We start from the raw sequence: 52,616 nt of genomic DNA on the forward strand, positions 1-52,616 counted from the left end.
GTCGGTCGGCCCGGTCGGCTGAAGCAACGCGGCGGGAAGCGGGTGACCCCGCTTCCCGCCGCGACCTCGGAGAGCCCGGTGCCTACGGCCTCTCCTCGGTGAACAGCGCCCTCACCTCCTCGGCGGTGAGGGCCTTGTCGTAGGCGTGGACCTGGTCGACCGCCCCGTTCCAGAAGTCGGTCGGGTTGCCGTCCCACTGGGCGCGGCCCACGGTCAGCGGGCCGGTGCTCGGGTAGGCGGGCCCGGCGGCCGCGGTGGCCGCGGGCTCACCGTCGACGTACAGACTGAGCCGGTCGTCCGCGCCGTCCCGAACGCCCACGAGGTGGTACCAGCGGCCCGTCTCGGGGGTGACCGCCACGCGGGCCCGGTTCTCACCGGGCGTGCTGAAGGCGAAGGCGCCCTGACCGTACTGGAGGTAGAACGGGCTGGCCTGGCGGCGCGTGTCCTGGCTGACGGCGGTGGCGTAGTTGCCGGGGAGCGCGTCGAGGCGGACCCAGGCGGAGACCGAGTAGCTGCCCGTGGTGTCGAGCACCGGCCCGTCCGTCTCGGCGGACTGCCCCTGGCCGTCGAACTTCAGCGCGCTGCCGCTGACGCCCGGCGTCCACCCCGTGCCCTCGGCGAGGGTGAGGTCCCGGCCGTTCGGCCCGCTGTCCCCGGCGGTGGCGCCGGCGCCCTCGTCGAGGGACCAGCTGCCGCCACCCGTCAGCGGCGCCCGGTCGCCCGCCGCGGCACCGGCCGCGATGACCTTGCGGTTGATCTCGCGGACCCGGACCGGGTCGACCTTGATCTCCCTGCGGTCGTACGTGTACAGGCCGTTGAGCTCGTTCTCCAGGTCGGTGATCTGCGTGTACACCGAACCCGACAGCTCCGCGCCGGCCTGGGCCAGGTAGAACTTCTCGGTGTTCTCGACGTACTTGCGGGTCAGCGCCTCCTTGTCGGCCACGCCGCTGTAGATCACCGTCGGCGCGCCCGGCCACATGTGGCCCGGCGTGCGCAGGGTGAAGCCGCCGTGCTCGCCGTCCATCGCCGCCCGCGTCGCGTCGGGGAAGGGCGGATCCTCGTTGTTGTAGTCGTGGTGGTCGATGATGTCGCCCTTGCCCGAGTCACCCTTGGAATTGCAGCAGTTGACACCGCTGTGGGCGTTGACGATCCGGGACGGGTCGGCGGCCTTCACGGACTCGGCGAGTCGCCCGGTGGCCTCGCGGTTCCACTCGCCCCAGCCCTCGTTGAAGACGATCCACCCGATGATGGACGGCGAGTTGTGGTGCTGCCGCATCATCTCCGTGCCCTGGTCGACGAAGGCCTGCTGCCCCGACTCGTCGGGGAAGTTGCCGGAGACGAAGTCCTGCCAGACCAGCAGCCCGAGCCGGTCCGCGTGGTAGAACCAGCGGGGCGACTCGACCTTGATGTGCTTGCGCACGGCGTTGAAGCCCAGCTTCTTGTGGGCCTCCAGGTCGAAGGCGAGGGCGTCGTCACTGGGCGCCGTGTACAGGCCGTCCGGCCAGAAGCCCTGGTCGAGGGTGGCGAGGGAGAAGACCGGCTTTCCGTTGAGCACCAGCTTCGGGAATCCGCCGACCTTCTCGACGCTGATCTTCCGCATGCCGAAGTAGCCGCCGACCCGGTCGGTCGACCTGCCGTCGACGAGTTTCACGTCGAGGTCGTAGAGGTAGGGGTCGTCGGGGCTCCACAGATGCTGTTCGGCCACCGGCAGCCGCAGCTTCTGGTTGGCGGGCCCGCTGACCCTGCCGACGACCTTGCCGCGCTTGTCCCGGGCGACGGCCTCGACCCGGGCGCGCGCGGAGGCGTCACCGGACTCGACGGTCACCGCGAGGCTGCCGGTGTCGATGTCCGGGGTCGTGACTACGTTGTCAACGGAGGCGGGGGCGACGGGCTCCATCCACACGGTCTGCCAGATGCCGGACGACTGGGTGTAGAAGATGCCGCCCGGGGTGCGGGACTGCTTGCCCATCGGCTGGTTGGCGCCGCCGGTGTCGGTGACCGCGACGACGACCTCCTGCGGCCCCTTGCCCTTGAGGGCGTCGGTGATGTCGGCGCTGAACGCGTTGTACCCGCCGGTGTGCTCCGCGACCTTCTTGCCGTTGACGAAGACGCGTGCCTGGTAGTCGACGGCGCCGAAGTTCAGCTTCAGGCGGTTGCCGGCCTTGTCGCTCTTGCCGACCTTCCAGCTCTTCGGCACCTCCACGAGCCTGCGGTAGAACATGTGGTCCTCGTGCCGCTCGAGTCCGGAGAGCTGCGACTCGACCGGGAACGGCACGATGATCTTCTCGTCCAGGTTCCGCCCGAACACCGGCTGCTCGCCGGCCTCGGCCGCGCTGAACTGCCAGGGCCCGTTCAGGTTCTTCCACTGGGACCGGACCTGCTGGGGCCGCGGGTACTCGGGCAGCGGGTTCCTCTCGTCCACCTTGTCGCCCCACGGGGTGGTGAGGCGGTGGGTGGACGCGTTCTGCGCGTAGCGGACGACCTCGGGGACCGCCTCGCCGCCGTCGGTGAGGCCGGCTTCACCGTCGTAGGTGAACTTGACCTGCTGGTCCTTCTGGATCGGCTCCGAGAGCGTGATAAGGAGCGAGTTGCGGTCCCCGGGCGCCACCCGCACCGACTTGACGGGCATCGGGGTCGTGTCGGCCTCGACCTCCACGTGCTCGGCGAGCCCGTCCACGCCGCCGACCCTGCCCTCGAAGCGGGCGCGCACCTGCCGGCCGTCCCCGCCGACGTTCAGCTCCAGCGGGTAGACCTCGAAGTCGTCCGGCGGGGTGAACGCCGACATAGGCACGATCTGCTTGGCCATGGTCGGCGTGGACCAGCGCAGGAACATGTTGGCGCCGCCGGTGTCCTGGAACATCTCCAGGCGGAAGTCGTGCTTCTCGTCGGCGTTCAGCCGGACGGCGGCGCTGGTCTGCTCGTTGTCCCAGTCCGGCTGCCAGTGGTCGATGACCGGCTCGCCGTCGATGAAGAGCCGGAAGCCGTTGTCGCCGATGGCGTGGAAGGTGTAGTCCCCGGTCGCGGGCGCCGCGATCTGCCCGGTCCAGCGGGCGGTGGTGTGCTCCGTCCGGCCGGTCAGCTCCTGGAAGGTGCTGGTCAGCCCGTTGAAGTTGACCTGCGGGTCGAGCACGGTCCCGCCGAGTTCGGCGAAGTCCCGCGCACCCGGCGCGGACATGCTGAAGTACTCGCCCTTCAGGCCCTGCACCTGGACGGCCGACGCGCCGTCCTTCTCGGCGGCGAGGGTGGACGTGCCGGAGGCCGTCTCCGCCGCCGTGGCGGAGACGGTGAAGCCTGTGGTGGGCAGCACCAGGGCCGCCGCTGTCAGGAGCGCCCACGCTCTGGCTCGTGGGCGGTTGTGTGGTCTCGTCATCGGACCCTTCCTCGCAAGCCATCTTTGCAACGTTGGAAAGCTGGTGTCAGCGGAATGACAACACGCCCTTCCGCACCTGTCCAGACCTCGCGCACCACTTCGCTGATCCGCCGTCAACCCAGGTGCGGCAAAGGCTCGTTCCGCGCCGTGTCACTCCGCGCGCGTCACAGGAACTTCCACAGGTGGTCGGCGGTGCCGTTGTCGTCGAACTGGACGACCCGCGCGCTGTTGCCCGTCGACATGCCGTCGACGGCCAGGACCTTGCCGCTGTGCCGGTTCCGGACGCGGTACCAGCCGTCCCCGTCGTCCACCAGGGCCCACAGGTGGTCGGCGGTGCCGTTGTCCTCGTACTGGACGACCTGGGCGCTGTTGGCGGTGGACATGCCGTCGACGCCGAGGACCTTGCCGCTGTTGCCGTTGCGGATCAGGTACCAGCCGTCGCCCCGGTCGACGAGCTGCCAGGCGTGGTCGGCGGTCCCGGAGTTGTCGAACTGCACGACCCGCGCGCTGTTGTCCAGGGACATGCCGTCCACGGCCAGGACCTTGCCGCTGTGCTTGTTCCGCAGGCGCCGGAAGGGAGGTTCCGGCGTCCAGGCCCTCCCGTCGGGCGCGGCCGTGGGGAAGGCGGTGATGCGCAGCCGCGCGGCTCCCATGGGCACGAGGGTGACCGTCTCGGCGGGGGAGTCGCTGCGGGCCGGTCCGGCCTGGAGGGGCGCGACCACGTTCTCGTCGTCCGTGATCCACTCCTCGACGCGGCGGGCCTCGGCGGTGATGCGGACCGGGACCGTCTCGTGGGTGAAGGGGTTGTCGGGCACGGGGCCCCGGGCGGGGGTGAACACCGGCCGGGGCGAGGCGGTGAGGCCGTAGTTCCAGGGGGAGGTGGCGTGCACGGCGTACTCGGGGAAGGCGTCGTCGCCCGCGTACCGCTCGTACCGTTCGCCGATCCGCAGGGAGTAGGTGAGGGGCCCGTGCTGGACACTGACGGCGTCGTGCTGGTCGGGCCAGCGGCGCAGCGTGGTCCGCTGGGGGAGCCGCAGGGAGACCTGGTCGCCCTCGCGCCACGTCCGCCGCACGGTCACCCAGTCGGGGCCGGACGGAGCGGCCACGGAGCCCCCGTTGACGCGGACCTCCGGATCCTGGCACCAGCCCGGCATCCGCATCCGCAGCGGGAAGGCGACGGGGCGCGGCGTGGACACGGTCAGCGTGACCGTGTCGGTGAACGGATAGCCGGTGTCCTCGGTGACGGTGACGGTCGTGCCCCCGGTGACCTGTGCGCGGACCCGGCTCGGGGCGTACATCGCGGCCGCCAGTCCGCCGTCCGGGGTGGCCAGCCACAGCTCCTCGGTGAAGTAGGGCCAGCCCATGCCGTAGTTGTGCGGACAGCAGCGGTACTGGTCGACGCCGGGCTTGAAGGCCTGCATGGCGAAGCCGTTCTGGAACTGGCCCTGCGTCTTGGTCCGGTCGTCCAGGTCGACGCCGTTGGCGCTGGTGACGTAGTGGACGGCCCTGCCCCTCGGGTCGAGGGAGGCGGGGAGCATGTTGAAGGCCAGGTCCTCGCACCGGTCGGCCCAGACCGGGTCGCCGGTGATCCGCGTGAGCAGTTCGTGGCTGGCCATGAACTCGACGATCCCGCAGGTCTCGAAGCCCTGCCGGGGGTCGGTGAAGCCGGGGCGGTAGTTCTCGTCCCCGGCCATGCCGCCGCCCGGGAAGCGCCCGTAGACGTCCATGACCTGGTCGTAGGCCCGGTAGGTGGCGCGGGTCAGCTCCTCGTCACCGGTGACCAGCGCGTACTGCGCGGGCTCGCGGAAGCCCTGGGCGATGTTGACGTTGTGCCGGGAGGGCGTGGGACCGGTCCAGTCGGCGCCCAGGGTGTGCATCTTGGTGGCCAGGTCGAGCAGGAACGCCTCGCCGGTGCGGCGGTGCAGCCACAGGGCGACGTCGAGGCCGTCGCCCCAGCGGTAGGAGACCCAGCTGGTGTTGAACGCGCCGGGCCCCTGCGCGTTCATGAATCGCAGGAACCGGGTGATGAAGGGGACGACGCGCTCGTCGCCCGTGAACTCCTCGTGCGTGCGCAGGGCCTGGAGCAGCGGCAGGAACGGCCAGAAGTCCGGGCCGCCGTTCAGCGAGGTGCGCAGCGCGCGCGGCCCGAAGAAGCCGTCGCTCTGCTGCGTGGCCAGGATCGCGTCGATCCATGTGCGCGAACGGGCGAGCGCGCCGGCGTCACCGGTGGCGACCGCCATCGGCACGTATCCGCGCAGCCAGTACGGCACCTCCTCCCACGCGCCGCGCTCCGGGTGCACCCAGCCGGTCGCCGAGAAGTCCAGGAAGTGCGACCTGCTCTCGAAGCGGCCGCACAGGCCGTCGAGCTGGAGTCGGAGCTGACCGGCGAGCCAGCCCCGCGCGGTGACGCTGCCGGCGGGCAGCTTGCGGAAGGCCTCCGGCGCGAGGGCGCCGGCCGCCCTCGGCGTGGAGGCGGAGGCGGAGCCGGTCAACGGGCCGCCCAGGGCCGCCGTGCCGAGGGCCAGGGCGCCGGTGCCGAGGAGGGTGCGTCTGCTGACGGACATGCGGGGTCTCCTGACTGTGGACTCGGATGCTTCGGAGCCGCAGGTCCCACCGCGGGCCGTACGAGGGCGGGGCACCGCGTGGGTGGGGGAGGGGGGCGCGGCGTTGTACATCGTTGGAAGACGGGAGCGCACTGAGGATCAGAGCACACCCCCCGGACGACCGTCCAGGGGTGCGGCCCACCCGATCCGGCCGGAGGCGCGCTTCCGGCCAACGTCCCCCTCCGACGGGTCAGTCGGCCTCGGCGGCAGGTACCGCCACGGGCCGGAGTACCGTCAAAGGGCCCTCCTGACCGGCCACCATGGCGAAGGGGAACCGGTCGACCTCCAGGCAGAGAGCGACGTCGTCCGGGTGGGACCCGGCCCGCAGGCCTTCCGCGAGTTCCCCCGCCGCGCGTGAGGTCCGCGCGCGGTGGACGTAGGGGGCGGGGTCGGCACCGTCACCGTCCACCCGCCGGGCGATGTACTCGGCACAGGCCAGGTCCTCCTCCGCCCGCCCGTCCTCCCCGGTGACGACGAAGGTGACCGGCCCGGCCGCCCTGCTCCGGAGGTACCGCGCGGTCGGTCCGGCCACCGCGAAGCTCGCGCACAGGACCAGCGGCGCCTGAGCCACGGCCAGCGCCCCGACGGTCCCGGCCGTCGTCTTCTGCACCAGGGTCCGACCGCCGAAGTCCGCGGACCTGAGCAGGGCGGGTGAGTTCACCGCGTCGAACCCGGGCGCGGGAGCCCCGTCCTTCAGGGCGAGCCAGTCCCCTCCGCCCTCCTTGAGTGCGAGCGCCTCACGTTCGGTCGAGGCGAGTACGATCCGCTCGGCTCCGCGCGAGAACGCCCAGGCGGCCACGGTGAAGGCCCGCATCACGTCGACGACGACCGCGACCCGGGGAGTCTCGGTCAACTCCGGTATGCCCGTGAACTGATGATCCATCGCGCCATTGTGCCGGGCGCGCTCCGTCCCCGCTCGTGACCGCGGAGGCCCGCATCGACGCGATGCGGCCCACGGTGACCCCGCGCCCGGCCAACCACGTGAAAACAGCGGACATTTCGGGCATCAGGCGACGGGTCGGGAAGTGGACTCCGCTCCCGCCGTGCCTCGTTCCGCCGCGGCGGGGTAGTCGTGGCGGAGGACGGAAACCGGAGCAGGAGGTGCCGACGGTGAGTGGATCATCCCTACGGGCAGTGGGCTGGGCAAGGTCGTTGCCGCTCAGCAGAGATGTGAAGACGGCACGTGACTGGGCCCGGGACAACCTGCGCAAGCTGGAGTGGACCGCCAGGGCTCCGGACACCGTGGACGCCGTCCTGCTGACCGTCTCGGAGCTCGTCACCAACGCGCAGGTGCACGCCCGCAGCAACGCCCAGCTGATGATGACCTGGGACGAGCGCTGCCTGCACATCGCCGTCCACGACGCCTCGGCCCAGCTTCCGCTGCCCCGGGCCGCGAGCACCGACGGGCTGGGCGGGCGCGGGATGTTCCTCGTCGAGGCGCTGGCGGACGACTGGGAGGCCCGCCCCTGCCCCGACGGCAAGACCGTCATGGCCTGCTTCCACCCGCCCGCCCCGGCGTCGTAGCTCCGCGCGCGTCCGGGTGCGGGGCGCGAGCGGCTCGCCGCCCGCCCGGATGCGTACCCGCGGCTTCTGCAGGAGCCTGGAACCATGGCGGAACCGCTCGTACCTCCCCAGGAAACCCCTCCGGTCGAAGGGTCCACGGCCGAGGCCCACGAGGAGCGCCCCGACGGCGGAATCTGGGAGCACCCCAGGATCTGGACGTGGATCATCCTCGTCGGCGCCGTGATCTTCGCCGGCTTCTTCGTCGCCCGGGCCATCTCACTGATGTAGCCGGGCCCGCGTGGGCTCACTCACCTGCGGAGCGGGGTCGGACCGGCCGGCTCGTGCCGCCGGCCCGGTGGCGGCCGGCCGGAACCGGCTGACCGGGGAACCGCCGCCCCCGACGTGGCGGCGCCGACCCTCGACGGCCTGTGTGTGCCCACCCCCGCCCCGGGGCACCCGGCCGGTCGGACCGCGACGAGGAGGGCACCGTGACGAGCCGGCCCAGCAGCCCCCCGGAGGCCCGGGCCGGCCCGCTCCTGCTGCTGGGCCTGCTCGGGGTCTGCTACGCCGTGGCCGCGATCGGCGGCCTGGCGTCCGCCGACGCCGGCGGCACGTACCAGTCGCTCGACCGTCCCCCCTGGGCCCCGCCCGCCTCGCTCTTCGGTCCGGTGTGGACCGTCCTCTACGGCACCGTCGCCGTCGCGGCGTGGCTGTATCTGCGCCGGCCGGCCGCGCCGCTCCGACCGGCGATGGTCTGGTGGGCGGTGCAGCTGGGCCTCAACCTGGCGTGGACGCCGCTGTTCTTCGCCGCCGGCCAGTACGGACTCGCCTTCGCCGACATCTGCCTCCTGCTCCTGGCCCTGACCGCGACGATCATCGCCTTCGGCCGGCACCGGCGTGCCGCCGCGCTCCTGCTGCTGCCGTACGCGGCCTGGGTCGCCTACGCCGCCGCGCTCAACCTGGACCTCTGGCTCGACAACGCGTGAGAGAGGTACCGCGCGCCCCCGGCCGGAACCCGTCGTGGCCGCCCGGTGTCGCCGTGGGGCTCCTGGGAACACGACGTGCCGAGTTTCCCCGGATGAGGAGGACGTCGTGAACGGCACCGCGGTGAGGGTCCTGGGCGCGGCGACCGCCGCCTACAGTGCGGCCATCATGATCCGGCCCCGATGCCTGGGCAGGCCGTGCGGCCTCACCGGGCCCGACGGGGACGTGCCGACGTCGACCGCTCTGCTGATCAGGGCCGTCGGAGCCCGGGACCTGGCGGTCGGCACGGCCATGCTCCTGGCTTCCGGCCCGTCGGCGCGGCGGACCGCGACCGCGTGCCGGGTCGCCGCCGACCTCTCGGACGCCGCCCTCTTCGGCACCCTGCTGCCCGACGCCGGCCGCCGCCCGAAGATCGCCGGCTTCGCCGCCGCGTGGGGCGCACTGTGCGCGGCCGCGGCCGCCGCGGAATCCCGCGGCTAGCCCGCGCGACCGGCCCGCTCGGTGGCCGCCGGAGGCGGCCGCCCCCGGCGGACTTGCGCCGGCCCGTGCGCGCGAGCACGGTGGAGGCATGAGTGGCAAGGACGGCCCCACACTCATCTCGTCGGTCCAGCGAGCCTTCCGGCTGATGGAAGCGGTCGGCGCGCACGACGGCGGCGTCCCGGCCAAGCAGCTGGCCCGCGAGACGGGCCTGGCCCTGGCCACCACCTACCACCTCCTGCGCACGATGGTCCACGACGGCTACGTGCGCAAACTCGACGACGGCACCTTCGTCCTCGGCGAGAAACTGGGCGCGCTGCACGGCGGCAGCCGCGAGCAGGCGGCGCTCAGCAGGGTCCGCCCCACGCTCGCGGAGCTGCGCGACGGCCTGTCCGCCGCGGCCTACCTGACCTTCTACGAGGACGGCGAGATACGTGTCGCGGAGATCGTGGACGGCCCCAAGGCGCCGCGCGTCGACCTGTGGGTGGGCTTCGAGGACGCGGGACACGCCACCGCACTGGGCAAGTGCGTGCTGCGCGAACTGGACCCGGAGGCCCGCGCCGACTACCTCTCCCGTCACACGCTGAACGACCTCACCCCCCGCACCATCACCTACCGCCGCGAACTGCTGCGCCGCCTCGACGCCGCCGCTCTGGTGCCCGCCGTCACCGACGTCGAGGAGTACGCGCTGGGCACGGCGTGCGTGGCGGTGCCCGTCCGTCAGGGCGACACCATCGGCGCGCTCGGGATCTCCGTGAACATCAGCCGTGCCGCCTCGCTCGACGACGCCGTGGCGCGTCTGGTCGTCACCGCGGAGCGGGTCTCCCGGGGGCTCTCGCTCACCATCTGAAATCCGGGCCCTTGTGACGGCGTCGGCGGTCCCGTTTCCTGGATGAGGCAGGACAAATCGGGCGGCACATGTGAGGGATGGATAGTGACTGAGCAAGAGCTGGCAGGACCGCAGGGGTCGGTCGGTTACCGCGTGACGAACGGCTGGACCGTCGTCGGCGCCAGTGGTGAGATCGACATCGCCTTCGCGCCCGTCGTGCGCGCCGCGGTCGTCCGGCTCCTGGACGACGGTCACCGGCACTTCGTCCTCGATCTGCGCGGGGCCCCGTTCCTGGACTCGGCGGGGCTCGGGATGATCGTGGCGGTCACCAAGCGCATCCAGGCCCGGCACGGCTCGCTGCGGATCGCGTGCGACGACGAGCGGCTGCTCCGGGTGTTCCACCTCGGCGGACTGCGTCCCGTCTACTCGTTCCACGACACCGTCGAAGAGGCCACCGCCCGGCCCGCCGGCGCCGACGAGCTGGCCGACTGGCCGCACGTGCGGCACTGAGGCCCGGGGTCCGGGCCTACACTCGCGGCCATGAACCGATGGGAGCAGCTGACCGGCGGCAGGACCGGCGAGCAGTACGCGGCCCGCTTCGCGGAGCTGGCCGAGGGCGGGCAGGACGTGCACGGCGAGGCCCGGCTGTGCGCCACGCTGGTGCCCCGCGGGTCGCGCGTCCTGGACGCCGGCTGCGGCACCGGCCGGGTCCTGATCGAACTGGCCCGACGGGGATACGACGGCGTCGGCGTCGACCGCGACGCCTCCATGCTGGCCGTGGCGCGCAGGACCGCGCCGGCACTGACCTGGCTGGAGGCCGACCTCGCGGAATTCGACCCGGCCGCCACGGGTGTCACCCCCGGCTTCGACCTCGTCGTCGCCGCGGGCAACGTCTTCCCCCTCCTCGCACCGGGCACCGAGGCCGGCGTCGCCGCCGCACTCGCCGGCGCCCTGAAGCCCGGCGGGCTGCTCGTCGCGGGCTTCGGCCTGGACCGGGAGCACCTGCCCGTACCGCCCGGCCTCACCCTGGCCCAGTACGACGCCCACTGCGCCGCCGCGGGCCTCACGCTCGCCGACCGCTTCGCCACCTGGGACGCCGAGCCCTACACGGGCGGCGGATACGCGGTGAGCGTCCACCGCCGCTGACCGGGAACCGCACTCCAACCCCCGACCTCGCCGCGCGGCCCGACGACCTCACGCCTCCGCGACCTCACCGGCAGCCCGGTCGCGGGGGCGGACGGGCGGCGGACCGGGCCGGCAAGGAGGGGGTAGGCCGGTGATCCTGGGTACCCGCCGCCGCCCCGGCGTGATCGCCGGACCGCACGTCAGGCACCAGGAGGCAGACCCGTGAGCGAACAGCGCAATCCCGCGGAGCAGCACCCGACCCCCGAGTTCCCGTCCCAGGACCAGCCGCACCCCGGCTGGACGGGACCGATGGACCCGCCCCCGGACCACGGCGAGGAGTCCTACCGCGGCAGTGGGCGGCTGGACGGCCGCAGGACCGTGATCACCGGCGGCGACTCCGGGATCGGCCGCGCGGTCGCCCTGGCCTTCGCCCGTGAGGGCGCCGACGTGCTCTTCACGCACCTGGACGACGAGAAGGACGACGCCGCCGAGACCGTACGGCTGATCGAGGCGGCCGGCCGCCGCGCGGTGCCGGTCGCGTGCGACGTACGGGAGGAGCGGAACTGCCGCGCGCTGATCGACCGCGCCGTCGCCGAGTTCGGCCGCATCGACGTCCTCGTGAACAACGCGGCCTACCAGATGTCGCAGCCCGACGGCATCGAGGCGATCTCCACCGAGCAGTTCGACCGGGTGCTGCGCACCAATCTCTACGGCATGTTCTGGCTGTCCAAGATGGCTCTGCCGCACATCCCGGAGGGCGGCAGCATCATCAACTCCACGTCGGTACAGGCGTACAAGCCGAGCCCGCACCTGCTGGACTACGCGATGACGAAGGGGGCCATCGTCACCTTCACCCAGGGGCTGGCGCAGATGCTGATCGAGCGGGGCATCCGCGTCAACGCCGTGGCGCCGGGCCCGGTGTGGACCCCGCTGATCCCGGCGACCCTGCCGGACACCCGGTCGTTCGGCAGGCAGGCCCCCATCGGACGGCCCGCGCAACCCGCCGAGATGGCCCCCGCGTACGTCTTCCTCGCCTCGCCGGAGGCCTCGTACATCACGGCCGAGATCGTCAACGCCACGGGCGGAACCCCGCTGCCCTAGCCGCACCGCACCGCCGAGCACCGCCGAGCACCGTCAACAGGGCCCTCCTTTCCCCCGTTTGGGTGCGCCGCCCGAGGACACCCGGCAACGAGCCGCGGATGAGGGCACACGGTGCAAGACGGCACCGCCCCTCCGCGACAACACCTGCGGAGGGCGCACCGTGAGCGACGACATGTGGACGTACCGGCCGACCAGCGGCCACATCCCCGGCACCGACCTGACCGGCTTCAAGGTCGAGGCGACCGACGGCAGCATCGGCAAGGTCGACAAGCACTCCAACGAGGTCGGCGACCAGTACATCGTCGTCGACACCGGGGTGTGGATCTTCGGCAAGGAAGTCCTCCTGCCCGCCGGCACCATCACGGGCGTGAACACCGACGACAAGGTCATCCAGGTCTCCCGCACCAAGGACGAGATCAAGTCGGCCCCGGAGTTCGACAAGGACAAGCACCTCGGCGACGCCGGGTACCGGGAGCAGATCGGCACCCACTACGGCCGCCCGCACGATGCCCACGGGCCCACCCCGGGTTCCGGTCCCGCCGCTCCGGCGCCCGGCTCCATCCCGGGAACACCCGGTGGGACGCCGGGCCGCCCCACCCTGTAGCTCTCAGGGGTTTTCCACCTGGTCAGACGGGGGCGGCCATCACATACGCCAGGCGCAGCAGGTCGCGCACCGCCGGACTGCCGGCGTCGGCCCGCGCCAGGGCGGCGAGTTCGGCGTCGTCCAGACCGGCCGGCGACCGCCGCAACAGCGCACCGTGATGGTGCAGATCATGAGACCGGGCCACGAACGAGAACGAGCGGCGCCGTGGCGGTGCCCCCGCGTCGAGCTGCCCCGAGTAGACGACGTGGTGTCCGCCCGGCGCCGCCACGACCTCGCGCACGCGGCCGGCCGAGCCGGCGAACGCGGCCGGGGCGTCGACCGGCGCCAGGTCCCGCCACGGGTCGAAGCAGTGGATCCGGATCCCGGAGCCCGCGTGACCGGCGACCAGGTCCCAGGCCGGGACCGCGCACAGCTGCGACAGCATCGGGGTGTCGCGCGATGCCACGGGCCGCATCCCCTCGGCGTCCAGCCGCCACAGCACCAGCCCGCCGTGCGCCCCCGCCGTCACCAGCGCGTCCTCCGAAGCGAAGACCATGTCCCGTACCGGCGCGTGCCAGTCCGGCACCCCTGCCGCGCTCAGCACACGGTCGAGGGCGGCGTGGACGGCGATCAGACGGTGGCCGTCCGACAGCACCATACGGTCGCCCCTGGGTGTGACGGCCGTCGGACCGCACGTGCGCAACGCCCACGGCCCGATGTCCACCTGGCGCAACTCGCCGGTCGCCCGCAGGGCCAGGACACGGGGCGCGAGGGGCAGTGACACCACGCAGCCGTACGCCGTGGCCGTCAGACGCGCCCCGGTCAGCGTCTCGCCCCGCGCCAGCACCCGTGCGCCGCTCTCCGTATAACGGATCAGTTCGGCCCGAGCGTCGTGCCCCTCGCACCGGCGCAGTGCGACCACCTCGCCGGGGCCCAGGGCGGCCAGCGCCCCGTGGTGCACGGGGCCCCGGTGGAGTACCGTCCGCATGCCGGACTCCAGGTCGACGGTCTCGATCACCTCGCGGGACCGCTCGTCGGCGTCACTCCTCAGGCGTGCGGTGGCCAGCACCGTGTCGCCGAACCCGAACGCGCAGTACGCGGCCGAGAGCAGGCCGAGGTCCTCGGGCAGCGTCCGGGTGGCCGCCCCGGCCGCCTCCTCCACGAGAGCGCGGGTGCGGCGCGGGGAGAGGGACCGCAGCCAGTCGAACAACTCGGCGTCCAAGGGACGGTCCGGCCTCCCCGCGCGCCGCGGGATCCGGCGTACCAGATGCACCGCGTCGGCGACCGGAGCGGACCGGACCAGCTCCCAGTACGCGGGCCAGTCCCGCCGGCGTGCCAGCCCGCGCGCCGTCTCGTCCAGCGCCGCCACCGACAGGTGCGGTACGGGCAGCAGCTCGCCCACCCACCCGTCCACCACGATGCTCGCCGCCGGCACCCGGCTGCGCAGGGAGTCGGGGTCGAGCACCCGCCGCTCCACTTCGACCTCCGCTTCCGGCGGCAGGCCCACCGCCCGCAACGCGCCGTTCTGTCGGCGCACCGCGTCGCCGAGGGACGACAAGTACGTGGCCGGAGCGCGATCGGCCAGGCGGCGCAGCCACGTCACGGCCTCCTCGCCGACCTCCACGGCGTCCCGGGGACGATCCGCGTCGCGCAGGATCCCGTGCAGGCTCATCAGCGCCCTCGTCCACGCCGAGGTGTACCGGTCCGGATCGGCCTCGGCGAGGTGCCGGTTCAGCTCCGCCACCTCCCGCGCCGGCGCGACGGCCTCCTCGTGCCGGCCGCGTGCGGAGAGGTGGTCGCGCAGCCGTTCCAGACACGCGGTGAGCGGCGACAGCTCGACCGGCTCGCCCTCCCGTACCAACTGCCGGCTCAACTCGACGGCTTCGCGCAGGGCGACGTCCTCCGCGGGCGGGCGGAACGTGAGCGCCGCGGCGTTGGACAGCGCGATCGCCAGCCCCCGCCGCTGCCGGGGATCGTGGACGGCGGCCGTGCGGTAGGCCTCGGCCGCCTCCTGGTTGGCCCGGTACGCCTCCTCCCACCGGCCGACCGCCTCCAGGTGCACGCTGACATTGGCCAGCGCGGTGGCCCGGTACGGTTCGTACCGGCCCGGGTCGCCCTGGACGAGACGGGTGAAGAGGTCCACCACGCGCCGCTGCGTCGCCACCGCCTCGTCGACCTGCCCGACGCGGCGCAGCAGACCGGCGACATTGGTCAGGGTGCGGCCGACGTGCTCCTCGTACGTCTCCGGATCGTCGGCGGCCAGCTCCTCGAACAGCTCGGACCCGCGCCGCGCCGCCTCCAGCGCCTCTTTCGTGCGCCCCAGTTCGCTCAGGTCGTTTCCGTACCCTGAGTACAGCCAGGCGCGCTCGTGCCGGTCCGCTGCCGCCGCCAACCGGGACGGGAAGAGCCGGACGTCGACGGCGGCCGCGCCGACCACGAGGTTCGCCGGGGTCGGGCGCGGCACGGCGTCCACCACCTCCTCCAGGAGCGCCGTCGTGATGTCGGGCAGCTCGGCCAAGGCGGTGAGGGCGGCGCCCCCGGCGGCGGCGGCGAGGCCGGGATCGGCGGCCAGCAGCGGATACAGGCAGCCGGGCCCGAGGTGCGGCCAGCGGTCCGCCGCCGCGATCAGGGTCGACACCGCCCGGGCGGGTCCGGAGCCGTGCCGCAGCACGGCGTCCGCGGTGTCCGCCGCCCACGCCTGTGCCGGGTAGTCCGCCGGGTGGCCCGGCACGGTCAGCGCGACGAAGTCCTCCGCCAGCCGGTCCGGATAGAGCGGTTCGAGGACCGTGCCGGCCATGCCCTCGGGCGGCGGGTAGCAGACGCCGTGGTCCGCCAGCACCGTGGGCGTGGGGTGCCCGGTCTCCAGCGCGTCCACCAGCCGCTTTCCCCGCTCGTGCGGTTGCGCGCCGCTCAGGGAGGCGGTGAAGACCACCCGGTTCATGACGGCAGGGGGCAGGGTGATCCGTCCGGCGCCGCGCCCGTCGTGCAACAGGGTCCAGCCCAGGTGCTCCCGGTCGAGGAGGTACAGGGTGAGCCCGGCCAGATCGGGCGGTGCGCGTCGCCCCGAGGCGGTGGCGTCGACGGCGACCAGGGCGGCCATGTGCACGGCGAGCACCAGCCCGAAGTCGTCGTCGGTGAGATCGGGTTCGCCCGCCGGTGCCGCGATCCCGTACCTGGCGGCGAAGGCGGCGCGTGCCGCACGGAAGGTGGCTCCCCGCTCGCCCTGCCCCGCCGCCGGACCGCTCGGCTCCTCCAGCGGGCCGAGCGACTGCGTCGACACGTCGATCTGCTCACCCGCCAGTGCCCCGCGCAGCGCCGGCCACGGGTCGGTGCCCCGCGCCAGCAGCAGGACGCGGGCGCGTACGCCGGGCTGATGCAGCAGGGCGTTGCTGAACAGCCAGGTGAGGCTGGTCAGCGGCCAGCGGTCCGCGTAGTCCACCAGGAGCAGGAGCCCGGCGCCGCCGTCCGGTGCCAGGTCCTGGCTGCCCGGCGGCGGCAGCACGGTCCCGGGCCCCTCCACCGCGGTGACCACCGTCCAGCCCTGGGCGGACAGCTCCGTGGCCAGCTGCTGGGCCAGCCGTGTCTTCCCCTGCCCGCCGGGCGCGTGCAGCCAGCGCGCCGCGCGCCGCGGACCCCCGGCACACCAGGAGTGGAGCGCCCCCAGCTCGTCCTCCCGCCCGGTGAACGGAGCCACCGCGAACCGCGCGTGGAGCATCCGGCTGGGCTGCTGCCGCAGCCACCGCGGATCCGCCTCCGGCGCCGGCGTCCACCTGCGCAGCACGTACAACGGCGTGCCGTCGCCGAACACGTGGATGTCCGCGCCGACGACCCCGTAGGCGAAGCCGCCGGTCGCCCTGACGTGCTGCTCGCTCACGTCGCGCGGTCACCGCGGCCGGCACCGGGCTCCTGATGGACGATCACGTTCCCGCCCTGCGCCCCGAACGCCTGCCCGTGGTCCCGCGCCTCGACGTGCTGCACCCAGTGGCGCTCCCGGGCCGGGAGTTCGTCCTCCAGCCGACGGGTCAGCTCCCGCACCTCGTCGGCCACCTCCGGGTGGGCGCGAAGGAACTGCTCGAGCCGCAACCGCCACGCCGGCGCCAACTGCCGGCGCGCCGCCTCCGCGTCCTCCGCCTCGGCCACCAGCGCGGCCTCGCTCTCCAACAGCGCGGCCATCGCACCCTCCTCGGGCCCCTCACCACGCCGGAACAGCCGCAGCAGCCCGGAACGCGCGGCCCCCCAGGCGTCCGTGGCCATCGCGGCGACGAGGGTCGTCGAAGCGGCCGTCGCGACCGCCGCCAGGGATTCGATCATGGGTGTCCTCCCGTTGCCGTGCCCACCCACCCCATCCTGGCACCGCGAAGCGCCCCCGCGCCCGTTCCCTCCCCGATCAACCTGCGGCAGCTGTACGGTGGTTGCCCGCAACCCGGTGACAAACACACGGCGACGACGCCGTGGACGAGGGGGCGTCGTGTGGCGTCGCAACAGCCCTGGCGGTGCCGGCCTGCGCCGGCAGCTCCGCACGGCGCGCGTCCTGTTCGACTCCGGCGACCTCACCGGGGCCGAAGTACTCCTGCGCCGCCTGCTGCCCGACTGCGAGGAGGAGCTGGGAGCGGATCACGAGGAGACCATCGGCCTGCTGAACCTGCTCGGCTCCACCCTCTACCAGCAGCGCAAGCTGGCCGCCTCGGCACAGGTCGCCCGCGACGCCACCGACCGCGCGGCCCGCGCCTGGGGCCCCGACCACCCCGCGACCCTCGACTGCGCCCACAACCTCGGCGCGGCCCTGGCCGTCCAGGGCGACGCGCCCGCGTCCGTCGCGGTACTCGACGACACCTGGCAGCGCCGCGCCCGCAGCCTCGGACCGGCCCACGAGTCCACCCTCACCACCGCCAACACCCTCGGCGCCACCCTCTTCGCCGCGGGCCTGCGCCAGGACGGCCTCGCGGTACTGCGCCGCGCCCACGCCCAGAGCGCGAACCTGCCACCCGGACACCCGGTACGCGAGGAGATCGAGGTCAACCTCCGGATAGCGGAGCGAAACACGGGCGGCTGAAGGCAGCCCCGCCACAGAGCGGGCCGGGCACGCCGAAAGGGCTCGCGGCGCGCACTGCGCAACCGCGAGCCCTTGACGTGACCGCCGCACTCAGAACGGCATGTGACCCCGCGCCCGGCGCCCGGCCGAACCGCTGCGGCCCACCGCCTTGGAACTGCTGCGGAACGGCTTGCTGAGGGCGCGCCCCAGGACACCCGGGGCCTTTCCACCAGCACGCGAGCCCGCGCCCAGCGTGCGCTGGGTACCGCGCTGCGGGTGGTGGGACAGGCGCGGTACGAGGAAGGCGAGCACCGCGAGAACGACACACACGGCGACGATTCCGACGACCATCATGATGGAACTCCCTGACGTGAGACGTGACTGTCGAATGCCCTGCGGACGCGGGCCCATGCCCGCAACCCGGGTGAACGATTCCGTGCACGCCACGCCCCCCACCACCGCCCCACCGGTCTCACCAGGCCCCTCCCACCCGGCGAGCGCGGGAGCACCCCTGGGGGCGGTTCTCATCGCGGGGGAGTGGTTCGTACGATGTGCAGGTTGTCGGCGAGGCTGAGTGGAGGCAGCTCAGGGTGTTTTCGGTGGATGTCAGGACGCAGGCGCGGGGCGTGGTGTTCACGCTGCGCGGGGAGCTCGACTTCGACAGCGTGGTGCAGCTGCACGAGGCGACCGAGAGGGAACTGGAGAGGACCGACAAGCCGCCGGTCGTCGCGGACTGCGCCGGGCTGGCGTTCTGCGACTCCTCCGGCATCGGCGGCCTGCTCCGCCTCTACCAGAGGCTGTCCGCCCAGGGGCGCACGCTGAGGCTGGCCGCCGTACCCGCGTCCGTGGCCCGCCTGTTCGCGCTGACGGGCCTCGACCAGCTCTTCTCCGTCCACGCGGACGTCGACGAGGCGCTCGGCACGGACACGGCCGGACAGGCCGCCGCCGACGCCACGGACGGCGGCCAGGGTGCGATCGACGAGGGGCGCAGCGCATGACCCGCGTACCGGGGCAGCAGTCGTCCGGCGTCGTCCCGTCCGGCCGGGAGGGCGGTCGCGCCCCGGACGGACCGGAGGACGACGTGCGCGCGCTCTTCGGGCAGTCCACGGCCGTGTTCGCCTCCCTCGCCGGCCCGGCCCACATGGTGGAGGCCGCGAACTCCGCCTTCTACGCCGCGATCGGCGGCCCGGAACGCACCCGCACCGGCGTGCCGCTCGGCCGGCTGATGCCGGAACTGGCCGACCAGGGCTTCGTCGCCCTGCTGGACCGGGTCTACCGCACGGGCAGGGCCCACACGGGCCGCGACGTACGGGTCATGCTCGGCGAGGGAGCCGGAGCACGGGAGGCGTACTTCGACTTCACCTACGAGCCGCGCCTGGACACCGGCGGCAACGTCACGGGAGTCCGAGTGGTCGGGGTCGAGACCACCCAGGTCCGCCAGGCCCAGCGGCTGACCGCCGAACACCGGGCCCTGCTGGAGCAGATCGCCCGCCAGGCACCCCTGACCGACGTCCTCGACGGCATGGCCCGCGTCATCGAGGAGCTCTCGCCCGACGAGGTCCTGGTCTCCGTCCTGCTCGCCGACGCCGACGGCCGGCACCTGCGCCACGGTGCCGCACCCAGCCTCCCCGACTTCTACAACGAGGCCATCGACGGCATCGCCACCGGTGAGGGCGTGGGCTCCTGCGGCACCGCCGCCCACCGCCGCCGGAGTGTGATCGTCTCCGACATCGCCACCGACCCGTTCTGGGACGACTTCCGCGACCTGGCCGAGCGGGCGGGCGTGGCCGCCTGCTGGTCCACGCCGATCCTCGCCCGCGACGGTTCGCTGCTGGGCACCTTCGCCATGTACCACCGCGTCCCGCGGGCCCCGCAGGAGGTGGACCTCGCACTCGCCCGCGTCTTCGCCGACACCGCCGCCCTGGCCGTCGAACGCCACCGGGAGGAGCAGGCCCGGCAGGCGGCTGAGGCCCGGGAGAAGGCGGCCCGCGACGACCTGGCCTTCCTGCTGCGGGCCAGCACGGCCCTCGGCTCCGACCTCGACGCCACCCAAACCCTGCAACGCCTCGCCGCGCTGTGCAGCCCCACCCTCGCACCCCTGTGCGCGGTCGACGTGGTCGAGGGCGGCAGGGTGCGCCGGGTCGCCGCCAGCGCGCCGACCGGGCGGCAACGGGAGCTGCTGGCCTCCCACAGCCCCGTGTACGACGCCTCCGACGACGCCGTCGCCCGCGTCCTGGCCTCGGGTCTGAGCGAGGTGGCCCGCCGTACGCCCACCGGTCCCGGACCGTGGCACGACCTCGGGGTCACCGGCTATCTGTGCCTGCCCCTCATGGACCGCGGGACCGCCTTCGGCACGCTCACGCTGCTGTCCACGGACGAGCACGCCTTCGACGGCCACACCGTCGCGCTCGCCGAGGAACTCGCCCGCCGCGCGGCCTCCGCGGCACGCAACGCCCGCCAGTACACGCACCGCGTCACGCTCGCCCGCGACCTCCAGGCCGGACTGCTGATGCCCGAACTGCCCGACGTACCGGGCGCCGACGTCGCCACGTACTACCACCCCGCGGGCGAGGGCCTCGACATCGGCGGCGACTTCTACGACATCTTCCCGCTCCCCGACGGCCGCTGGGCCTTCATGCTCGGCGACGTCTGCGGCCGCGGAGCCAACGCCGCCACCACCACCGCCCTCGTCCGCCACACCGCGCGCGCCGTCGCCCCGCTCCTGCCGGACCCCGAGGCTGTCGTGCAGGCCGTCAACCGCGCCCTGTGCAACCGGCCCGACAGCCACGGCAGCGGCTTCGTCACCCTTGTCTACGGCCACCTCACACACACCCCGGACGGGCTGGACGTCGAACTGATCCGCGCCGGACACACGCTCCCCCTCGTCCTCGACGCCGGCCACCGCGCCCGTCCCGTCGAGGCGGTCGGAGCCCTGCTCGGCATCACCCCCGACACCCCCCTGCGCCCCCACCGGCTGCGGCTGCGCCCGCACGAGAGCCTGCTCCTGTACACCGACGGCATCACCGAGGCCCGCGGTGGGGACGGCGACCAGTTCGGCGAGGAGCGCCTGGCCGACGCGCTGACCGGCGCCCCCCGCCGGCCCGGCGCGCACGACGTCATCGACGCCCTGACCCGAGCCGTCCGGACCTTCACCGGAGGACACGACATCGACGACGACCAGGCCGTCCTCGTCCTCACCGCGACGGGCCGCTGACCCCGGCGGTCACGCGGCAGGGTCCGGGCCCGGCCCGACGGAAGCCCCGGCTTCCGTTTCAGGTGAAACGGTCACGAACGCTTCGGTAGCTGTACGATGCCCCCATGGCCTCCCCAGCTTCCCGCCGCGACGCCGCGACGCGTGCCAGCGACCGCCCCGGCGACGCCTCTCCGTTCGCGCTCGGCCTGCTCCTGCGGCGTGCGCACTGGCGGGCGGCCGGCGTGATGTCGGAGGCGCTGCGGCCGCTCGGCATCGAGCTGCGGCACTTCGCCGTGCTGATCGTGCTGGTCGACCGCGGCCCCACGGTGCAGCGGGACCTCGCCGCGGCGACGGGGACGGACAAGGCCGGCATCATGCGGGTCGTCGACGACCTGGAGCGCCGTAACCTCGCCGTGCGCAAGGCGGTGCCCGGGGACCGCCGCGCACGGTCGGTGGAGATCACCCCCGAGGGGCTGGCGCTCTTCGACGCGGCGCACGTCGCGGCCGAGCCGCTGGCCGAGCGGCTGACCGCAGACCTGGGGCCCGACGGCTCGGAGCAGCTGACGCGCCTGCTGACCCTGCTCGCCCACCCCGGCGACCAGGAGCCGGCACCGCCGACTCACTCCGGCTGACCGGGGACGGCCCTCCGCTCACCTGCCGGCCTCCGCGGTGAGGCGTTCGGCCAGCGCCCTGGCCTTGGTCACCGCCTCGCGGTGCGCACGCTCCTTCGAGGCCTCGAAGAGGGGGACCAGTTCGGCCATCGCGGGGTTGCGGGGGGCCATGGTGAGCTCCGGAACGATGAAGTCGACGTCCAGGCCGAGAGTCCGCCCGAGGACGGCTTCCAGGTAGGTGCGTACGAACTCGAAGCCCTCGCGTGGGGTCCCGGGCGCGTAGGAACCGCCGCGGCTCGCGACCACCACGGTCGGAGTCCCCTGCGCCGACGGCGCCTCACCGGCCGTGCGGCCGAGCAGAAGCACACTGTCCAGCCACGTCTTGAGGGTCGACGGGACCGTGTAGTTGTACATCGGAGCGCCGATGACGACGGCATCCGCCCGCTCCAGTTCCTCGATGAGTTCCAGGCGGGCGGCGAACGCGGCGGACTGGCCCGCCGTGCGCTCCGACGGACCGACGTGACCGGCCGACCAGGCGTCCGCCGTGATGTGCGGAACGGGATGGGCGGCGAGGTCGCGACGGATCACCGTGCCGCCGGGGTGCTGCTCCTCCCACGTCCGGCGGAAGGCGGCCGTGACCGTCCGGGACGCGGACGCCCCGGAGGGGAGAACGGACGAATCGATGTGCAGAAGTGTGGCCATGAAGCGTCTCCGTGCAGAGGTGTCGGGACCCGGGCGGTAGCCGGGCTGCTCACGCAGTGAAGTTATACACGAGATAGTAGCGAATGATACTGTCACGTTCGTACCCATGATCATTGGCAACAAGGGAGATGCGTCTTCATGGACGTCTACGAGGCGGTCGCGAGTCGACGGTCCGTACGCCGATTCACCGACCGGCCCGTCCCGCGCGAAGTCCTTGAGCGTGTGCTGTCCACCGCCGCGTGGGCACCCTCCGGATCGAACCTCCAGCCCTGGCACGCCTACGTCCTCACGGGCGGGCCGCTGGACGCGGTCAAGAAGCGGGCGGGTGCCCGGCTGGCCGCGGGCGATCCCTGGGACGAACCGGAGTACGAGCAGTACCCGGCCCACCTCAAGTCCCCGTACCGGGAGCGCCGGAGCGCCTTCGGGGAGCAGCGCTACGGCGGTCTCGGCATCCCGCGGGCCGACGTCGAGGCACGGCAGCGGGCCGCCTCGGCGAACTGGGACTGCTTCGGAGCGCCGGCCGCGATGTTCTGCTACATCGACCGCGATCTGGGCCGCCCCCAGTGGAGCGACGTGGGCATGTTCCTCCAGACGGTCATGCTGCTCCTGCGCGCGGAGGGACTGCACAGCTGCACGCAGATGGCGTGGGCCAAGTTCCACCGGACCGTCGCCGAAACGGTGGCGCCCCCGCGGGACCTGACGCTGTTCTGCGGCATGTCGATCGGATACGAGCGGCCCGAGGCGCACACGACCCGCACCGGCCGGGCTCCCGTGCGGGAGACGGTCACGTTCGTCGACCGCTGACGCTCATTCCTTCGGGCGCCTTGAGGAGCCCTTTCCCCCACCGGGCCACAGAGTGGTCCCCGAGCCCCCACACAGCACGAGGAGAGGATTGCCATGAGGATCGCGGTCATCGGCGGTACCGGGCTGATCGGATCACAGGTCGTCGACAAGCTGAACGCGGCCGGACACGAGGCGGTGCCGCACTCGCTGTCCACCGGCGTGGACGTCATCAGCGGGCAGGGCGTGGCCCAGGCCGTCGCGGGAGCGGACGTCGTCGTCAACCTGACGAACAGCCCGACCTTCGACGACGCCTCGCCGGACTTCTTCCGGACCTCCATGGACAACCTGCTGACCGCGGCCCACGAGGCCGGGACGGGGCACTTCGTCGTCCTCTCCATCGTCGGCGTCGACAAGGTGCCGGAGCTGGACTACTACCGTGCCAAGGTCCTCCAGGAGGAGCTCCTGCGGTCCGGGCCGGTGCCCTACTCCATCGTGCGCGCCACGCAGTTCATGGAGTTCATGGACGCGGTGCTGACCTGGACGGCCGACGGCGACACCGTCCGTCTCCCGGCCACGCCCATCCAGCCGATCGCCGCCAAGGACGTGGCCGAGGCGGTCGCACAGGTCGCGCTCGGCGCCCCGCTGAACGGCATCCGGGAGGTCGGCGGGCCGGAGGTCTTCGCCCTGGACGAGCTGGGCCGGATGACCCTCTCCCACAAGGGCGACGCCCGTACGGTGGTCACCGACCCCACCGCAGGCATGTTCGCGGCCGTCAAGGGCGACGTCCTCACGGACATGAACGCCCACCTGGCACCCACCCGGTACGCCGACTGGCTCTCCTGACACATGAGACATGGGCGGAGGGCCGGGCAGCACTCTGCCCGGCCCTCCGCCCAGATGTCCTAGCGGCGCATCAGGGCGAAGACGCCCCAGCCGAGGTACTCACGCTGGTAGCGCGTGTAGCGGGCCGGCCCGGCGGCGAGTTCGGCCCTGATGCCGGCCGCCAGCTCGTCGTCCGGATTGCGGTCGAGCCACCGGCGCATGTTGAGCCACTGCGCCGCCTGGTACCGGTCCCAGCTGTCCTGGTCGGCCAGCACCATCTCCACGACGTCGTACCCCAGGGAACCGAACCGCTCGATCAGTTCCGGCAGCAGCAGGAAGTCCTCCTTGCGGTCGGCGTGGCTGGCCCGGGCGGTCTCCTGGTCCGGCACCTCCCGCCGCCAGTAGGGTTCGCCGATCAGCATCAGACCGCCGGGGGCCAGACTGCGGGCGAGCAGCTCGACGGTGCCGGCCACGCCGCCGCCGATCCAGGTCGCGCCCACACAGGACGCCAGACCGACCGGTTCGTCCGCGACGTGCCCCGAGGCGTCGCCGTGCACGAACTCGACCCGGTCCGCGACCCCGAGTTCGGCCGCGCGGGCGCGCGCCCGCCCGGTGAACACCGTGCTGATGTCCACCCCGGTGCCGGTGATGCCGTGATCACGTGCCCACGTGCACAGCAGCTCTCCCGATCCGCTGGCGAGGTCGAGCACCCGTGTCCCGGGGGCCGGCCGCACCGCCCGGCCCAGCGCCGCGAGCTTCCCGGCGGTCAGCGGGTTGTGGATGCGGTGGCTGCTTTCGCGAATGGTGATGATGCGTGGAAGATCCACGAGAGGTGTTCCTTCGATCGGATGCGGTCATGGCCTTCTGAGGGGGACAGCCGGCCGAAGTCGGCCGCCGGCACTCGGACCGTCATCGAAAACACCTCGCGCAGCACGTACGGATCCTGGACGCGCCCAAGGTAGACGGCCGTGGCGGGCCGCTCCACCCATTAACCGGCAGAGGCGCACGGGCAGAGTCGGCACCGTCGCGAAGCGCAGGAGGCCGCCGGGTTCAGGGACGCTCGTCGGCCACGTCGTCCTCGCTCGGAGTGCGCCCCGTGTGGGGGCGGTCCTGGGCCCACAGCCGACGCAGCCGGTCCAGGCGGGAGATCGCGGGCGTGGCGGTGACGCCGTGCAGGACGACGGAGGCGAGGACGGTGAAGGCCACGACGGCCCACAGCTCACCGGAGGGCACGTGGAAGCCCTCCACGCCCAGTGCGTGCGCGAGGTAGAACAGCGAGCCGATCCCGCGGACCCCGAAGAAGGCCGTGACCAGGCGTTCCCGGGGACCGGCCGCCGTGCCCACCTGCGCGATCCACCCGGTCAGCGGCCGGGTGACGAGCAGCAGGAGCAGACCGACGGCCGCGCCCCGCCACGTCAGGTCCGCCAGCGCGCCCTGGGCCACGCAGACGCCGAGGAGGAAGAGGAGACCGGCGGTGAGCAGCCGCTCGACCTGCTCCACGAAGTCGTGCAGCACCGTGTGGTAGCCGTGGTCGCGCTCGGCGGCGCGGATGCGGCACGCGGTGACGAAGACGGCGAGGAAGCCGTAGCCGTGGGCCAGCTCGGTGACGCCGTAGGAGAGGAAGGTGGCCCCCAGGGCGACGAAGCCCTCCCGGTGCTCGGACAGCCGTACGACCTCCCGGGCGGCGCGGAAGAAGAGCCAGCCGAGCAGCTTGCCCACGGCCAGGCCGGCCAGGACGCCGACGGCACAGGAGTACAGCACGTCGACCAGCAGCCAGTGCCCCACCCAGCCGCCGGACAGGCCGGTGCCCGCCGCCGCGGTCAGCGCGATCGCCGCCATGACGACGGGAAAGGCCAGACCGTCGTTGAGGCCCGCCTCGCTGGTGAGGGCGAAACGCACCTCGTCCTCGTCGTGCTCGGAGTCGGTGGGGGCGCCCACCCGCACCTCGGAGGCGAGCACCGGATCGGTGGGCGCGAGCACGGCCGCGAGCAGCAGCGCCGCGGCCGGCGGCCAGTCCAGCAGCCACCAGGCGAGGAGCCCCGTCGCCGCGACCGTGAGCGGCATGGTGATGCCGAGCAGCCGCCACGTGGCTCGCCACCGGCGCGCGCCGAAGGGACGGTTGAGCGCGAGGCCCGCGCCCATCAGCGACACGATGACGCAGATCTCGGTCAGGTGCTCCACCCACACCCGGTCGCGCGCCAGGTCGATCTCGGGCAACGGCGTGGGCAGCAGTTGCAGCAGGATCCCGCCGGCCAGGAAGACCAGCGGCATGGACAGCGGCCGCCGGGCCACCAGCCGGGGGAGCACCGCGGCGGCGAGGGCACCCGCCCCGAGCAGGGTGAAGAGGAAGTCAGCCAAGGTCACCGCTGACGTGTGCCCGCCGACCCGAGACCGTACGCCCACCGCCGGCCCGGGTGTCCGGAATGACGCCGCGACGTGTTCGGGCAGCTGAAGACCCGGGGGGAGTCGCACGCGAGCGAGGGGCCGCGCTGCCGCCGCCCCCCGCTCCCGTTCACGTCAGCAGGTGCGGCCGGTGTACCACGCGCCGTCGATGTCCGAACTGGCGCCGATCCAGGTCACGCCCGGACCCACACAGCGTTCGCTGTTGGGCCCCCAGTCGTCGATCTCGATGACGATGCGCGAGCCGTCCGAGGTGCAGTGGTTGTAGTAGGCGTCGGAGGCGGTCTCGTAGAAGCCGCAGGGGTTCGCCGCGGCCGGGGCGGCGCTCAGGGCGAGCGCGCCGACCGAGGCGAGACCCAGTGCGAGGGAACCGACGGCACTGGTCACGATGCGACGAAGAGGCATGGAGTGCTCCAGACGGATGCGGGATCGGCGGAGCCGGAACTCCCGGGATCCGCCGCTCGGTTGTCGATGCGGTGCCAAGATTCACAGCTCGGCGCCGATGCCGCGATCGCCGTGGGCGCCATTCACCCGGCGAATCGATTTACTGCTGCGCTGAACAGTTGGTCTTCGCCGGTTCCCCGCATGCGCCGGAGCAGGGGCGGTTCGCCGCCTTCCGGGAGATCGGATTACCGAAGTCTGACGTCGTCCGGGATCCCCTGGCCCGGAGAACCCCGGGGTGCTCCAATGGCGGGGTGAACCCTGAACCACCCGAGAGGAACGGCGCTCCCGTGGGCCGGCGCGTCCTCCTCGGCACCCTCGGCCTCGGAGCGCTCGGGGTCGTGGCCGCCCCCGCGCTCCAACGCGGGATGGAGGCGTTCCTGGGCGGCGCCGCCCAACGGGACCCCACCGGACTGACGGACCTCCTCCCCAACGGCGGCGGCTTCCGCTACTACTCGGTCACCTCCTCCGTGCCGCACAAGGACGCCGGGAGCTACCGGCTCACCGTGGACGGCCTGGTCGACCGGCCGGCGTCGTACTCCCTGGCCGACCTCAGGGTGCTGCCCCGGACCCGTATGGTGCGCGATGTCCAGTGCGTCACCGGCTGGCGGGTGCCGAGCACCGCCTTCGAGGGAGTGCGTCTGTCCGAGCTGCTGGACGCCGCGGGGGTGCGCGCCGCGGCGGGCGCGGTGCGCTTCACCTGCTTCGACGGCGCGTACTCGGAGAGCCTCACCCTGGAGCAGGCCCGCCGCGCGGACGTCCTGGTCGCCCTGCGCATGCGGGACGAGGATCTGGGCCACGCGCACGGCGGCCCGGTGCGCCTGTACGTGGCACCCATGTACTTCTACAAGTCCGCCAAGTGGCTCTCCGGAATCACGCTCACGAAGAACGTCCGGCCGGGCTACTGGGAGGAGCGCGGCTACGACGTCGACGCCTGGGTGGGCCGCTCGAACGGACGGGACGATGAGCCGACGACCTGACGCCCCACCCGCCTCGGCCCGCGTCCCGCGGTTCAGTGCCACCGAGCGGTGGGCCCACCGCGCGACGGCCGGACTGATGGGCGTGTGCGTGCTGACCGCGGCCTGCCTGTACGTGCCACAGCTGGCCCAACTCGTGGGCCGCAGGGCCCTCTTGGTCACCGTCCACCAGTGGGCCGGTGTGGCACTCCCCGTTCCGGTCCTGGCCGCGTTGGGTTCGCGCGCCCTGCGCACGGACCTCGGTCTGCTGAACCGCTTCGGCCCGCACGACCGGCGCTGGCTGCTCGCCGTCCTGCGCAGGGACGGGCGGCGCGCCTCCCGGCCCGCGCACAAGTTCAACGCCGGACAGAAGCTCTACGCGGCCTGGGTGGCGGGCGCGACGCTGGTGATGCTGGGCACCGGACTGATGATGTGGTTCACCCACCTCACGCCCCTGGTGTGGCGCACCAGTGCCACGTTCGTCCACGACTGGCTCGCCCTGACCCTCGGCATCGTCCTGGCGGGTCACGTCGGGATGGCCCTCGCCGACCCCGAGGCCCGGCGGGGCATGCGGACGGGGTCGGTCACGCGGGAGTGGGCCGAGCGGGAGCATCCGCTGTGGGCCGACGAGCTGATGCGCGTGCCCGGGAACTCCCGGACGCGGCCCGCGCGGACGGGACCGCGACCGACCACCACGGACTCGGCGTCCTAGGGAGACCCCGTCCGGGCCGACGCCGTCCGTCCGGAGGGCGCGGCTCAGCCGCGGTCGTGGAGCGTCACCTGGTATCCGTCGGGGTCGGCGAAGGTGAAGGTGCGCCCGAACGGCCCGTCGACGGGTGCCGAGACGATCGTCGTGCCGGCGTCGGCGAGGGCGTCGTGGATGTCCTGCGCGTCGGGGGCGTGCAGCCACAGGGCCATTCCCAGGCCGGGCTGCGCGATCGCGGCCAGGTCGACGCCCTCGACGACATCGCGCACGGCGAACGCGATGGGCTTGGTGTCGAACACTACGGCGTGCGGCGGTCCCGCCTCGGAGCGCTTCAGTCCGAGGTACCGCTCGTAGAAGGCGGCGGAGCGCTCGAGGTCGCGCACCTGCAGAGAGATGAAGTCGGGTCCGGTGACGGCCATGATCCTGCCCTTCGTTGAATGTCAGTCTTCTGACACACCCCACGATATGTCAGACTACTGACATGAGTCAAGGTGAGCCCGGAATCGAGCTGGACACGTCGCTGGGGTACATGCTGAAGGCGGCTTCGAGCGCCCTGCACTCCGCCATGGAGGCCGTGCTGAAGCCGATGGGCATGACGATCACCCACTACTCCTGCCTGGAGCTGCTCGCCCAGCGCCCGGGCCTGTCCAATTCGGAGCTGGCCCGCGGCACCTTCGTCACCCGGCAGTCGATGAACGTGCTCCTGCAGGCCCTCGAACGCCAAGGACTGGTCGTCCGTGCCGCGCAGGCACCCGTGGGCAGGGCCCTGCCCACGGAGCTGACCGCCGCCGGGCGCCGCCAGCTCCGGGCGGCCAGCGCCGCGGTCCGCCGCGTCGAGCAGGACATGCTGGCCGGCCTCGACCCCGCGGACCAGGACCGCATGCGGCGCCTGCTCACGGCATGCATCACCGCGCTGAGCGGCCCACCCGCCTCGGCGGACTGACCGCGGGCGGGCCGCGCGGCCGGCCGGTGCCACCTGCGTTCGTGCTACAAATGCCTCTTCGGCTTTCGTGGCCGGTGAGCGAGTCCGGCTGTTGGGAACGAGCAGCCCTCCTTCTGGGTGATCAAAGGGGTGGCCATGTCCGAGCGCAAGGATCAGGACGAGGCGGGCTTCCTGGCGCCCGCTTCCTTGCCGGCGCTGGAGCGCCTGGCCCTGCTCGCCGACACCACGGCTCAGCTGATCTCCAACATCGATGTCGACGAAGCGCTTCATCGAGTGGTCGCCCTGATGCTGCCGCGTCTCGCGGACTGGGCGGTGATCGACCTCGTCACCGAGGCCGAGGAGGTCTCGCGGCACCTGGTGGTCCACGCGGAGCAGGGGACCCTCGTCAGACGCGAGGACCTCCAGGGCCCCATGCCGCCGGTCTCCGAGGACTCGCTCATGCCCTTGTCCCGGGCCCTGCGCGGCGTCGCCTCCAACCTCGCCGGCCCGGAGACGTACCGCGGGACCCCGGACACCGGCATCGCCGTGGAGCAGCGCAGACTGTTCAAGGCCACCGGGATCAGAACCGCCGCCATCGCCCCCATCCGCGGTCCCCGGGAGGTCGTGGGCGCCCTCACCCTGGGCCGCTCGCAGGCGAGCGGCCAGGACTTCACCGCGGACGACCTCAGCCTGCTCGAAGACATCGCCCGGCGCGTCGGCCTCGCCCTGGAGAACGGCCGGCACTACCAGCGCCAGGCCCAGGTCGCCGAGACCATGCAGCGCTACCTCCTGCCCCAGCTGCCCCAGCTGCCGGGCGTCGCGATGACGGCCCGCTACCTGGCGGCCCCGGACGCGTCCCACATCGGCGGCGACTGGTACGACGCCTTCCCGCTGCGGTCCGGCGACACGGCCCTGGTCATCGGCGACGTGGTCGGGCACGACCTGGAGGCCGCGGCCGGGATGGCGCAACTGCGCAACATGCTGCGCGCGTTCGCCTGGTCCGAGGACCGGGCGCCCCACCACATCGTCGAGGAACTCGACGAGGCCCTCGCCCACATCAGCGACGTCCGCATGGCCACCATGATCCTCGGCCGGCTGAAGCCGGACGCCGACGGGGAATGGCACCTCCGATGGACCAGCGCCGGACACCCGCCGCCCCTCCTCGTCGGCCACAACGGCCTGACCCGGTATCTGGACGAGGCCCGCGGGCTGCTCCTCGGCACCGCCGTGAAGCAGCCCAGGACCGACGCCCACATCGTCCTGCCGGCCGACGCCACCCTCGTCCTCTACACCGACGGCCTGATCGAGTCCCGGACCCGCTCCCTGGACATCGGGATGGAGAACCTGCGCCGCCACGCGGCCTCCCTGGCGCACCGCCCGCTGGACACCTTCGCCGACCAGCTGCTGCGGCGCGCCCGCCCGGCCGACAACGACGACGACGTCGCGCTCCTCGCCATCCGTATCCCGTCGCGCTGACGGCCCGGCCGCCCTCCGCCGCTGCGGTGAGGTCCGCCGCTCTAGCCCCGGGCCGCCCGGATCTCGCGACCGCGCCAACGCCGGCGCAGCCAGCGGTCGTGGCTGGCGACCACGATCGCACCGGGACCGGTGGCCAGCGCGTCCTCCAGTTCGTCGCACAGCCCGGGGGAGAGGTGGTTGGTCGGCTCGTCCAGCAGGAGCAACTGGGGTGGACGGGCGACGAGCAGGGCCAGCGCCAGCCGGCGTCGCTGGCCCACCGAGAGCCGCCCGACCGGTCTGTCCAGGTCGGCCTCGTGCAGCAGGCCCAGCGAAACCAGGGGCACCTTCTCCGCCCGGGCGGCGCCCACCGCCGTTTCGTACGTGTCCCGGGCCGTGCGCTCGGGGCGTTCGAAGACGCTGTCCTGGGTGAGCATCGCAACCGACAGACCGCGCCGCCTGCGCACCTCGCCCTCCGTGACCGCCAGCCGTCCGGAGAGCACGGCCAACAGCGTCGACTTGCCCGTTCCGTTGCCGCCCGTGACCAGCAGCCGATCGGTGGCGGCCACCTCCAGTGCGTCCAGCGCCAGCCGCCCCGGCACTCGTACGCCGCGCAGTGCGATCAGTGACCGCGGGCCCTCGTCCACCGGTGCCGCCAGGTCGCCGGCCGCGAACCGGAGGGGGCGCGGCGGCTCGCCGACCTGGAGGCGCTCCAGTTCCTCCAGCCGCCGGGTGGCGTCGCGCACCCGGCGGGAGATCGCCCCCTGGACCCGGCCCGCCCGGTGGCCGTAGCCCATCTTCTCGTTGTCGGTGCGCCCCCGGTCCGGGGCCACGCGGTGCGCGGTCACCCCCGCCGAGATGCGCAGCTGCGCCATCCTCTCCTGCTCCTCGGCGTACCGCCGTTCCCAGCGTTCCCGCTCGGCGCGCTTCTCGGACAGGTAGGCGCTGTAGTTGCCGCCGTAGCGGACCGCGCCCTCCACGGCTGGGTCGAGGTCGATCAGGTCGGTGCAGACGGCGTCGAGGAACACCCTGTCGTGGCTGGCGAAAACCACGGCCCCGGGCATCGAGCGGATCTGTTCCTCCAGGAACGCGGCGGCACCGTCGTCGAGGTGGTTGGTCGGCTCGTCCAGGAGCAGCGCCGAGGGCCGCCGGACGAGCAGCGCGGCCAGGGCGAGCCGCCCGCGCTGCCCGCCGGAGAGCGAGCCGAGCGTGCGGGCGTGGTCCACCGCACCGAGACCCAGACCGCCCATCACCAGGGCGGCGCGGCGGTCGGCGTCCCAGGACTCCCGGTCCTGGGCCCGTTCCAGGCGCTCGCCGTAGGCGTCCAGGACGCCTCGGTGGCCGGGGTCGTCCTCGGGGACGCGGGCGAGTTCCCCGCCCAGCCGGTCCAGTTCGGCGAGGTCCTCCCGGGCCTCGCGCAGCGCCTCGTCCAGAACGGCCGCGACGGTGGTGCCGGTGTCGAAAGGCATCTCCTGGTGCAGGAAGCCGAGGTCGGCGGGGCGGGTGACGCTGCCCCCGTCGGGTTCGTCCTCGCCGGCGAGCACCCGCAGCAGGGTGGACTTGCCGGCACCGTTCTCCCCGATCAGACCGATGCGGTGACCGGGGGAGGCAGTGAGTGAGACACCGTCGAGGACAGGGCGTCCGCCCAGGACGCGGATCAGGTCGTGGGCGAGAAGGGCGGGCTGTGGCATGGGGTGGTCCGTTCTGCGTGATCGGTGGTCGGCCCGCCGGGCCGAGGGCCTCGGACGCGGGCCACGTCACACGTACGGCTCACACCACCGGGGCTCCCGCTTCCGTCAGGGTCCCGTCGGCCAGCCGCAGGCGACGGCTGATCCCGATCCCGGCGAGGAACCGCTCGTCGTGGCTGACCACCAGGAAGGCACCCTGATACGAGTCGAGCGCGCTCTCCAACTGGCCCGCGCCGACGAGGTCGAGGTTGTTGGTGGGCTCGTCGAGCAGCAGCAGATGGGGCGCCGGATCCGCACACAGCACGCAGGCCAGGGTGGCGCGCAGCCGCTCACCTCCGGAAAGGACACCGACCGGCAGATGCGCGCCCGGCCCCCGGAAGAGGAACCTGGCGAGCAGGTTCATCCGCTCCGCCTCGGGCCGCTCCGGGGCGAACCCGGCGAAGTTCTCCGCCACCGTACGGCCCGGGTCCAGCAGGTCGAGACGCTGCGAAAGGTAGGCGATCCGCCCGTCGTGGCGCCGGATCTCGCCGCTGTCCGGCTGGAGGGAGCCGGTGATCAGCCGCAGCAAAAGGGTCTTCCCGGCACCGTTGGGGCCGGTCAGGGCGATGCGCTCGGGGCCCCGCACGGTCAGGTCGACGCCGTTCCCGGCGAAGACCTCCACGTCGTCGAGCCGCACCCGCATACCCGTGCCCTGGAACAGAGTCCGCCCCGCGGGCACCTGGGTGTCGGGCAGTTGCAGGGCGAGCTTGACCTCCTCACGCACCGCACGGCCGGCCTCGTCCAAGCGGGCCCTGGCCTCGCTGACCCGCGCCGCGTGCATCGTGCCGGCTCTGCCCGCGGCCTCCTGCGCGCCCCGCTTCATGTTCCCGGCGAAGATCCGCGGAAGGCCGGCGTTCTTCAGGTTCCGCTGGGCGTTGCCGGCGCGGCGCTCGGCGCGTTCGCGGGCCTGCCGCATCTCCCGCTTCTCGCGCCGGAGTTCCTGCTCGGCGCTGCGGACGTTCTTCTCGGCGACCTCCTGCTCGGCGACCACGGCCGCCTCGTAGGCGGTGAAGTCGCCCCCGTAGAGGCGCAGGTGGTCGCTGCCGAGTTCCGCGATGCGTTCCATCCGGTCGAGGAGGGCGCGGTCGTGACTGACCAGGAGCAGGCAACCGGTGAAGTCCGACAGCACGTCGTACAACTTGTGCCGGGCCTCCGCGTCGAGGTTGTTGGTGGGCTCGTCGAGGAGGAGGACGTCGGGCCGCTTGAGCAGTTGGGCGGCGAGGCCGAGGGAGACGGCCTGGCCGCCGCTGAGCGTGGCGAGGCTGCGGTCCAGTGCGAGGCCGGCCAGGCCGAGCCGGTCGAGCTGTGCGCGGCTGCGCTCCTCGACGTCCCAGTCGTCGCCGATGGTGGCGAAGTGCTTCTCGTCGACGTCACCGGACTCCACGGCGTCCAGCGCGCGGATCTTGTCGGCGACACCGAGCACTTCGGCGACCGTGAGGTCCACCGACAGCGGCAGACTCTGCGGGAGGTGTCCGAGGGTGCCGCTGACGGACACCGAGCCGGCCAGTGGCCGGAGTTCACCGGCGATCAGCTTGAGCAGGGTGGACTTGCCGGAACCGTTCGGGGCGACGAGGCCGGTGCGTCCGGGCGGCACGGTGAAGGACAGGTCGTCGAAGACCTGGGTGTCGTCGGGCCAGGCGAAGGAGAGGTTCGAACAGACGATGGCGGCGTCGGACATGAAGAGGAGACCTCTGAGGAAATGAGGGCAGAGCGTTGTCCCCTGCCCTGGGCAGACGTGGGGAAGGAGGTACGACGAGACGGGCCACCTCGGCAGCGCTCCGCGGCGCCGGCCGGTGGCCGTCAGATCCGGATCTCATCCGGAGATGTCGTCGTCACCCACCACGTCTGTAACTCCTCGATCGACGGTCTACGCGGCTGCCGAGGATAACAGGCACGGTCGTCCCGGTGGCGACACCGTCCGGGGCGAGCCCGTTCCCGCCCTCCCTTCGACCTCACCGCTCCTTACGGCACGTCGCGTCGGCGGGGCGCCGGACGCCCCGCGCCGGTCGCGGTGGCGAGGTCCCCGGCGAGGGCCTGCAGCCACACCTCCAGATCGACCAGCAGGGACCGCGCCCCGGGCGACGTCGCGGACCGGAGGACCGGGGACAGCGGTGCGATCCGCAACGTGACCCCCGGCGAAGGGAGATCCGCCGCCCTCAGCGCGGCGGCCGCCACCTGCTGCCCGGCCGTCTCCACCCACCGGCGGGCGTCCGGCGAAAGGCCCGGCGCACCCAGCGCGGGCGGCAGCCAGTAGGCGCCGGAGAGCACGCGCGAACCGTAGTTGAGGGCGGCGAGCCAGTCCGGACCGTCGTCGTCCGACCGAAGGGCGGCCTCCGTACGGAACTGGGCGTACGCCGCCTCCGCGATGCGAAGCCGGTGCAGGGCGGGCCACAGGGAGCCGGACGTGGGCCGCTCCGCGGTGTCCGCCTCCGGCTCCGCGCGCCGGCCCGTCACGGCGTCCGCGGTGTCCAGCACCACGGGTGCGGTGGCCCGCAGCAACGCCGCCACACTGCGCCGCATCTCGGTGCGCGCCCCGGCCGGCCACGCGAGGAGCCCGCACACCAGCCCGATCCCGCTGCCGGTCAGCACGTCCACCAGCCGCGCCTCCTCCAGCCGCCACGTCACCGGGGCGATCTGGGCGAACGCCGTCGACACCACCAGCGTGAACAGCCCCTGCGCCCACGCCGGCCCGCCGACGGGCCCCACCGAGAAGGCGATCACCATCATCGGCACCAGCAGACCGGCGTATACCGCGGTCGCGTCACCCGCCCCGATGATGAGCGCGCCGGCGACCACGGCACCGACCAGCGTGCCCGCGGCGGCCGACCGCACGGCCGACCAGGTGCCGACCGCCGTCGTCCGCGCCAGGGTGAGGACGCTCAGCAGCACCCAGAAGCCGTGCGACAGGTCCAGCGACCCGGCCACCAGACGGGCCAGCGCGAGCCCCAGCGCCGTACGGACGGCGTTCTGGAACACGACCGAGCGCGGCGTGAGATTGCCGCGGACCCGCACGAACCAGAGCCGCACCGCCGGCACCCGCGCATACCAGAACTGCTCGTGCGGCAGCCCGGGTACGGCCCGGTCGCCGCCCGTCGCGAGGCCCGCGGCGGTACGCACCGTCACCGCCGAAGCCGCCACGGTCAGCAGCGTCGACCTACGTCGCAGGAGCGCGTAGGGAGGAACCCCGCGGCCCTCCGGTTCCCCGGCCCGCTCGTCCAGGAACCGGGCCGTCATCTCCTCGAGGAACTCGGTGCCACGGGCGGAACGGCCACCCCGCAGCACGCCCGCCGCGTCGGAGCACGCCGCCGCGACGCCGTGCAGCAGGGCCTGTGAGGCGGTGTCGGCGGGAGCGGGTGGGAGTCCACCGAGCGAGGCCAGCTGGTCCAGCAGCCTGCGCGCCGCCGACCCCGCCTGGGCCAGCGCCCGGTCGGTCCGTCCGGCGCCGGTCGGCCGGCACCCGTGGGGCTGCCGCGAGAACCGCAGCTCCCGGCCGGTCGTCCGCAGCCGGTCGGCCGTCCGGCCGTCGACCGACTCGGCCCGCAGCAGGAGCCTCGCCGTGTGCGCCGCCAGGTCGAGGGCGTCGGCGACCCGTTCGGTGTACAACGGCCGCCGCGGCGCCGGGAACAGCAGCAGCTCGCCCAGCAGCAGCGCTGCCGCACCCAGCAGCAGGCCCAGCAGCCGCTCGGGCAGGGTGGTGGGGGCGTAGGGCGGGAAGCAGGCCAGGATGTAGCAGAGCTGCAGCCCGGGTACGACGCTCGCCAGCCGCGGGGTGCAGGCCGCGCCGAACGTCAGGACGAGGGCGACGACGAGCATCCCGGCGGCCGCCGCCCACGTCGTCACCGCGAGCGCGGTACCGAGCGCGATCAGCGCGGCGGCGGCCGGCGCGGCGCGCAGGACACTGCCGGCCCGGTGCTGCCCCGAGCCCGGGAGCGGAGACAGGACGCCGAAGGCGATGGGGGTGAAGAGGGCGTACAGCGCGACGACCGGCCGGTCCATGAGGTACGCCGCCGGGTAGAAGCCGACGGCCGCGGCGAGCGCCACCCGCACCGCCCGCCCGCCCCCGCCGAACGACTCGGTGAGCGACGGCAGTCTCGGCATCGCCACCCCTCCCCGGCCTGGCCGCAGGCACCGGCTCCTCGAAGACAAAGTCCCGCGGACGCCACATCATGCCGAGCGCCCGCACCGGGCGGGGGCCGCCGCACCCGGGAGGCCCGGGACCCTCGCCCGACCGGCGCATCGGGCACGGGCGCCCCTGTCACTCGTCGGCGGTGGTCTTGAGGACGTCGCAGGTGTTCTGGAACTCCTCCATGAGCCGGGTGGCCTCGACGACGAGGACTCCGTAGGGGCGGGAGGCGTCCGACAGGGGGAGCGAGTCGTCGTGCGCCGCCGTGAGCACGTTCTGCAGGGCGTCCTGGGAGAGCGTGGCCAGGTGGCACATCTCCTCGGCCTGCTCGGTGAGGCTGTCGGCCTCGAGGGACGCCATGATGTGGGCGATGTCGCGCAGGCTGCTCGCGAAATCCGCGTACGCGCGCAGGGTCGGGGCGTAGGTGTAGGTGTTCTCCGTCTCGCGCCAGCGCCCCAGGCTGCGGGTGAGGGAGCCCAGCTGGTAGACCGCGCGCTCCAGGGCGTCGACGCTCTGCTGATAGCGCCCGAACGTCAGGTAGCGGCGGTGGGCGGGCAGCAGGCGGCGCGGGTTGAAGGGGAGGCTGTTCTCCGCGGTGGCGAGCCCCGCCCGCGCCTGCCCGACCGCGCGCTGCGCGCTTTCGCCGGCGGCACGCCACTGCTTGGCCCGTTCCGCGTCCACGTCGCCCGTGCACAGGCCGTCGGCCATGTCGTCCAGCAGGCTTTCGATCTCGGCGGCCAGGACCTGGAGACCGTGCTCGGCACCTCGGTACCGCAGCGGCGGCGCGATGGTCAGGTTCACGAGGAGGCCGACACCGCATCCGACGAGGACGAGCAGGACGATCTGTCCCAGCTCGATCACTCGCTCGCCGGTGCCGGACGCGGCGGCGTACGTGGAGAAGGCGAAGAAGGCCGCGGTGGCGACCTGGGAGCGCTGCTCACCGAGGGCGGGCCACCGTCCGACGGTGAGGGCGATCACGGCGACCAGGACGAACGCGATGAGGTCGGGTCCGGCGACGAACCCGACGGCCGCCTGCACGGCCACCCCCACGGTGACCGCGGCGGTGTAGCGCAGCGCCTGCCACACGGACTGGTAGATCGTCGCATTCATGATCAGTACGGCGGAGAACGGCGCGAACGCCGGTGAGGCGGCGTGCAGGACGTCCTGCGCCAACCACCACGCCAGCGTCGCCGCCAGCGCGCTCTTTCCCACCAGGAGCGCCGTGTTCCGCTCGTGCCCCGGCGCATCCCACGCCCTGCGCAGCCATGCCCTGCAGCCTCGCACCCATTCCACTGTCGTGCCCCGAACTCCCACTCGCTGTTCTCGTACGGCGGGGCAGGTACCCACCCCAGGTCAGATATGTAGGAGAGCGAAGCACTGATTGCGGCGGTGTCCACGCCACCGAGGGGGTGTGTCACCGGGGACGCGGTGGTGGTCGTGGCATTCCGGGGGCGCGGGGCGGGTCAGGTGAGGGGTTGCCAGTGACGGTCGAGGGTGTCGTACGTGTACCGGGGCAGGTCTTCGACGGAGCTGGTGCGGAAGGGGCGGCCGCCGTCGTCGACGCGCAGGGTGCCGGTGCGGCCCTGGGAGGACCAGTCGAGTTCGAGGTACCACTGGCAGTCGCAGGTGCGGGTGGCGGCGGTGACGTGGAGCACCTCCGGGTCGGTGGCCGAGACCCGGTAGGGCATCCGCACGGCCGGTATCGGCGTACCGGCGTCGTTCCCCGCGACGGCGCGGGCCAGCGGCCGGTCCTTGTCCAGGTCCACGGCGAAGGCCCGGGGCGTGAGGGACCCGCCGCAGCCCTGGTCCATGGCGTACGCGTTGCCGCCGGCGGGCGCGCTGCGTCCGACGACGCGAACGCGCAGCGCTTCGAGCACGACCGCGGTGTCGCTGAGTCCTTGCACGGTCAGCTGCACGAGTGTTTCGCCGCCGTGTACCGCGTTCTGCGTCGCCGCCCAGGGCGCGGCGTCCTGCGGCGCGGGGGGAGGAGGCACCCGGCCGGGCGGCTGGGCGATGACGTAGTCGTGGCCGCAGCCGAATTTCCAGGCGTGGGAGTTCACGGACCAGGTCAGTGGGGAGCGGGCGGGCCGCTCGCCGTCGACGGCGGCGGACGCCGCGTCGGACGGGGCGGTGGCCCGCGACTTCCGGGGTGCGGGCGCCTGTGCAGACCGGGCGTCGGCGGGCGTGCGGCTCGGACCGGTCGAGGCGCGCGGCCGCTCGGACACCTCGGACTTAGTCTTCGTCTTCGCCGTGCCGGAGGCGGCCGGACCGGCCGCGGCCGGGGTGCCGGCGGGTGACCGCTGCCCGTCCGGGAGCGCGGACAGAGCCGCGAGCGTCGCGAGTACGGTGCAGGCACACGCGAGTCCGGCGGCGGGGCGTCTACGGCGGTACCAGGGCCTGCGCGGCTGGGAGACCGCCCCGGGCTGCGGCGGCACGGGATCCGGCCCCCCGCCCTCCTCCTCGGGACCCGGCTCGCCGACGTCAGTCACCGCCGTGCCCGCACCGCCTGCCGCCTCGTCCCCGGCATCCACCGCCGACTCGCCCATGTCGCCGGTCTTCGTTGTCCTGCCCGCGCGGGGCTGGTGGCGTGCCGCGACGGCCTGGAGCCAGCAGCGGTGAAGTTCGAGGCGCTGCGCGGGTGTTGCCCCGCACAGCGCCGCGAGACGTTCGACGGGCGCGAAGTCGAGCGGTACGGCCTCGCCGGTGCAGTAGCGGTGCAGCGTCGAGGGGTTCATGCCCAGCCGGCGGGCGAGTGAGCCGTAGCTGCGGTCGGTGCGTTCCTTGAGCGCCCGCAGCAGCGCCGCGAACCGCGCGACCTCGACGTCACCTTCGCCGCCGCTCTGTGCCGGCACAGCTTCCCCCATCCTCGTCCCTCCCCGACTCCGGGCCGGGGAGGGTGCCCCAGGCTCTCCTTTTATGTGCACGTCACGGGGGCGGGGTTGGTTCCACCGATGCTCATCCGGGCTTACGTCCTCCGCTGACGCCGCCCACAGTCCGCATGGCGCGCAGCCACCGGCCGCCCTGGTCGGCCCTTGTGGGTTTCCTACTGTGAGGTGCATCTACCAGGGTCTCGAGGCATGAAGTAATGGCAGGGACGTAAGGACGATCGCCGCAGCGCGGCGCCCGCATCCCGAGGCGACCGCGGCCGCGTTATGCGCCGCGTCGCTGCGAACGCCCGGACACGGCGAGCTTCATGGCTTGGCCCCTGCATCGACGGGGGCATGACTGACCCACTTCGACGGCTCACTGGCCGCCACGGTGGGGTCGCTGCCAGGGGCGGCGCGCCGATGGGAAGGAGAACGGAGTGGACAAAGCCCGACTGATTGAGGCAACCGCACATCGTGCTGCCCCCGAGGGAGGCCGAAGCCTCACCGTCGAGGACGTGGAACGCGTCTGCGATGCCCTGTTCGGCACCGTCGAACGGCCAGGTGTGATCGCCGAGGCTCTCGAACAGGACGAGAAGGTGATTCTGGGCAGCTTCGGAGGGTTCCGCAGGGACGACCGCGACGCGGCGTTCGACCCGGGCACCGCGCTCACCGAGTACCTGCGCGGCGAGACGCGCTGAGCACGCACACGGCCAGGCGACGCCCCGTGCGGCGAACCGCGCCGAAGCAGGCCCAACCGGACCGACAGAAGAGGACGTGAGCTGTCATGATCGTTAAGAAGCTGCACGAGTGCGGTCTGCGCTCCGAGCACGCGTACGCCGCCGCCTTCGCCTCCATAGGCCTGTCCGTGGCGTCCTGGTACGCCTCGCTCGGGATGGAGAAGAAGGGGGAGGAGCGGGCGGACCGGTGGGGCATCTTCGTCGGCGAGTGGGCGCCCACCTTCTTCGGGCTGGGGCTCGCTCTGGCCAACTACGAGAAGTAGGCCCCCTCTGTCCCCAGCCTTCGGAGCCCGAGGCCCCGTCCGCAAGCGGGCCCGGTTGCCGCGACCGAGCGCAAGGAGGGCGCCTCGCGCTGATCCGTCCCAGCCTTACGCGTCCGTTGCCCCGGCCCGGTCGGCGGGTGCCTGCCTGCCCTCCCCGGCCGGGCCGCGGACTCCTCCGTTCGCCCGGAACCGGTTCGGGCAGCACGCTGGAGGTGTGACCAGCGCTCCGATCGTGGTGCACCGGCCCTCCCTGACCGGGGGCCGGCGCGTGAGCGTGCACCGCCGCGGACGGGACGAGATCCTCGGTGTCGCCTACAGCGACCACGACCTGGCGGTGTTCCTAGAAGGCGCAGGCATCGCCGACCCCGAAGCACTGCTGGACGACCCGCGCTGGGTGGAGTGGCGCGATGGCCCCGCCCACGACTTCAGCGCCGCCTGACACCACTCCGGACAGGGCGCGGCCCTGATGCCCAGAGGAGCGTGGACCGGAGCCCATCAGCCACCACAGGGCGCCGGCTGCCGCCTCTACGGGACGCCTGACCGGCCACAACCGAAGCGCTGCACATGGCCAGCGCCCTCATGCGGTGTCGCCCAGGGCCAGCAGCACCTCCCGCAGATCCTCGGCGGTCCTCTCGACCAGGTCGCGGTCCACGGTGGCGAGAAGGCGGGCATAGTTCGCCAGGTGGTCGGCGAAGACGGCCCGGGTGACGTCGTGCCCGTGGTCGGTGAGGCGGATCTTGACGGTACGCCGGTCGGTGCCCTCGCGTACCCGCTCGACCAGGCCCTTGGCCTCCATCTTGTCGATGCGGTTGGTGATCGCCCCCGAGGTCACCATGGACGCCTTCAGGAGAGCCCCCGCCGTGAGGGTGTAGGGAGGTCCGGAGCGCTGGAGCGTGGTGAGCACATCGAACTCTCCGTGCTCCACTCCGTGTGCGGCGGCCGTGTCCTTAGCGGACTTGTCCACCACCCGGGCGAGCCGCTGGATCCTCGCGAACATCTGCACCGGCCACAGGTCGTCCGTCACATCGGGGCGCTCCTTGGCCCACTGCCCGACGATCACGTCCACGACGTCACTCATCCTCGCTGCCCCTCTCCACGGCTTCCTCTCAATGTTAAGACACTTGACGTTGAGAGGATCCTGATGTTTTTATCTCAACGTTGAGATTATCAACGATGAGAGAGAGGCGGGCGCCTTCGATGCCCAAGCTCGCACTTCACCCCCGAACCCGGGCGCCGCTCGCCGAAGCGGATCCGACATCGCGCCAAGTCCCCGCCTGCTGGCTGGTATTGCTCGCCGCTCCGGTCGCCGCGAGCGCCAACGGCCCGGTGCTGATCCTCCCCGGCATGGCCGACTCGCTCGGCATCCCCCCGCCGACGGCGACGTGGCTGGTCACCGTCTTCGCCTGGGCCTTGGCCGTCGGCACCCCGCTCATGGCCGGCTTGCTGCGCCGCAGCGGGCTCAACAGCACGCTGAGGCTGAGTACCGCCCTGATCATGACCGGGACCGCGCTCATCGCCGTGGCGCCCTGGTTGCCGCTGGCCCTGGCGGGCCGCGCGGCTCAGGCGATCGGCGGCGCCGGCCTGGTCATCGCGGCGATGAGCCTGGCGGGCTCGGTCCGCCGCATGGGGCTGATCACGGCGGGCTTCGGCACGTTCGGCGCGGCCGGTCCCCTGATCGGCTCCACACTCGCGGACCTGGCCTCATGGCGGATGTCGCTCGCGGTGGGAACGCTCGCACTCCTCGCCGTACCCGCGATCGGCCGGCACGCCGCCACGCGCTCGCCGGCGCCCCCGTCCGCGCAGACGGCCTCCTTCGACGGCCGGGGCGCCGCCCTCCTCATCGCGACGGTGACGGCCCTCGTACTCGTCCCGCGCCACCCCCTCCCGGCGGTTGCCGCCTGCACGGTGACGGCCGCGCTGCTGGCCGCGCACATCCGCCGCCACCCCATGGGCTTCGTCCCGGCAACGCTGCTGCGCACCCGTACGTTCGTCCTTTCCGCCCTGCTCGCCTGCGCCCTTGCGACCTCGTACTTCGCCCTGCTGTTCACCGTCCCGCGACTACTGGGCGACCGCACCGGCTGGTCGGCGGCGGCGATTGGCACCGGCCAACTGGTCGCCCTGCTCGCGGGCTCGGCGCTCTCCATGGCGCTGACCGCGGTCTCCGCCCGGATGAGCCGCCCGCGCATCCTCGCGTTCCTGCTCACCGCCGCAGCGCTCGCCCCGTGTACCGCCCTGCTGACCCCCTGGACGCCGCCCCTCCTGCTCGTCGCGACGTTGGCCGTCTTCGCGGCGAGCGCGGGCCAGGCGACGCTGGCGGTCTGGGCCGCCGAAGCCGCACCGGCCGCCCAACGCCCGACCGCGATCGGCCTGTTCAACCTCTGCTACCAGCTGGGCGGAGCCTTCGGTCCCGCCCTCGCGACCCTGACCACATGGGGCGGCTGACACACAGCGCCCCGTTCAGGCCCCCAACTGCGCGAGACGACCTCGCACACCTCAAGGAGCGACGACCATGAACGAGAAGACGCCCGCCGAGTCCGCGACCCGCACCGCGCCCGCCGCCGTGCTGACCCGCCGGGCCACTGCCGAGACCTGTGCCGATCCCAGCAGCGTGATGACCCTACTGGCGGATGCGCACCCGGACACAGGAGGATTCACCAGCTACCGGTCCACCTTTGCCAAGGGCGCGGCCGGGGCACCGGCCCACTTCCACACCCGTGCGTCGGAGTTGTTCTTCGTGATCAGCGGGGCGCTGCAAGTACTGGTGGGCGAGGAAGTCACCATCTTGTCCGAGGGCGACTTCCTCGCGGTGCCGCCCCATACGGCACACGCCTTCGCGGCCGCCCCCGGCTGCGAAGCGGACGTCCTGTTCGTCTTCACACCCGGTATGGACAGGTTCGACTACCTGCGTCTGCTCGGCCGCGTGATGCGCGGGGAGGCGGACCCGAAGGAAATCGCCGAGTCGTCGGAACGCTTCGACAACCATTACGTCGACAGCCCCGCCTGGCGAGCCGCCCTGGAGGCCTCCGCATGATCGACTCCACCACCCGCATCCGTCTCGCCCGCCCCTCGAAGAATCTCGCCGCCGCGGAACGCTTCTACGTCGCGGGCCTCGGTCTCCAAGTGCTCTGGCGGACCGCTGAACGGGCCCCCGGCACACACGACCTGCTCATGGTCGGACCGTCCGACGCCACCTGGCACCTGGAACTCACCCACAACCCCGAGCAGCCGCTCACACCCGCCCCGACCGTGGACGACCTGCTCGTCATCTACCTCGGGACTCCGATCGACCCCGCACTGACCGCCCGCCTGGAAGCCCACGGGGGCACCAGAGTCCCCGCGCACAACCCCTACTGGGACCAGCACGGCGTGACCGTCCGCGACCCGGACGGCTACCTCCTCGTCCTGTGCTCACGCAACTGGGCCGGCTGATCCCGACAGCGGTGCCGCACGGGTAGTTCGCGGAAACGAGAGGGGGCGGGCACCGCCGACCGGTGCCCGCCCCTCAGGTGTGTCAGCCTGCCCAGACCTCGGCCTCGTCGGCCGGGACGGTGGTGGCCAGGTTCAACTCCTTGCGGGCCGCGACCGACTTGTTCGGGTCGATGCCCGTGAACGCCGGGTCATAGGCGACGTAGAACGTCTCGGCGTCGGCGGCGCCCGCGGCCTTGTCCCAGTCGCCGGCCGCCTTCGCCAGCGTCGAACGGAGCGCGCCGACCTCGGCGCCGTCGATGCCCTTCAGACCCTCGACATGGGCGTGGAGAGCGGCCGCGACGGCCTTGGCCTGCGCCTTGTAACCGGGCAGGTCGGCCTCGACGGTGTCCTTCTCCGACTGGTTCGCCCACAGGGCCTCGTAGACCGCGTTCGACCCCTTGAGGTACGTGAGCTGCTCCGGCTTGAGGGACTTCGCGGTGTCGAGCGTGCCGTTCAGCGCGCCCTTCTCGGCGGTGTAGGTACAGCTCACCGAGCGGTCGCCCGTCGCCCAGCTCTCCGCGGTCGGGGTGTAGTAGAAGAGCTCGGCGCCCTTGGGGAGCGCCCAGGTGTCCGGGGCGTACTTCTGCGCCTCTACCGGGCAGCGGGTGTCCGCGACCGCCGAGACACCGTCGTCACCGGGGTACTGCTTGCCCTCGTCGATCGCGAACTCGCCCACGACCTGGCCTTCGTGCGCCTCGTCGCAGGGCACGATCTCGACGGTGTACGCCGTCCCCTCGGCCTTGCCGGACGGGTTGTAGCAGTCACCGGTGTCCAGCGAGAACACCGAGCGCTGGCGGGCCACCTTCTTCGCGCCGTCCTTGGCGCTGTCGACGGCGTCGGTGACGTCCGAGCACCCCACCAAGCCGATCGCGAGCAGGGCGGTGACGGCGGATATGCCGTGAAGGGAACGATAGGGGGCACGGACAGTCATGACGTGTACATCCTCTTACTTGATCTTTATGAGGGGCATGCGGATCGTATGCCACCCCGGTGCCCGGCCGTGACCCGGTGGCTTGTGACAGGCCTTCACCTCACCGCGGCTTATCCGACTCGGGACAGGCCCAGAGGGTTGTACCGGCACGAAGACCCGAAACCGGTACGCCGGCCGGCACCGGTGGAGCCGTGCTCTCGCACCGGATTCTCGTCCGTTTCCGCCAGGCCGTGGACCTCGCCGACGACCACACCCAGGGGCACCGTCTGCACGTCGCTGTACCCGTCGGCATCGATCCCCCGCACACTCCGATCGGATGCCCCAACGCAGGTCGCCCCCGCGGCAGTTACCGACTTCTGCCCCGGCGTCCCCCTAGGACCCCTGACCCCGGGGCGCACGACCCCAGACCCGGCCCCGGAGGCTTCCCGACCGCCCCTTGCCGGTCGAAGCTGAGGACGACCTTGGAACCGTCCCCCAGGAGGAACACGTGCGCCGTCGAATCACCGCCGCGGCCCTGACGTCCGCAGCCCTCGCCCTGTCCGCCATGGCCGCAGCCCCGGCGTCGGCCGCCCCGGCCGACAAGGCTCAGGTACTCGCGAACTGGACGCAGACCAGCGCGAGCAGTTACAACGCCTGGACCGCGGCACGCGCCAACCAGGGAGCCTGGAGCGCCTACGGCTTCAACTGGAGCACCGACTACTGCTCGACGTCCCCCGACAACCCCTTCGGCTTCCCCTTCAAGACCTCCTGCGCCCGCCACGACTTCGGCTACCGCAACTACAAGGAGGCCGGCACCTTCAGCGCCAACAAGGCTCGCGTGGACAGCGCCTTCTACGCCGACCTGAAGAGAGTCTGTGCCGCCTACAGCGGCGCGACGCGCACCTCCTGCGACGCGACGGCCTGGACGTACTACCAGGCCGTCGACAAGCTGGGCTCCCCGGCGGCAGGCTGACGCATTCCCCGGAGGGGGCTATGGCTCGAGACACGACCAGGCCCCCTCCGATGGGAGAGCACCGCCGGGAGTTCGACTCGTCATCCGAGACAAGGAGCTCGTGAGCCTTTCCACCCTCACGAGCTCGCTCGCCGCGACAGTGGATCTTGGGTCAGGGCTGCGGGTCGGCCTGCGCGGGCTCCCGGATCTCCTGCAGCGATTCCTCCATGGCCTGCCGGGCACGGGTGAACCAGTCGGCCAGTACGGCCCTGTCCTGTGGCGTGTAGTCGGCAGCTAGAGCCGCCAGCCGCTGGTAATGCGGGCCGTAGACGGCGTATACCCGGCTCGCGGCGTTCTCGTCGAGCACCACCCGCACCCGTCGGCGGTCCGCGGGGTCGGGCTGCCGGCTCACGTAGCCGGCGCGTTCGAGACGGTTGATCACGCCGGTGATCGCACCGGTGGTGACGTTGGCGTGCTGTGCCAGATCCCCGGCGCTCAGATGCCGCTCCCCGGCGCCGATGACGTGCCCGAGGCAGGTCAGGTCGGTCACGTTCAGCCCCAGCCGCTGTGCGATGTCGTGCTGGGACACCAGGGCGAGGGCGACCATGCGGTCCATCGCGTCCAGCGCCTCCTGTGCGGTCGCGTCACGACGCGGCGTGCCCTCCCGCGGCTTGCCCTTCACCAGACATCTCCTTACTATCTAAGAAACTTAGCTTAGAAGCTAAGACTTCTCGGCCGCTTGCTGTGCTGCCGAAGATACAAAGCCACGGGAGAAAGTCATGAACCGAACCGACAGCGGCCACGCCCCGGGCCACGACCACGGTCACACCATCGCCGGATGGACGGGCACCGGCATGGCGCTGGCGGGGAGCGTGGCCGCCGGTGGCTCGATGGTCACCGCTTGGTACCCGGGACTCGCGCTGGGGGCGGCCCTGGTCGCCCTGTCGGCCTGCACCACCTGGGTGCTGCACCTCGCCGGGTGGGGCAAGCCCGGCGGGCCCCGGCCCCCTGCGGAACGGGGCTGGCGGGTACGCGATCGGTCCGCCGCGCAGGGCCACCCAGGATGCAGGGGCTGCCGCCTGGCCGGCCGAGGCCGGCGCATCGCCGCCCCTGCCGCGGCCACGGCCGGTGCGGGGACGCTCCCCGGGGCCCGGGTGTACGGGGAGAGGGCCGCCGAGACGGAAGCGGCACATTGAGAGCAAGCCCTCTCAGGCCCGGTCGGCCCACCCATACCCGCAGCCGGCACGCCCGCGCAGACGCAGAGCCTGACGCCTTGGCCGCCCCCTCGGCGAATGGCTCGTGACCACCTGGAGGCCAACTCAGCCCCGAATGACGTGTCACGCCCTCAGAGCTGTGGCAGCCGGTCCGCAGGTGTGGGGGAGCGTCGCTTCTCGAGCCGGAAGAGATAGACGCGAAGGTGGCAGGCCAGCTCGCCGTCGAGGTACGCGGCGTACCGCGCAGCGGCGCCGGCCACACCCTGCCCCGCCTTCGCGTCGTCGGCTTCCCAGTCGGCCCGCCGGCCGGCCAGGTACTCCCTGATCCGCCCCCGGTCGCGCCACCATTCCCGGACGGCTGCCGGCGTCCAGTGGGCGTCGCCGTCACAACCGTAGCCGCCGAAGGCCTCGGCCTCCGCCGCCTCGACCAGGTCCGCAAGCTCCTCTGCCGTCCGGGGCTGGCGGTACACGTACTCGGTGAAGTGGTCGGCCTCGTAGAGCACGAGCCCAGGGGCGTGGATACGGCCGGTGCCGCAGTTGTCGGTATCGGCCCCGTAGAACGGCCCCGGCACATTGAGCCACGTCCGCTCCGACCACTGTCCGCGGAACGCCTTTCGCGCGTCGTCGTCGAGCAACGGCATCGGGTCGAAGTAGAGGTCCACGGCGGAAGATTAGCCGGGTCCTGCCACCGGCACCGGGGGCGTCCGGCGGGTTCTGCCGGCCGGTCAAGGCGCCCTGCCACAGGCAGGAATGCCCCACAGCATCATCATGATGAGGCGATGGACCGGACCCCGCTCGACCAGTACGGGCTGCGCTGGCACGGACCGGTCGACCGCCGACGCGGCGCCCGCGAGCTCAGTGCCCTGCACCTTGTGAACGCGCCCTGACCGTCAGCCGATCAGCCTCAGCTTCGTCTGACACAGACCGAGGCGGACCGTCTGGCCCCAGGTGAGCTCCAGCGCGTCGCTCTCCATGCCGTCCCCGAAGGCGACGAGGCGCTCGGACTCCACGGTCACCGTGAGCCGCGCGTCCGCGACCAGTTCACCCGCGTTCAGGCATGTTCCCGTGGTGGGGGACGGCCACGCCTCCCGGACGAACCAGGCGAGCCGGGCCTCCGTGGGATGCGGCAGCCCCCACTCGGTGGACCGGTCCTGCCATACCGACCGGAGCCAGCCACTCGCCCCCGTTCCCGTGCCGATCAGTACTCCCGACGAGGCCTGGGTCTCGACGGCACCCCTGTCGCCGTCGAGACCCAGGCGGTACCGGGCAGTACGGTGCCCGGCCGCACCGACGTAGATCTCGTTGAGCGCCACCAGACGTTGCGTGTCGTCGGTAACGGCCTCGACCATGCTCAGCTCGTCCCCGCCCGCAGAGGCGGAGAAGGCCGCGGGCAGGAGCCGGGCTGCGTCGGCCGGCCGGTGCCGCACCAGCACACCCGGGTTGCGGCCGGGATCCGCGTCGATGCCGACCACGGGCCGGTCACCGACGTACTGAGCGACGTTGGCCACGAGCCCGTCCTGCCCGACCGCCACCACGACGTCCTCGGGACCGAACAGGAAACGGTCCAGATCTGCCCGCTCCACCTGCGCGCGCCGCCAGCTAAGCGGCACCGCGGCCGAGACGAGCACGAGCGCCCGCTCCACCCGGTGATGCCGCTCGACGACCTCGTCAATGGACCGGCCCCGCGAGGACAGGAAGAACGCCGCCTGTCCATGCGTGCCGTGCCGGGCGACCAACTCCTCGTACTCGGTGGCGCGATGCACGAGGACGGCTCGCGGTGCCAGGCTCACGCCCCCGGCTCCTGGCCCGCCCCGAGCCGTGCGAGCAGCCCGGTCAGTACGTCGGGGGAGACGGTGACGCTGTCGATGCGCGGCAGGTTCTCCGCGAGGCGGGTGCCGGTCAGGGCGCGCAGGACCGCCACGTCCACGTCGCCGTGCACCCGCAGCCAGGCCGCCTGCGCCTGGGCGCGGGCCTCGCCGACCGCACGGGCGCCCTCCGCCTCCGCCTGCGCGAGGCGCACCGCCCGCTCGGCCTCGGCGCCGACCCGGACCGCGTCGGCCGCAGCCTTCTCCTCCGCCTCCCGGCGGCTGTTGGCGCCGCGCTGCTCGACCAACCGCTCCTCACGCCGCGCGAGTTCGATCTGGCTGGCCAACTCGTTCTCGGCGATGGCACGTTCACGCTCCACGGCGACCGCACGCCGCTCGTACGTGGCCCGGTCGGCCTCCTGCTGGATCAGCTCCCGGGCAGGGGTGCGCAAGGCACGCTCCACCTCAGGCTCGGGCCGCACCGCCATCACGCGGACGGCGACGATCTCGATCCCCGTGGCAGGCAGCCGCGGCTCCTCGCGGAGTCCCAGGAGTACTCGCTCGCGCACCGCCGGCACACCTTCGGCGAGAGCTGCCGCAAGGGGGGTGCGGGCCAGCACTTCGAGAGCGTGCTGCTGAGCGCTCTCGGTCAGCAGCGTGGCCAACTGCTCCAGCGGGGCGCCGCGCCACACCCCCGTGTCGGGATCGACGGAGAAGTCGAGCCGTTCGGCTGCGACGCCGGGGTCGGCGATGCGGTAGGTGACCGTCGCCTGCACGGCCACGTCCTGGAAGTCGACGGTCCGGGCGTGGAACGTCATCGCCAGCTCCCGGTCGTCGACCGGCACTTCGGACAGCGCGGCGGCCAGCGGGCGGAACCAGAAGCTCAGCCCGGGACCGTCGTGTGTGAGCTGCCCCGAACGGTGGTGTCGTATGTGAGCCGTGGGCGCCGCCCGCAGATGACGCCAGCCGAAGCGCTTGATGATGTCGGCCATGAACCCCCCTAGCTCTTTAGAGTCACGTTGACTATAAAAAAGAGGAGAGGTTGCGTCAAGAGGACGAGAAGGGGTCCGTGCTCGGCCGGCAAGCGGACGCTACCCGCCGCTCGGCGGAGGAGGCCGGGCTGAAGCTGGATCGGCCACCTCCAACGCCTCGACCTCCCACTGCACCGGCAGGAACACATTGACCGGGCCTTCCGCGTCAAGGTGAAGACGGCTGTGTCTCGCAGAACGCCACACGCTTCTCTAGGCGGCGATCACCGCCACTCCCGTCCGCCCGCCGTCCACGTCCACTACGGTGCCGTGGACGAAGGACGCTTCGTCGCTCGCCAGCCACAGCGCGGCGTGGGCGATCGCGGCGGGTGCGCCGACGGTGCCGGCGGGGGTGCCGTGCATCATGACCTGGGCAGGGGTGGGGGCGCTGCCTTCAGGTGCCGGAGGCTGGATCACGCCGGGGGATACCGCGTTGACGCGGATGCCGTGAGGGCCGAACTCCGCCGACCAAGCACGAGTGAGGGTTTCCATGGCGCCCTTGGTGGAGCTGTAGAGGGCACTGCCGGGGACGCCCAGCCGGGCGATCCAGGAGCCGAGGTTGATGATCGCGCCGCCGCCTGCCGCTGCCATCGCGGGGACGATGGCAGCGGTGAGGAAGTAGGGCGTCTTCACGTTGACTGCGTAGACGTGGTCGAAGGTCTCTTCATCGGTGTCGGTGGTGGTGGTCGGCGGATAGACGCCGGCATTGTTGACCAGTACGTCGATCCGGCCGCCCAGGGCCGCCGTGGCGTCCTGGGCGAGTCCGCGGGCGGCCTCCGTGCTGCCGTCGAGGTCTGCCGCTACGAAGTCTGCCCGGCCGCCCGAGGCGCGGATGCCGCCGACGACGGCGGTTCCGCGTTCCTTGTTGCGCCCGGACACGACGACGTGCGCGCCCTCGGCGGCGAACATCTCGGCGATGGCCTGACCGATGTTGCTGGTGGCCCCGGTGACCAGTGCCGTCTTGCCCTGCAGTCGTCCAGTCATGATGTGCTCTCCCTGTTCGGGTTGTCGTGCGGTCTGTCGCGCGAGGTTCACAGTGCTCCGCAAAAAATGGACCGGCAAGTCCAAAGCTGGAGTAGTGTTTGTCGCGCATGCCGGAAACGAGGAGCGGCACATGAGCCAGACACTGACCCCAAAAGGGCGGGCGACCCGCGCCCGCATCATTGAGGGCGCGGCCGAGGTACTGCGCGAGCAGGGAGTCGCCGCGGCACGGCTCGATGACATCCGTGACCGCACCGCCACCAGCAAGAGCCAGCTCTTCCACTACTTCCCAGGCGGCAAGGACGACCTGCTCCTGGCCGTGGCCCAGTACGAGGCCGACCGGGTACTCGAGGACCAGCAACCGCACCTGGGCCGTCTCGACTCGTGGGAGTCCTGGAAACAGTGGCGGGACGTAGTAGTGGAGCGCTATGAACAGCAAGGCGACCATTGCCCGTTGGGTGCACTCTTCCTTCAGGTCGGCCGGTCGACTCCGGGTGCGCGGGCGATCGTCACGGCGTTGATGCGACAGTGGCAGGAGGCACTCGCAGACGGTGTGCGCGCCATGCAGGACCAGGGGATGACCTCCTCCCGGCTTGACGCGGACCGGACCGCCGCCGCGCTGCTTGCTGGAGTCCAGGGTGGTGTCACGATCATGATGTCGACCGGCGACTCAAGCCACCTCAGGGCGGCCCTCGACACGGGGATCGAACTGTTGCGCTTCCATGCTGTGGGCGAGGTCAGTGCGCCTTGATGGCCCGCTAAAGGGGTATTGCAGAAGGCCGTGATCAGGGCATATCCGTTCTATGGCTGGGGTGTTGAGGGCCGAGCGGACATGGATGGAGACGTTCACCGAGCTACAGGTCGACCACTTCGGTCGGTCACTGAAAGCGAGCTGGCGAGGTGCTGAGCGCGAGCGCCGCGGCGCGTTACGGGAGGCGATTGGGTTCCAGCACGCCGGCTGCGCACGGCGTTGAAGGTGGGGCGATTGCCCGACGAGGCGGTCAAGGCTCTCGCTGCCCACCTTGCGGCTGTGTATCAGTCGCTCGCTGTAGTGAGCAGAGCGGGGCCGGCGCAGAGTAGCCCGCGCTGTCGTCGACGTGACCCTTGATGCGCTGCTGCAGACCTCGACACGAACGCTTGAGGCTCGTCGAAAAGGGGCTTACACGTCCGTGACTACCGCCCAGAAGGGTAAGGGGCGGGCTGGTCGAACTCCGGAAGGCCGGGCGTCAGGCCAGTGCACATCCGCTACACCGGTATGCCCGGACGTCAGTCGGCTTCGCATTAGACGCGGCTGTGCGAGGCGTGGCGGCTGCCCGGCCGTGGGGGCAGCGGTTACTTTAGGTCTTATCTACATGCTGCATCACATGTTGTCTGCTGATGAACCTCTTTTGTGGGCTCAGGCAGCCTTCGCAGGCTGCCTGACGTATGGACGTCCTCGACTCGCACAGGGTTCGCGTGTCGGGGTGGGGCGGCCGCACGGGTTCGGGGTTGTGCGGGGGTGTGGCTGGTCGGCCTGCCCTCCTTTTTCTGGCTCGCGGTTATATGCCGTGCCGGTTCTGAAGAGTGGTTACATCGATTATGTGTTCGCGCCTGTGGGGGCCTTGGAATCTGCTCCGTTGGAGTGGGGGCCGTTGGAAAGAGGTGCGGGCATGAGTGAGGGACAGTACTCAGTTCCTTGGGAGCAGTTGGCTGCTGGGTTGGTGAAGCAGCCCGGGCGAACTCCCGCCCGTTCACCCCGTCTCTTCTTTTAGGTGCTCGGGCCGTAGGCCCGCTGCCGGCTCTGCGCAGCGGGGCCGGGCCTGTGTGGCGCGGAGCGCCGCCGGGGGTCCGGAGCGTAGCGCAGGGCACCCCATACGACAGTCAGGAACGACTGCTCCGGGAGCGCAGCGGACGGAGCCTCACCCGCCGTGCGAAGCGCGGCGGGTGAGCTGCTCGCGCAGCGAGAT

51 protein-coding genes and 1 pseudogene (1 of these 52 only partly in view) are annotated in these 52,616 nt (G+C 72.4%); 29 read left to right on the forward strand and 23 right to left on the reverse strand.

The window, feature by feature from the left end; all coding sequences use genetic code 11:
- Window positions 1-22 carry the end of a glycoside hydrolase family 43 protein gene (locus IE108_RS28000; RefSeq protein ID WP_064725921.1) on the forward strand. It extends 1,484 nt beyond the left edge of the window, so the window shows 22 of its 1,506 coding nt (coding positions 1,485-1,506); its start codon lies off the left edge, out of view; the stop codon is at window positions 20-22.
- A 60-nt stretch (window positions 23-82) separates the two neighbouring features.
- Here IE108_RS28000 and IE108_RS28005 read toward each other — a convergent pair whose 3' ends face one another.
- The 3 genes from IE108_RS28005 to IE108_RS28015 form a co-directional block, all read right to left on the reverse strand.
- A complete protein-coding gene (locus IE108_RS28005; protein ID WP_064725920.1) occupies window positions 83-3,370 on the reverse strand; it encodes a glycoside hydrolase family 2 in 3,288 nt (1,095 codons plus the stop codon).
- Between the two features lie 164 nt (window positions 3,371-3,534).
- Window positions 3,535-5,934: an RICIN domain-containing protein gene (locus tag IE108_RS28010; protein ID WP_064725919.1), complete on the reverse strand. Its 2,400-nt coding sequence runs from the start codon at window positions 5,932-5,934 to the stop codon at window positions 3,535-3,537.
- Window positions 5,935-6,163: 229 nt separating this feature from the next.
- A complete protein-coding gene (locus IE108_RS28015; RefSeq protein WP_064725918.1) occupies window positions 6,164-6,856 on the reverse strand; it encodes a 2-phosphosulfolactate phosphatase in 693 nt (230 codons plus the stop codon).
- Between the two features lie 227 nt (window positions 6,857-7,083).
- Between IE108_RS28015 and IE108_RS28020 the strand changes: the two genes are divergently transcribed.
- From IE108_RS28020 to IE108_RS28060, 9 genes and pseudogenes are all read left to right on the forward strand, one after another.
- Window positions 7,084-7,497 carry an ATP-binding protein gene (locus IE108_RS28020; RefSeq protein WP_064725917.1) on the forward strand — a complete coding sequence of 138 codons (414 nt, stop codon included), beginning with the start codon at window positions 7,084-7,086 and terminating at the stop codon, window positions 7,495-7,497.
- A gap of 84 nt (window positions 7,498-7,581) precedes the next feature.
- Window positions 7,582-7,764, forward strand: a complete 183-nt coding sequence (locus IE108_RS28025; RefSeq protein WP_064725916.1) for a DUF6480 family protein — start codon at window positions 7,582-7,584, stop codon at window positions 7,762-7,764.
- Between the two features lie 200 nt (window positions 7,765-7,964).
- Window positions 7,965-8,462, forward strand: coding sequence for a TspO/MBR family protein (locus tag IE108_RS28030; RefSeq protein WP_064725915.1), 498 nt, complete (start codon window positions 7,965-7,967; stop codon window positions 8,460-8,462).
- A gap of 106 nt (window positions 8,463-8,568) precedes the next feature.
- A complete protein-coding gene (locus tag IE108_RS28035) occupies window positions 8,569-8,940 on the forward strand; it encodes a hypothetical protein (RefSeq protein ID WP_064725914.1) in 372 nt (123 codons plus the stop codon).
- A gap of 88 nt (window positions 8,941-9,028) precedes the next feature.
- Complete coding sequence (locus IE108_RS28040) at window positions 9,029-9,787, forward strand: IclR family transcriptional regulator (protein ID WP_064725913.1); 759 nt, start codon at window positions 9,029-9,031, stop codon at window positions 9,785-9,787.
- A gap of 84 nt (window positions 9,788-9,871) precedes the next feature.
- Entirely contained in the window at window positions 9,872-10,276 is a 405-nt protein-coding gene (locus tag IE108_RS28045) for an STAS domain-containing protein (RefSeq protein ID WP_079163382.1), read from the forward strand.
- 30 nt (window positions 10,277-10,306) lie between these two features.
- Entirely contained in the window at window positions 10,307-10,912 is a 606-nt protein-coding gene (locus IE108_RS28050) for a class I SAM-dependent methyltransferase (protein WP_064725912.1), read from the forward strand.
- Between the two features lie 201 nt (window positions 10,913-11,113).
- The gene (locus IE108_RS28055) at window positions 11,114-11,992 is read left to right on the forward strand and encodes an SDR family oxidoreductase (protein ID WP_064725911.1); all 879 of its coding nucleotides are present in this window, start codon (window positions 11,114-11,116) and stop codon (window positions 11,990-11,992) included.
- Window positions 11,993-12,152: 160 nt separating this feature from the next.
- Window positions 12,153-12,497 (forward strand): annotated as a pseudogene (locus IE108_RS28060) (PRC-barrel domain-containing protein); the annotation flags it as partial.
- 121 nt (window positions 12,498-12,618) lie between these two features.
- Here IE108_RS28060 and IE108_RS28065 read toward each other — a convergent pair.
- The gene (locus IE108_RS28065; protein WP_064725910.1) at window positions 12,619-16,449 is read right to left on the reverse strand and encodes a tetratricopeptide repeat protein; all 3,831 of its coding nucleotides are present in this window, start codon (window positions 16,447-16,449) and stop codon (window positions 12,619-12,621) included.
- On the reverse strand, window positions 16,446-16,886 hold the full coding sequence (locus IE108_RS28070) for a hypothetical protein (RefSeq protein WP_064725909.1): 441 nt from the start codon (window positions 16,884-16,886) through the stop codon (window positions 16,446-16,448). Before IE108_RS28070 ends, IE108_RS28065 begins: the two co-directional genes overlap by 4 nt.
- Window positions 16,887-17,043: 157 nt before the next feature.
- Between IE108_RS28070 and IE108_RS35150 the strand changes: the two genes are divergently transcribed.
- The gene (locus IE108_RS35150) at window positions 17,044-17,628 is read left to right on the forward strand and encodes a tetratricopeptide repeat protein (protein WP_064725908.1); all 585 of its coding nucleotides are present in this window, start codon (window positions 17,044-17,046) and stop codon (window positions 17,626-17,628) included.
- A 90-nt stretch (window positions 17,629-17,718) separates the two neighbouring features.
- Here the strand turns inward: IE108_RS35150 and IE108_RS28080 are convergent, their stop codons facing one another.
- Window positions 17,719-17,961: a DUF6411 family protein gene (locus IE108_RS28080; protein WP_064725907.1), complete on the reverse strand. Its 243-nt coding sequence runs from the start codon at window positions 17,959-17,961 to the stop codon at window positions 17,719-17,721.
- A 245-nt stretch (window positions 17,962-18,206) separates the two neighbouring features.
- Between IE108_RS28080 and IE108_RS28085 the strand changes: the two genes are divergently transcribed.
- The 3 genes from IE108_RS28085 to IE108_RS28095 all read left to right on the forward strand — a co-directional run bounded on the left by IE108_RS28085 (window position 18,207) and on the right by IE108_RS28095 (window position 21,432).
- Complete coding sequence (locus IE108_RS28085) at window positions 18,207-18,605, forward strand: STAS domain-containing protein (protein WP_159394585.1); 399 nt, start codon at window positions 18,207-18,209, stop codon at window positions 18,603-18,605.
- Window positions 18,602-20,821: a SpoIIE family protein phosphatase gene (locus IE108_RS28090; protein ID WP_079163379.1), complete on the forward strand. Its 2,220-nt coding sequence runs from the start codon at window positions 18,602-18,604 to the stop codon at window positions 20,819-20,821. The genes IE108_RS28085 and IE108_RS28090 overlap by 4 nt, the downstream gene beginning before the upstream one ends.
- 104 nt (window positions 20,822-20,925) lie before the next feature.
- Entirely contained in the window at window positions 20,926-21,432 is a 507-nt protein-coding gene (locus IE108_RS28095; protein ID WP_064725905.1) for a MarR family winged helix-turn-helix transcriptional regulator, read from the forward strand.
- 18 nt (window positions 21,433-21,450) lie between these two features.
- Here IE108_RS28095 and IE108_RS28100 read toward each other — a convergent pair whose 3' ends face one another.
- Complete coding sequence (locus IE108_RS28100; protein ID WP_064725904.1) at window positions 21,451-22,113, reverse strand: FMN-dependent NADH-azoreductase; 663 nt, start codon at window positions 22,111-22,113, stop codon at window positions 21,451-21,453.
- Between the two features lie 138 nt (window positions 22,114-22,251).
- On the opposite strand from IE108_RS28100, the gene IE108_RS28105 reads away from it, so the two are divergent.
- Window positions 22,252-22,917, forward strand: coding sequence for a nitroreductase (locus IE108_RS28105; protein WP_064725903.1), 666 nt, complete (start codon window positions 22,252-22,254; stop codon window positions 22,915-22,917).
- 93 nt (window positions 22,918-23,010) lie between these two features.
- A complete protein-coding gene (locus IE108_RS28110; protein WP_064725902.1) occupies window positions 23,011-23,739 on the forward strand; it encodes an SDR family oxidoreductase in 729 nt (242 codons plus the stop codon).
- Between the two features lie 59 nt (window positions 23,740-23,798).
- On the opposite strand, the gene IE108_RS28115 is transcribed toward IE108_RS28110, so the two are convergent.
- From IE108_RS28115 to IE108_RS28125, 3 genes are all read right to left on the reverse strand, one after another.
- A complete protein-coding gene (locus IE108_RS28115) occupies window positions 23,799-24,545 on the reverse strand; it encodes an SAM-dependent methyltransferase (protein WP_064725901.1) in 747 nt (248 codons plus the stop codon).
- Window positions 24,546-24,768: 223 nt separating this feature from the next.
- Entirely contained in the window at window positions 24,769-26,082 is a 1,314-nt protein-coding gene (locus tag IE108_RS28120) for a cation:proton antiporter (protein ID WP_064725900.1), read from the reverse strand.
- Between the two features lie 153 nt (window positions 26,083-26,235).
- A complete protein-coding gene (locus tag IE108_RS28125; protein ID WP_064725899.1) occupies window positions 26,236-26,523 on the reverse strand; it encodes a DUF6355 family natural product biosynthesis protein in 288 nt (95 codons plus the stop codon).
- 290 nt (window positions 26,524-26,813) lie between these two features.
- Between IE108_RS28125 and IE108_RS28130 the strand changes: the two genes are divergently transcribed.
- Both IE108_RS28130 and IE108_RS28135 read left to right on the forward strand, forming a co-directional pair.
- A complete protein-coding gene (locus IE108_RS28130; protein ID WP_064725898.1) occupies window positions 26,814-27,539 on the forward strand; it encodes a molybdopterin-dependent oxidoreductase in 726 nt (241 codons plus the stop codon).
- A complete protein-coding gene (locus IE108_RS28135) occupies window positions 27,523-28,227 on the forward strand; it encodes a cytochrome b/b6 domain-containing protein (RefSeq protein ID WP_079163378.1) in 705 nt (234 codons plus the stop codon). The genes IE108_RS28130 and IE108_RS28135 overlap by 17 nt, the downstream gene beginning before the upstream one ends.
- Window positions 28,228-28,271: 44 nt before the next feature.
- Here the strand turns inward: IE108_RS28135 and IE108_RS28140 are convergent, their stop codons facing one another.
- On the reverse strand, window positions 28,272-28,640 hold the full coding sequence (locus tag IE108_RS28140; protein WP_064725897.1) for a VOC family protein: 369 nt from the start codon (window positions 28,638-28,640) through the stop codon (window positions 28,272-28,274).
- 62 nt (window positions 28,641-28,702) lie between these two features.
- Here IE108_RS28140 and IE108_RS28145 point away from each other — a divergent pair, with 62 nt between their 5' ends.
- Together IE108_RS28145 and IE108_RS28150 are read left to right on the forward strand one after the other, a co-directional pair.
- Window positions 28,703-29,164 (forward strand): MarR family winged helix-turn-helix transcriptional regulator, encoded by a 462-nt coding sequence (locus tag IE108_RS28145; RefSeq protein ID WP_064725896.1) that lies wholly within the window; start codon window positions 28,703-28,705, stop codon window positions 29,162-29,164.
- Between the two features lie 135 nt (window positions 29,165-29,299).
- Window positions 29,300-30,619 (forward strand): PP2C family protein-serine/threonine phosphatase, encoded by a 1,320-nt coding sequence (locus IE108_RS28150; RefSeq protein ID WP_064725895.1) that lies wholly within the window; start codon window positions 29,300-29,302, stop codon window positions 30,617-30,619.
- Between the two features lie 41 nt (window positions 30,620-30,660).
- Here IE108_RS28150 and IE108_RS28155 read toward each other — a convergent pair whose 3' ends face one another.
- The 5 genes from IE108_RS28155 to IE108_RS28175 all read right to left on the reverse strand — a co-directional run bounded on the left by IE108_RS28155 (window position 30,661) and on the right by IE108_RS28175 (window position 39,309).
- On the reverse strand, window positions 30,661-32,286 hold the full coding sequence (locus IE108_RS28155; protein WP_064725894.1) for an ABC-F family ATP-binding cassette domain-containing protein: 1,626 nt from the start codon (window positions 32,284-32,286) through the stop codon (window positions 30,661-30,663).
- 79 nt (window positions 32,287-32,365) lie between these two features.
- Entirely contained in the window at window positions 32,366-34,000 is a 1,635-nt protein-coding gene (locus IE108_RS28160) for an ABC-F family ATP-binding cassette domain-containing protein (protein WP_064725893.1), read from the reverse strand.
- A 284-nt stretch (window positions 34,001-34,284) separates the two neighbouring features.
- On the reverse strand, window positions 34,285-36,420 hold the full coding sequence (locus IE108_RS28165) for an FUSC family protein (protein ID WP_064725892.1): 2,136 nt from the start codon (window positions 36,418-36,420) through the stop codon (window positions 34,285-34,287).
- Between the two features lie 157 nt (window positions 36,421-36,577).
- Window positions 36,578-37,729, reverse strand: a complete 1,152-nt coding sequence (locus IE108_RS28170) for an FUSC family protein (RefSeq protein WP_229852446.1) — start codon at window positions 37,727-37,729, stop codon at window positions 36,578-36,580.
- Between the two features lie 179 nt (window positions 37,730-37,908).
- Window positions 37,909-39,309, reverse strand: a complete 1,401-nt coding sequence (locus tag IE108_RS28175; protein WP_064725891.1) for a helix-turn-helix domain-containing protein — start codon at window positions 39,307-39,309, stop codon at window positions 37,909-37,911.
- Between the two features lie 440 nt (window positions 39,310-39,749).
- Between IE108_RS28175 and IE108_RS28180 the strand changes: the two genes are divergently transcribed.
- From IE108_RS28180 to IE108_RS28190, 3 genes are all read left to right on the forward strand, one after another.
- Complete coding sequence (locus tag IE108_RS28180; RefSeq protein ID WP_064725890.1) at window positions 39,750-40,010, forward strand: HU family DNA-binding protein; 261 nt, start codon at window positions 39,750-39,752, stop codon at window positions 40,008-40,010.
- 86 nt (window positions 40,011-40,096) lie between these two features.
- Window positions 40,097-40,312 carry a hypothetical protein gene (locus IE108_RS28185; RefSeq protein WP_064725889.1) on the forward strand — a complete coding sequence of 72 codons (216 nt, stop codon included), beginning with the start codon at window positions 40,097-40,099 and terminating at the stop codon, window positions 40,310-40,312.
- Between the two features lie 214 nt (window positions 40,313-40,526).
- Window positions 40,527-40,751, forward strand: a complete 225-nt coding sequence (locus tag IE108_RS28190; RefSeq protein WP_064725888.1) for a hypothetical protein — start codon at window positions 40,527-40,529, stop codon at window positions 40,749-40,751.
- A 138-nt stretch (window positions 40,752-40,889) separates the two neighbouring features.
- Here the strand turns inward: IE108_RS28190 and IE108_RS28195 are convergent, their stop codons facing one another.
- Complete coding sequence (locus tag IE108_RS28195; protein WP_064725887.1) at window positions 40,890-41,390, reverse strand: MarR family winged helix-turn-helix transcriptional regulator; 501 nt, start codon at window positions 41,388-41,390, stop codon at window positions 40,890-40,892.
- A 119-nt stretch (window positions 41,391-41,509) separates the two neighbouring features.
- On the opposite strand from IE108_RS28195, the gene IE108_RS28200 reads away from it, so the two are divergent.
- The 3 genes from IE108_RS28200 (at window position 41,510) to IE108_RS28210 (ending at window position 43,741) form a co-directional block, all read left to right on the forward strand.
- On the forward strand, window positions 41,510-42,754 hold the full coding sequence (locus IE108_RS28200) for an MFS transporter (protein WP_079163377.1): 1,245 nt from the start codon (window positions 41,510-41,512) through the stop codon (window positions 42,752-42,754).
- Between the two features lie 67 nt (window positions 42,755-42,821).
- Window positions 42,822-43,343, forward strand: a complete 522-nt coding sequence (locus tag IE108_RS28205; protein ID WP_064725885.1) for a cupin domain-containing protein — start codon at window positions 42,822-42,824, stop codon at window positions 43,341-43,343.
- Window positions 43,340-43,741, forward strand: a complete 402-nt coding sequence (locus IE108_RS28210) for a VOC family protein (RefSeq protein WP_064725884.1) — start codon at window positions 43,340-43,342, stop codon at window positions 43,739-43,741. The genes IE108_RS28205 and IE108_RS28210 overlap by 4 nt, the downstream gene beginning before the upstream one ends.
- 82 nt (window positions 43,742-43,823) lie before the next feature.
- On the opposite strand, the gene IE108_RS28215 is transcribed toward IE108_RS28210, so the two are convergent.
- Window positions 43,824-44,711, reverse strand: a complete 888-nt coding sequence (locus IE108_RS28215; RefSeq protein ID WP_064725883.1) for a septum formation family protein — start codon at window positions 44,709-44,711, stop codon at window positions 43,824-43,826.
- A gap of 487 nt (window positions 44,712-45,198) precedes the next feature.
- Between IE108_RS28215 and IE108_RS28220 the strand changes: the two genes are divergently transcribed.
- Entirely contained in the window at window positions 45,199-45,663 is a 465-nt protein-coding gene (locus IE108_RS28220; RefSeq protein WP_064725882.1) for a phospholipase, read from the forward strand.
- Window positions 45,664-45,814: 151 nt separating this feature from the next.
- Here IE108_RS28220 and IE108_RS28225 read toward each other — a convergent pair whose 3' ends face one another.
- Window positions 45,815-46,258 carry a MarR family winged helix-turn-helix transcriptional regulator gene (locus IE108_RS28225; RefSeq protein ID WP_064731578.1) on the reverse strand — a complete coding sequence of 148 codons (444 nt, stop codon included), beginning with the start codon at window positions 46,256-46,258 and terminating at the stop codon, window positions 45,815-45,817.
- A gap of 163 nt (window positions 46,259-46,421) precedes the next feature.
- Here IE108_RS28225 and IE108_RS28230 point away from each other — a divergent pair, with 163 nt between their 5' ends.
- The gene (locus IE108_RS28230; protein ID WP_064725881.1) at window positions 46,422-46,838 is read left to right on the forward strand and encodes an HGxxPAAW family protein; all 417 of its coding nucleotides are present in this window, start codon (window positions 46,422-46,424) and stop codon (window positions 46,836-46,838) included.
- A gap of 149 nt (window positions 46,839-46,987) precedes the next feature.
- On the opposite strand, the gene IE108_RS28235 is transcribed toward IE108_RS28230, so the two are convergent.
- The 4 genes from IE108_RS28235 to IE108_RS28250 form a co-directional block, all read right to left on the reverse strand.
- On the reverse strand, window positions 46,988-47,518 hold the full coding sequence (locus tag IE108_RS28235) for a ferredoxin family protein (protein ID WP_079163376.1): 531 nt from the start codon (window positions 47,516-47,518) through the stop codon (window positions 46,988-46,990).
- A gap of 228 nt (window positions 47,519-47,746) precedes the next feature.
- A complete protein-coding gene (locus tag IE108_RS28240) occupies window positions 47,747-48,646 on the reverse strand; it encodes an NAD(+)/NADH kinase (RefSeq protein ID WP_064725880.1) in 900 nt (299 codons plus the stop codon).
- Window positions 48,643-49,653 (reverse strand): SPFH domain-containing protein, encoded by a 1,011-nt coding sequence (locus IE108_RS28245; protein WP_064725879.1) that lies wholly within the window; start codon window positions 49,651-49,653, stop codon window positions 48,643-48,645. Before IE108_RS28245 ends, IE108_RS28240 begins: the two co-directional genes overlap by 4 nt.
- 249 nt (window positions 49,654-49,902) lie before the next feature.
- The gene (locus IE108_RS28250) at window positions 49,903-50,673 is read right to left on the reverse strand and encodes an SDR family NAD(P)-dependent oxidoreductase (protein WP_064725878.1); all 771 of its coding nucleotides are present in this window, start codon (window positions 50,671-50,673) and stop codon (window positions 49,903-49,905) included.
- Window positions 50,674-50,803: 130 nt separating this feature from the next.
- On the opposite strand from IE108_RS28250, the gene IE108_RS28255 reads away from it, so the two are divergent.
- Window positions 50,804-51,421 carry a TetR/AcrR family transcriptional regulator gene (locus IE108_RS28255; protein WP_064725877.1) on the forward strand — a complete coding sequence of 206 codons (618 nt, stop codon included), beginning with the start codon at window positions 50,804-50,806 and terminating at the stop codon, window positions 51,419-51,421.
- Window positions 51,422-52,616 lie beyond the last annotated feature (1,195 nt).

It is taken from the genome of Streptomyces parvulus (assembly GCF_014648855.1).
GTDB classification, from domain to species: domain Bacteria; phylum Actinomycetota; class Actinomycetes; order Streptomycetales; family Streptomycetaceae; genus Streptomyces; species Streptomyces parvulus.

What these genes read in the sequence shown, in the direction of transcription:
- IE108_RS28205 (WP_064725885.1), top strand. Translation starts at nt 42,822, where the DNA reads ATGAACGAGAAGACGCCCGCCGAGTCCGCGACCCGCACCGCGCCCGCC.
- IE108_RS28215 (WP_064725883.1), bottom strand. Translation starts at nt 44,711, where the DNA reads ATGACTGTCCGTGCCCCCTATCGTTCCCTTCACGGCATATCCGCCGTC.
- IE108_RS28225 (WP_064731578.1), bottom strand. Translation starts at nt 46,258, where the DNA reads ATGGACCGCATGGTCGCCCTCGCCCTGGTGTCCCAGCACGACATCGCA.
- IE108_RS28210 (WP_064725884.1), top strand. Translation starts at nt 43,340, where the DNA reads ATGATCGACTCCACCACCCGCATCCGTCTCGCCCGCCCCTCGAAGAAT.
- IE108_RS28200 (WP_079163377.1), top strand. Translation starts at nt 41,510, where the DNA reads ATGCCCAAGCTCGCACTTCACCCCCGAACCCGGGCGCCGCTCGCCGAA.
- IE108_RS28025 (WP_064725916.1), top strand. Translation starts at nt 7,582, where the DNA reads ATGGCGGAACCGCTCGTACCTCCCCAGGAAACCCCTCCGGTCGAAGGG.
- IE108_RS28135 (WP_079163378.1), top strand. Translation starts at nt 27,523, where the DNA reads ATGAGCCGACGACCTGACGCCCCACCCGCCTCGGCCCGCGTCCCGCGG.
- IE108_RS28050 (WP_064725912.1), top strand. Translation starts at nt 10,307, where the DNA reads ATGAACCGATGGGAGCAGCTGACCGGCGGCAGGACCGGCGAGCAGTAC.
- IE108_RS28100 (WP_064725904.1), bottom strand. Translation starts at nt 22,113, where the DNA reads ATGGCCACACTTCTGCACATCGATTCGTCCGTTCTCCCCTCCGGGGCG.
- IE108_RS28185 (WP_064725889.1), top strand. Translation starts at nt 40,097, where the DNA reads ATGATCGTTAAGAAGCTGCACGAGTGCGGTCTGCGCTCCGAGCACGCG.
- IE108_RS28155 (WP_064725894.1), bottom strand. Translation starts at nt 32,286, where the DNA reads ATGCCACAGCCCGCCCTTCTCGCCCACGACCTGATCCGCGTCCTGGGC.
- IE108_RS28110 (WP_064725902.1), top strand. Translation starts at nt 23,011, where the DNA reads ATGAGGATCGCGGTCATCGGCGGTACCGGGCTGATCGGATCACAGGTC.
- IE108_RS28080 (WP_064725907.1), bottom strand. Translation starts at nt 17,961, where the DNA reads ATGATGGTCGTCGGAATCGTCGCCGTGTGTGTCGTTCTCGCGGTGCTC.
- IE108_RS28005 (WP_064725920.1), bottom strand. Translation starts at nt 3,370, where the DNA reads ATGACGAGACCACACAACCGCCCACGAGCCAGAGCGTGGGCGCTCCTG.
- IE108_RS28010 (WP_064725919.1), bottom strand. Translation starts at nt 5,934, where the DNA reads ATGTCCGTCAGCAGACGCACCCTCCTCGGCACCGGCGCCCTGGCCCTC.
- IE108_RS28160 (WP_064725893.1), bottom strand. Translation starts at nt 34,000, where the DNA reads ATGTCCGACGCCGCCATCGTCTGTTCGAACCTCTCCTTCGCCTGGCCC.
- IE108_RS28090 (WP_079163379.1), top strand. Translation starts at nt 18,602, where the DNA reads ATGACCCGCGTACCGGGGCAGCAGTCGTCCGGCGTCGTCCCGTCCGGC.
- IE108_RS28165 (WP_064725892.1), bottom strand. Translation starts at nt 36,420, where the DNA reads ATGCCGAGACTGCCGTCGCTCACCGAGTCGTTCGGCGGGGGCGGGCGG.
- IE108_RS28070 (WP_064725909.1), bottom strand. Translation starts at nt 16,886, where the DNA reads ATGATCGAATCCCTGGCGGCGGTCGCGACGGCCGCTTCGACGACCCTC.
- IE108_RS28145 (WP_064725896.1), top strand. Translation starts at nt 28,703, where the DNA reads ATGAGTCAAGGTGAGCCCGGAATCGAGCTGGACACGTCGCTGGGGTAC.
- IE108_RS28175 (WP_064725891.1), bottom strand. Translation starts at nt 39,309, where the DNA reads ATGGGGGAAGCTGTGCCGGCACAGAGCGGCGGCGAAGGTGACGTCGAG.
- IE108_RS28015 (WP_064725918.1), bottom strand. Translation starts at nt 6,856, where the DNA reads ATGGATCATCAGTTCACGGGCATACCGGAGTTGACCGAGACTCCCCGG.
- IE108_RS28250 (WP_064725878.1), bottom strand. Translation starts at nt 50,673, where the DNA reads ATGACTGGACGACTGCAGGGCAAGACGGCACTGGTCACCGGGGCCACC.
- IE108_RS28105 (WP_064725903.1), top strand. Translation starts at nt 22,252, where the DNA reads ATGGACGTCTACGAGGCGGTCGCGAGTCGACGGTCCGTACGCCGATTC.
- IE108_RS28245 (WP_064725879.1), bottom strand. Translation starts at nt 49,653, where the DNA reads ATGGCCGACATCATCAAGCGCTTCGGCTGGCGTCATCTGCGGGCGGCG.
- IE108_RS28040 (WP_064725913.1), top strand. Translation starts at nt 9,029, where the DNA reads ATGAGTGGCAAGGACGGCCCCACACTCATCTCGTCGGTCCAGCGAGCC.
- IE108_RS28095 (WP_064725905.1), top strand. Translation starts at nt 20,926, where the DNA reads ATGGCCTCCCCAGCTTCCCGCCGCGACGCCGCGACGCGTGCCAGCGAC.
- IE108_RS28125 (WP_064725899.1), bottom strand. Translation starts at nt 26,523, where the DNA reads ATGCCTCTTCGTCGCATCGTGACCAGTGCCGTCGGTTCCCTCGCACTG.
- IE108_RS28255 (WP_064725877.1), top strand. Translation starts at nt 50,804, where the DNA reads ATGAGCCAGACACTGACCCCAAAAGGGCGGGCGACCCGCGCCCGCATC.
- IE108_RS28195 (WP_064725887.1), bottom strand. Translation starts at nt 41,390, where the DNA reads ATGAGTGACGTCGTGGACGTGATCGTCGGGCAGTGGGCCAAGGAGCGC.
- IE108_RS28140 (WP_064725897.1), bottom strand. Translation starts at nt 28,640, where the DNA reads ATGGCCGTCACCGGACCCGACTTCATCTCTCTGCAGGTGCGCGACCTC.
- IE108_RS28150 (WP_064725895.1), top strand. Translation starts at nt 29,300, where the DNA reads ATGTCCGAGCGCAAGGATCAGGACGAGGCGGGCTTCCTGGCGCCCGCT.
- IE108_RS28230 (WP_064725881.1), top strand. Translation starts at nt 46,422, where the DNA reads ATGAACCGAACCGACAGCGGCCACGCCCCGGGCCACGACCACGGTCAC.